This window comes from Caballeronia calidae (assembly GCF_900044055.2).
GTDB classification, from domain to species: Bacteria; Pseudomonadota; Gammaproteobacteria; order Burkholderiales; family Burkholderiaceae; genus Caballeronia; species Caballeronia calidae.
Window position 1 is genome coordinate 1 of the sequence record NZ_FCOX02000004.1, and the last position, 56,224, is coordinate 56,224.

The 56,224-nt window shown below is 63.3% G+C and carries 53 protein-coding genes and 3 pseudogenes (1 of these 56 cut by a window edge); 37 read left to right on the forward strand and 19 right to left on the reverse strand.

The window, feature by feature from the left end; all coding sequences use genetic code 11:
• Both AWB78_RS46290 and AWB78_RS05335 read left to right on the forward strand, forming a co-directional pair.
• Nucleotides 1–435, forward strand: a pseudogene (locus AWB78_RS46290) (hypothetical protein); the annotation flags it as partial.
• A 302-nt stretch (nt 436–737) separates the two neighbouring features.
• On the forward strand, nt 738–947 hold the full coding sequence (locus AWB78_RS05335) for a hypothetical protein (protein ID WP_157697413.1): 210 nt from the start codon (nt 738–740) through the stop codon (nt 945–947).
• A gap of 24 nt (nt 948–971) precedes the next feature.
• Here the strand turns inward: AWB78_RS05335 and AWB78_RS05340 are convergent, their stop codons facing one another.
• A complete protein-coding gene (locus AWB78_RS05340) occupies nt 972–1,406 on the reverse strand; it encodes a hypothetical protein (RefSeq protein ID WP_062602994.1) in 435 nt (144 codons plus the stop codon).
• A gap of 254 nt (nt 1,407–1,660) precedes the next feature.
• Here AWB78_RS05340 and AWB78_RS05345 point away from each other — a divergent pair, with 254 nt between their 5' ends.
• A complete protein-coding gene (locus AWB78_RS05345) occupies nt 1,661–2,035 on the forward strand; it encodes a hypothetical protein (RefSeq protein ID WP_062602996.1) in 375 nt (124 codons plus the stop codon).
• A 53-nt stretch (nt 2,036–2,088) separates the two neighbouring features.
• Here the strand turns inward: AWB78_RS05345 and AWB78_RS46295 are convergent, their stop codons facing one another.
• A complete protein-coding gene (locus tag AWB78_RS46295) occupies nt 2,089–2,262 on the reverse strand; it encodes a hypothetical protein (RefSeq protein ID WP_157697414.1) in 174 nt (57 codons plus the stop codon).
• 265 nt (nt 2,263–2,527) lie between these two features.
• Between AWB78_RS46295 and AWB78_RS05350 the strand changes: the two genes are divergently transcribed.
• Nucleotides 2,528–2,818, forward strand: a complete 291-nt coding sequence (locus tag AWB78_RS05350) for a hypothetical protein (protein WP_062602998.1) — start codon at nt 2,528–2,530, stop codon at nt 2,816–2,818.
• Nucleotides 2,819–2,873: 55 nt separating this feature from the next.
• Here the strand turns inward: AWB78_RS05350 and AWB78_RS05355 are convergent, their stop codons facing one another.
• From AWB78_RS05355 to AWB78_RS05365, 3 genes are read right to left on the reverse strand one after another with little or no spacing between them, the layout of a single operon-like run.
• Nucleotides 2,874–3,902 (reverse strand): S1C family serine protease, encoded by a 1,029-nt coding sequence (locus tag AWB78_RS05355; protein ID WP_062603000.1) that lies wholly within the window; start codon nt 3,900–3,902, stop codon nt 2,874–2,876.
• A gap of 54 nt (nt 3,903–3,956) precedes the next feature.
• Complete coding sequence (locus AWB78_RS05360; protein ID WP_062603002.1) at nt 3,957–4,832, reverse strand: ATP adenylyltransferase family protein; 876 nt, start codon at nt 4,830–4,832, stop codon at nt 3,957–3,959.
• Nucleotides 4,820–6,118, reverse strand: a complete 1,299-nt coding sequence (locus AWB78_RS05365; RefSeq protein ID WP_062603461.1) for an L-fuconate dehydratase — start codon at nt 6,116–6,118, stop codon at nt 4,820–4,822. The genes AWB78_RS05360 and AWB78_RS05365 overlap by 13 nt, the downstream gene beginning before the upstream one ends.
• A 160-nt stretch (nt 6,119–6,278) precedes the next feature.
• On the opposite strand from AWB78_RS05365, the gene AWB78_RS05370 reads away from it, so the two are divergent.
• From AWB78_RS05370 to AWB78_RS05410, 8 genes are all read left to right on the forward strand, one after another.
• Complete coding sequence (locus AWB78_RS05370; protein WP_232477613.1) at nt 6,279–7,007, forward strand: GntR family transcriptional regulator; 729 nt, start codon at nt 6,279–6,281, stop codon at nt 7,005–7,007.
• Nucleotides 7,008–7,057: 50 nt separating this feature from the next.
• Nucleotides 7,058–8,536 carry an extracellular solute-binding protein gene (locus tag AWB78_RS05375; protein ID WP_062603006.1) on the forward strand — a complete coding sequence of 493 codons (1,479 nt, stop codon included), beginning with the start codon at nt 7,058–7,060 and terminating at the stop codon, nt 8,534–8,536.
• A 54-nt stretch (nt 8,537–8,590) separates the two neighbouring features.
• Entirely contained in the window at nt 8,591–9,739 is a 1,149-nt protein-coding gene (locus tag AWB78_RS05380) for a carbohydrate ABC transporter permease (RefSeq protein ID WP_062603008.1), read from the forward strand.
• Complete coding sequence (locus AWB78_RS05385) at nt 9,739–10,776, forward strand: carbohydrate ABC transporter permease (RefSeq protein WP_062603009.1); 1,038 nt, start codon at nt 9,739–9,741, stop codon at nt 10,774–10,776. Before AWB78_RS05380 ends, AWB78_RS05385 begins: the two co-directional genes overlap by 1 nt.
• 5 nt (nt 10,777–10,781) lie before the next feature.
• Complete coding sequence (locus AWB78_RS05390; RefSeq protein ID WP_269768919.1) at nt 10,782–11,900, forward strand: ABC transporter ATP-binding protein; 1,119 nt, start codon at nt 10,782–10,784, stop codon at nt 11,898–11,900.
• A gap of 87 nt (nt 11,901–11,987) precedes the next feature.
• Complete coding sequence (locus AWB78_RS05395) at nt 11,988–12,497, forward strand: hypothetical protein (protein WP_062603011.1); 510 nt, start codon at nt 11,988–11,990, stop codon at nt 12,495–12,497.
• A 1,062-nt stretch (nt 12,498–13,559) separates the two neighbouring features.
• Nucleotides 13,560–14,399 carry a hypothetical protein gene (locus tag AWB78_RS05405; protein WP_062603016.1) on the forward strand — a complete coding sequence of 280 codons (840 nt, stop codon included), beginning with the start codon at nt 13,560–13,562 and terminating at the stop codon, nt 14,397–14,399.
• A gap of 191 nt (nt 14,400–14,590) precedes the next feature.
• Nucleotides 14,591–15,622, forward strand: coding sequence for a methyl-accepting chemotaxis protein (locus AWB78_RS05410; RefSeq protein WP_062603017.1), 1,032 nt, complete (start codon nt 14,591–14,593; stop codon nt 15,620–15,622).
• A gap of 56 nt (nt 15,623–15,678) precedes the next feature.
• On the opposite strand, the gene AWB78_RS05415 is transcribed toward AWB78_RS05410, so the two are convergent.
• Nucleotides 15,679–16,638 (reverse strand): 3-hydroxyacyl-CoA dehydrogenase, encoded by a 960-nt coding sequence (locus AWB78_RS05415; RefSeq protein ID WP_062603465.1) that lies wholly within the window; start codon nt 16,636–16,638, stop codon nt 15,679–15,681.
• 32 nt (nt 16,639–16,670) lie between these two features.
• Entirely contained in the window at nt 16,671–17,432 is a 762-nt protein-coding gene (locus AWB78_RS05420; RefSeq protein WP_062603019.1) for an SDR family NAD(P)-dependent oxidoreductase, read from the reverse strand.
• 130 nt (nt 17,433–17,562) lie between these two features.
• Here AWB78_RS05420 and AWB78_RS05425 point away from each other — a divergent pair, with 130 nt between their 5' ends.
• Nucleotides 17,563–18,489: a LysR family transcriptional regulator gene (locus AWB78_RS05425; RefSeq protein WP_062603021.1), complete on the forward strand. Its 927-nt coding sequence runs from the start codon at nt 17,563–17,565 to the stop codon at nt 18,487–18,489.
• 7 nt (nt 18,490–18,496) lie between these two features.
• On the opposite strand, the gene AWB78_RS05430 is transcribed toward AWB78_RS05425, so the two are convergent.
• Both AWB78_RS05430 and AWB78_RS05435 read right to left on the reverse strand, forming a co-directional pair.
• Nucleotides 18,497–19,891, reverse strand: a complete 1,395-nt coding sequence (locus AWB78_RS05430; RefSeq protein WP_062603023.1) for an MFS transporter — start codon at nt 19,889–19,891, stop codon at nt 18,497–18,499.
• Between the two features lie 264 nt (nt 19,892–20,155).
• Nucleotides 20,156–21,118 (reverse strand): LysR family transcriptional regulator, encoded by a 963-nt coding sequence (locus AWB78_RS05435; RefSeq protein WP_062603024.1) that lies wholly within the window; start codon nt 21,116–21,118, stop codon nt 20,156–20,158.
• A gap of 173 nt (nt 21,119–21,291) precedes the next feature.
• Between AWB78_RS05435 and AWB78_RS05440 the strand changes: the two genes are divergently transcribed.
• From AWB78_RS05440 to AWB78_RS05450, 3 genes are all read left to right on the forward strand, one after another.
• The gene (locus tag AWB78_RS05440) at nt 21,292–22,650 is read left to right on the forward strand and encodes an MFS transporter (protein WP_062603026.1); all 1,359 of its coding nucleotides are present in this window, start codon (nt 21,292–21,294) and stop codon (nt 22,648–22,650) included.
• Entirely contained in the window at nt 22,647–23,528 is an 882-nt protein-coding gene (locus tag AWB78_RS05445) for an MBL fold metallo-hydrolase (protein ID WP_062603028.1), read from the forward strand. The genes AWB78_RS05440 and AWB78_RS05445 overlap by 4 nt, the downstream gene beginning before the upstream one ends.
• A 67-nt stretch (nt 23,529–23,595) precedes the next feature.
• Nucleotides 23,596–24,189: a nitroreductase family protein gene (locus tag AWB78_RS05450; protein WP_062603466.1), complete on the forward strand. Its 594-nt coding sequence runs from the start codon at nt 23,596–23,598 to the stop codon at nt 24,187–24,189.
• Between the two features lie 66 nt (nt 24,190–24,255).
• Here the strand turns inward: AWB78_RS05450 and AWB78_RS05455 are convergent, their stop codons facing one another.
• From AWB78_RS05455 to AWB78_RS05470, 4 genes are all read right to left on the reverse strand, one after another.
• Nucleotides 24,256–24,723, reverse strand: coding sequence for a 6,7-dimethyl-8-ribityllumazine synthase (locus AWB78_RS05455; protein ID WP_062603030.1), 468 nt, complete (start codon nt 24,721–24,723; stop codon nt 24,256–24,258).
• Nucleotides 24,720–25,880, reverse strand: coding sequence for an iron-containing alcohol dehydrogenase (locus AWB78_RS05460; RefSeq protein WP_062603032.1), 1,161 nt, complete (start codon nt 25,878–25,880; stop codon nt 24,720–24,722). The genes AWB78_RS05455 and AWB78_RS05460 overlap by 4 nt, the downstream gene beginning before the upstream one ends.
• A gap of 9 nt (nt 25,881–25,889) precedes the next feature.
• Nucleotides 25,890–26,399 (reverse strand): flavin reductase family protein, encoded by a 510-nt coding sequence (locus AWB78_RS05465; RefSeq protein WP_062603033.1) that lies wholly within the window; start codon nt 26,397–26,399, stop codon nt 25,890–25,892.
• A gap of 149 nt (nt 26,400–26,548) precedes the next feature.
• On the reverse strand, nt 26,549–27,517 hold the full coding sequence (locus AWB78_RS05470; RefSeq protein WP_074173385.1) for a LysR family transcriptional regulator: 969 nt from the start codon (nt 27,515–27,517) through the stop codon (nt 26,549–26,551).
• A gap of 196 nt (nt 27,518–27,713) precedes the next feature.
• Between AWB78_RS05470 and AWB78_RS05475 the strand changes: the two genes are divergently transcribed.
• From AWB78_RS05475 to AWB78_RS05495, 5 genes are all read left to right on the forward strand, one after another.
• On the forward strand, nt 27,714–29,075 hold the full coding sequence (locus tag AWB78_RS05475; protein WP_062603471.1) for an acyclic terpene utilization AtuA family protein: 1,362 nt from the start codon (nt 27,714–27,716) through the stop codon (nt 29,073–29,075).
• Nucleotides 29,076–29,078: 3 nt separating this feature from the next.
• The gene (locus AWB78_RS05480; protein WP_062603035.1) at nt 29,079–29,411 is read left to right on the forward strand and encodes a DUF4387 domain-containing protein; all 333 of its coding nucleotides are present in this window, start codon (nt 29,079–29,081) and stop codon (nt 29,409–29,411) included.
• A gap of 32 nt (nt 29,412–29,443) precedes the next feature.
• Nucleotides 29,444–30,853, forward strand: a complete 1,410-nt coding sequence (locus AWB78_RS05485) for an LLM class flavin-dependent oxidoreductase (protein ID WP_062603472.1) — start codon at nt 29,444–29,446, stop codon at nt 30,851–30,853.
• Between the two features lie 62 nt (nt 30,854–30,915).
• Nucleotides 30,916–32,268: an MFS transporter gene (locus AWB78_RS05490; RefSeq protein ID WP_062603037.1), complete on the forward strand. Its 1,353-nt coding sequence runs from the start codon at nt 30,916–30,918 to the stop codon at nt 32,266–32,268.
• Between the two features lie 14 nt (nt 32,269–32,282).
• Complete coding sequence (locus AWB78_RS05495) at nt 32,283–33,743, forward strand: NAD-dependent succinate-semialdehyde dehydrogenase (protein ID WP_062603039.1); 1,461 nt, start codon at nt 32,283–32,285, stop codon at nt 33,741–33,743.
• Nucleotides 33,744–33,818: 75 nt separating this feature from the next.
• Here AWB78_RS05495 and hisD read toward each other — a convergent pair.
• The 3 genes and pseudogenes from hisD to AWB78_RS05510 form a co-directional block, all read right to left on the reverse strand.
• A pseudogene (hisD, locus tag AWB78_RS05500) lies at nt 33,819–35,148 on the reverse strand (histidinol dehydrogenase).
• 134 nt (nt 35,149–35,282) lie between these two features.
• Nucleotides 35,283–36,356, reverse strand: a complete 1,074-nt coding sequence (locus tag AWB78_RS05505; RefSeq protein ID WP_062603041.1) for a LacI family DNA-binding transcriptional regulator — start codon at nt 36,354–36,356, stop codon at nt 35,283–35,285.
• 63 nt (nt 36,357–36,419) lie between these two features.
• The gene (locus AWB78_RS05510; RefSeq protein ID WP_062603043.1) at nt 36,420–37,346 is read right to left on the reverse strand and encodes a LysR family transcriptional regulator; all 927 of its coding nucleotides are present in this window, start codon (nt 37,344–37,346) and stop codon (nt 36,420–36,422) included.
• A gap of 121 nt (nt 37,347–37,467) precedes the next feature.
• On the opposite strand from AWB78_RS05510, the gene AWB78_RS05515 reads away from it, so the two are divergent.
• From AWB78_RS05515 to AWB78_RS49280, 7 genes are all read left to right on the forward strand, one after another.
• Nucleotides 37,468–38,853 (forward strand): acyclic terpene utilization AtuA family protein, encoded by a 1,386-nt coding sequence (locus AWB78_RS05515; protein ID WP_062603045.1) that lies wholly within the window; start codon nt 37,468–37,470, stop codon nt 38,851–38,853.
• Nucleotides 38,840–39,169 carry a DUF4387 domain-containing protein gene (locus tag AWB78_RS05520; protein ID WP_062603474.1) on the forward strand — a complete coding sequence of 110 codons (330 nt, stop codon included), beginning with the start codon at nt 38,840–38,842 and terminating at the stop codon, nt 39,167–39,169. The genes AWB78_RS05515 and AWB78_RS05520 overlap by 14 nt, the downstream gene beginning before the upstream one ends.
• Nucleotides 39,166–39,714, forward strand: a complete 549-nt coding sequence (locus AWB78_RS05525) for a flavin reductase family protein (RefSeq protein ID WP_062603046.1) — start codon at nt 39,166–39,168, stop codon at nt 39,712–39,714. Before AWB78_RS05520 ends, AWB78_RS05525 begins: the two co-directional genes overlap by 4 nt.
• A gap of 9 nt (nt 39,715–39,723) precedes the next feature.
• Nucleotides 39,724–40,788 (forward strand): amidohydrolase family protein, encoded by a 1,065-nt coding sequence (locus tag AWB78_RS05530; protein ID WP_062603048.1) that lies wholly within the window; start codon nt 39,724–39,726, stop codon nt 40,786–40,788.
• A 90-nt stretch (nt 40,789–40,878) separates the two neighbouring features.
• Nucleotides 40,879–42,174 (forward strand): MFS transporter, encoded by a 1,296-nt coding sequence (locus AWB78_RS05535; RefSeq protein WP_062603050.1) that lies wholly within the window; start codon nt 40,879–40,881, stop codon nt 42,172–42,174.
• A 24-nt stretch (nt 42,175–42,198) separates the two neighbouring features.
• On the forward strand, nt 42,199–43,590 hold the full coding sequence (locus tag AWB78_RS05540) for an LLM class flavin-dependent oxidoreductase (RefSeq protein WP_062603051.1): 1,392 nt from the start codon (nt 42,199–42,201) through the stop codon (nt 43,588–43,590).
• 123 nt (nt 43,591–43,713) lie between these two features.
• Complete coding sequence (locus AWB78_RS49280) at nt 43,714–43,842, forward strand: hypothetical protein (RefSeq protein WP_269768920.1); 129 nt, start codon at nt 43,714–43,716, stop codon at nt 43,840–43,842.
• 57 nt (nt 43,843–43,899) lie between these two features.
• On the opposite strand, the gene AWB78_RS05545 is transcribed toward AWB78_RS49280, so the two are convergent.
• Nucleotides 43,900–45,327, reverse strand: a complete 1,428-nt coding sequence (locus AWB78_RS05545; RefSeq protein WP_062603476.1) for a cytochrome P450 — start codon at nt 45,325–45,327, stop codon at nt 43,900–43,902.
• Between the two features lie 253 nt (nt 45,328–45,580).
• Nucleotides 45,581–46,495 (reverse strand): LysR substrate-binding domain-containing protein, encoded by a 915-nt coding sequence (locus AWB78_RS05550; protein ID WP_062603053.1) that lies wholly within the window; start codon nt 46,493–46,495, stop codon nt 45,581–45,583.
• Between the two features lie 161 nt (nt 46,496–46,656).
• On the opposite strand from AWB78_RS05550, the gene AWB78_RS05555 reads away from it, so the two are divergent.
• The 5 genes and pseudogenes from AWB78_RS05555 to AWB78_RS48200 all read left to right on the forward strand — a co-directional run bounded on the left by AWB78_RS05555 (nt 46,657) and on the right by AWB78_RS48200 (nt 50,854).
• The gene (locus AWB78_RS05555; protein ID WP_062603055.1) at nt 46,657–47,913 is read left to right on the forward strand and encodes a M24 family metallopeptidase; all 1,257 of its coding nucleotides are present in this window, start codon (nt 46,657–46,659) and stop codon (nt 47,911–47,913) included.
• 49 nt (nt 47,914–47,962) lie between these two features.
• Nucleotides 47,963–48,826 (forward strand): glycine betaine ABC transporter substrate-binding protein, encoded by an 864-nt coding sequence (locus AWB78_RS05560; RefSeq protein ID WP_062603057.1) that lies wholly within the window; start codon nt 47,963–47,965, stop codon nt 48,824–48,826.
• Nucleotides 48,827–48,905: 79 nt separating this feature from the next.
• Nucleotides 48,906–49,223, forward strand: a complete 318-nt coding sequence (locus AWB78_RS05565) for a cupin domain-containing protein (RefSeq protein ID WP_062603059.1) — start codon at nt 48,906–48,908, stop codon at nt 49,221–49,223.
• Nucleotides 49,220–50,095, forward strand: a pseudogene (locus AWB78_RS48195) (GMC family oxidoreductase); the annotation flags it as partial. The gene AWB78_RS05565 and the pseudogene AWB78_RS48195, both read left to right, overlap by 4 nt.
• Before the next feature lie 276 nt (nt 50,096–50,371).
• On the forward strand, nt 50,372–50,854 hold the full coding sequence (locus AWB78_RS48200; protein WP_232477628.1) for a GMC oxidoreductase: 483 nt from the start codon (nt 50,372–50,374) through the stop codon (nt 50,852–50,854).
• 315 nt (nt 50,855–51,169) lie between these two features.
• Here AWB78_RS48200 and AWB78_RS05580 read toward each other — a convergent pair whose 3' ends face one another.
• Complete coding sequence (locus AWB78_RS05580) at nt 51,170–52,546, reverse strand: aminotransferase-like domain-containing protein (RefSeq protein WP_062603062.1); 1,377 nt, start codon at nt 52,544–52,546, stop codon at nt 51,170–51,172.
• A 119-nt stretch (nt 52,547–52,665) separates the two neighbouring features.
• On the opposite strand from AWB78_RS05580, the gene AWB78_RS05585 reads away from it, so the two are divergent.
• The 4 genes in view from AWB78_RS05585 to AWB78_RS05600 are tightly spaced (at most 22 nt apart) and all read left to right on the forward strand, a layout consistent with a single transcriptional unit that may run on beyond the window.
• Complete coding sequence (locus tag AWB78_RS05585) at nt 52,666–54,006, forward strand: hydroxymethylglutaryl-CoA reductase, degradative (protein ID WP_269768925.1); 1,341 nt, start codon at nt 52,666–52,668, stop codon at nt 54,004–54,006.
• The gene (locus AWB78_RS05590) at nt 53,999–54,937 is read left to right on the forward strand and encodes a hydroxymethylglutaryl-CoA lyase (protein WP_062603066.1); all 939 of its coding nucleotides are present in this window, start codon (nt 53,999–54,001) and stop codon (nt 54,935–54,937) included. The genes AWB78_RS05585 and AWB78_RS05590 overlap by 8 nt, the downstream gene beginning before the upstream one ends.
• A 22-nt stretch (nt 54,938–54,959) precedes the next feature.
• Nucleotides 54,960–55,442: a hypothetical protein gene (locus AWB78_RS05595; protein ID WP_062603068.1), complete on the forward strand. Its 483-nt coding sequence runs from the start codon at nt 54,960–54,962 to the stop codon at nt 55,440–55,442.
• Nucleotides 55,442–56,224, forward strand: partial view of a tripartite tricarboxylate transporter permease gene (locus AWB78_RS05600; protein WP_062603070.1) — the 5' portion only. It continues 603 nt past the right edge of the window; the window shows 783 of its 1,386 coding nt (coding positions 1–783); its start codon is at nt 55,442–55,444; the stop codon falls past the right edge of the window. Before AWB78_RS05595 ends, AWB78_RS05600 begins: the two co-directional genes overlap by 1 nt.

A 56,224-nucleotide genomic window follows, 5' to 3' on the forward strand; every position in this document is an offset into this window, starting at 1 on the left:
CGATCGTCGCGATGCGCCTACGCTCGCCCAGTCATTGCGAACAATTCTCGCTACGGTGTGCGTAAATTAGCGGATACCTCTAATATCTCTTCAACGCCGGACAACACAGAACGAGCAGCAGAAGCACAGCAGCAGAAGTACAGCAGCAGAAGCACAGCAGCAGAAGCACAGCAGCAGAAGTACAGCAGCAGAAGCACAGCAGCAGAAGTACAGCAGCAGAAGCACAGCAGCAGAAGCACAGCAGCAGAAGCACAGCAGCAGAAGCACGGCAGCAGAAGCACGGCAGCAGAAGCACGGCAGCAGAAGCACAGCAGCAGAAGCACAGCAGCAGAAGCACAGCAGCAGAAGCACATCAGCAGAAGCACAGCAGCAGAAGCACAGCAGCAGAAGCACAGCAGCAGAAGCACAGCAGCAGAAGTAAAGCAGCAGAAGTAAGGCAGCAGAAGTAAGGCAGCAGAAGCACAGCAACAGAAGTAAAGCAGCAGAAATAAAGCAGCAGAAATAAAGCAGCAGAAGTAAAGCCGTAGAAGTAAAGCCGTAAAAGCACAGCAGCAGAATCAAAAGCAGTTACAAAGAACCGGGCGTTTGCGCAAAGCATCCGCCCGGTTTTTTTTACGTGCGCCGAACTGCGCCGCCTTAAAAAACGTCACCTCCATTATTTCGCTGAAACGCCTTGCACCCGCGCGTTTGCCGCCTACACTTAAAGTAGTTTCTCAACTGCTTCGAAGGAGGCAACAATGAGAACGAGAACCCGCGAAGTCATGCGCATGCTTGCGACATTCCGCCATTCGGCGCATTGCCGACGTCTGCGCGCGGCCGCGGCGGCACAGGAGGCGCGCGATCTCGCCAGCGAAGAGACCACGCAGGACGACGCGATCGAAGAGGACGAGCGTGCCGAACCGGACACGCAGCCCGCATCCCGCAAGCCTCATCCGGGCCTGCACTGAGCTGCGCGATCGAACGGCTGCCGATCAGACGCGCGCCGGATTCCTGAACGGCGAGAAGCGCCAGTGCCCGCTCGGGTCCTTCACCGCGATCGCGCCATGCTCGTGCAGCAATTCGCCGATGGCGCCGGGCTTGATGTCGTCGGTGATGCGGATGACGAGCAAGGTTCGCTGCGGCGTCGGGTCATCGGACGTGTGCGTCGCGGGCGGATGCGGTGTCAAAGGCTCGTGCGGCACGAAACGGTTGCGCGCGCCGATCACGCCTTGATGCTCGCCGTGCGCGACATACTCGGCATCGTCCTCGTGATGCGCGGGCGGAAGGAGCGCATCGATGTCGATTTCGCCGCGTCCCGCTCGATACAGATGCGCATCGTCGCGTCGCAGGCCTGCGAGCTGCAATGCGCGCAGTGCATCATGTCCGTCGCGATAGCATCCGAACACCCCAACTATGACCTGATTCATCGTCGCCCCCTCTGTCGGTCCGCTTCGCCAGGACCGAAGCAACAGACGTCTCTACGCGCGGTATCGGACTCGCATTCCGCGCTCTCTGATTCCTCATATGATGGTCAGCAACAGGCGTTCCCGAATGGTGGGTTTTACGTATAGGGAAGGATAGCTCGACGCGGCAGGTTGCGACCCCCACGGCAATCACCTAAAGTAACTGAGCTTCTTTCCCGGAACCGCGCGTCACGCGACGCGCTCTTCGCGAGGTTCGAATGATTGCGAAAGCCTGTGCTCTGGTGCTCGCGCTGATGGCAGGCTCCGCAGCGGCGGCGCCGTGTTACAACGACGGCGATGTCGTCACCCTCGAAGGCACCGCCACGCGGCAGGCGCCGCGCGAGACGGACGCATCCGCGAAGCCGGCGTGGGTGCTCTCGCTGTCGAGCCCGATCTGCGTATTGAGCGGGAGTACGGGGCAGGGCGGGCGGCAGCAGTCGAATGTCTCGGCGGTGCAGATCATCGACGCGACGCCCACGGAGAACGCGCGCGTTCAGCTGACGGGCAAGCTCGTCACCGGCAACGTAAGCAGCTACTACGCCGTGCCGACCGCGATCTGGGTGCTCAAGGTGCGCGCGCTTTCAGGCCAATAGCTTCCTCGCACCCGCAAGGGCGATGCGCCGAAGCCAATGAGAAGAACGAACGATCAGGCTGCTTTGGCGTGCGCGTGATAACGCCAGAACTCGGCAACCACGATATGCAGTGGTTCATGATCGAGCTTGCGCTCTTCTGCGAAGCGCAAGATCGCGTCGAGTTGCTGGCCGGTGCAGCGGAACGCCTGGCGGCGCGGCGCCGTCTGGTTTTTCTTGTGCGTGGTCATGGCAATCCTTTTCTAGGACCTTTCCCCAGACAGGGCAGGATCGTTCGACGGGGCGACCCATGCGCGCGAACGCTGCCTGCTCCTTCCACATTAAGCCGCAGCCGTGCTTGCGCGACCGGCTGTTAGCGCACATAGCCAGTGCACGGAGCCGGACGCGCGCCGGATTTGTTCACACCTCCCGCTGGAATAAACCTTACGGTTTCCCCGTTTAGCATCCATGGACCCGCGCTGGCGTCGAGACGCGGGGCGAGGCGAGGAGAGGGCTGTGAGCGCGGATCGACATGCGCACGAGGAGCTCGCGCACATCGCGCGGATGATCGCGGAGCTGGAGCGCGTCGCGGCGAGCGCGCACGGCGCACCGTCGCGCTATGCCGTCATGCATCCGGAGTACTGGCGGCGACGCATCGATGCGTTGGTGCTCACGTCGACGGACGAGCCGCTGCGGCGCGATGCGGATGCGTTGCGCAAGCGCCTCGCGCGCGTCGTCGACGATGCCGCGGAACGAATTTCGGGGGAAACGGGGGAAACGGCGCGGGAGACCGGCGGCAGAAAATGAAGCGAAGCGGCGTACGTGGCGGCGCATGTGAACGGAAGCATGCGCCGCCGCGGCGTCAACCCGTCTGCTCGACCGGCGTCACGTCGATATCGAGCTTCTGCGTGCCGCGCAGCACCGCGATCTTCACCGCCCGGTCGATACGCGATGCATCCAGCGTGCGCTGCAAGCCATCGACGCTATCGACGGCGATGCCATCCACCGCGACGATGCGATCGCCCACACGCAATCCGCCGGTCGCGGCCGGGCTGCCTTTCACGATCTCCATCACATGCACGCCGCTCGCGGACGCGAGCTCGAAGAAGCGCTGCACGCGCCGCGAGATTGGCGTGGTCGTGCCCGCGACGCCGATATACGCGCGCCGTACGCGGCCATGCGCGAAGATCTGCATGATGACCCACTTCGCCGTGTCGATGGCCGTGGCGAAGGAAATGGCCTGCGCGCCCGAGATGATCGCCGTGTTGACGCCGATCACTTCGCCTGCCGAATTGATGAGCGGTCCGCCCGAGTTGCCGGGATTGAGCGCCGCGTCGGTCTGGATGACGTCGTAGATCATGCGGCCCGAGGTCGAGCGCAGCGTTCGGCCGAGCGCGGACACGACGCCCGTGGTCACGGTCTGCGCGAGCCCGAGCGGATTGCCCACCGCGATCGCGATCTGCCCGACGCGCAGGCTGCCCGACGTGCCCAGCCCGACATGCGGCAGCGGTTCGGGCGAGCCGATGCGCAGTACCGCGAGATCGCTCGCGGGATCGTCGCCGACGAGATCGGCATCGAAGCGCGCGCCGTCCGCGAGCGTGACGACGATATGCGTCGCGCCGTGCACCACATGGTTATTCGTCAGCAGATAGCCGTCGGGCGTGAAGATGAATCCCGAGCCCGTGCCGCCGACATTGCGGCGCGCACCGCGCTGATCGGCGATCTGGCGCTCGACCGAGATGAACACGACTGCCTGCTGCACGCGCTCGAGTGCGCCGATGACCGTGCGCGAATAGGCGTCGAGCAGCGCGGTATCGTCGAGCGGCGTGGCGGGCGCGGCGTCCTGTGCGCCGCGCGCGAGATCGTCGATGAATTGAGGCCGGCTTCCCATGTCCGTTGAACTCCCGATGTCTGGAAGCCGACATGCGGGACGCCGCCGCCGATTTCAAGAGATAGTTGCAGATGCAAGCAGTTGCATCGGGCCGAGCCTTTCGACGATGCCGCGTTGCGCGTCGTCTCGCACGAAGAGCGAGCCCGCGAAGCCGAGCGCGTTCACCGCGACGCCTTCGACATGCGATACACCGCGCGGCACGGCAAGCATCCAGCGCCGCGTGACGAGCAGGTTGTAAGGCGCGCTTTGATGCGCGGCTCCGGCGACATCGAGCGGCCGCACGCCGATCGCTTTCAGCAGTTGCAGATAGGTGGCATGCGCGCGGGTTGCATCGTCGTGGTCGAGCCATGCTGCGGCGTGTTTGAACGCGAGCTGCGGCGCGCTGAAGATGCCGCTCGTGCGCGCGCTTTCGACGAAAGACTCGATGGGTAAAGCATGACCGTCGAGCGGCAGCGGCACCATCTGCAGATGTTTATGCGGCTGGCTCGATCCAGCGATCGTGCCGCCGTTATAGAAGCCGAGCGCGTCGAAGCGATGGAGGCAGGCGAACAGCGCGGCGAAATCGCTTTGATGGATGAGCGACTCCTGCGGCTCGAAGTCCGTCGTCACGATCAGCAGATGATGCGCGAGCACGTTGAACTTGTTGAGCAACAGAAAGTGGCGCTCGCCGATATCGCCGACACGCAACGCCTCCTCGCACGGCGAAAACGGATCGCGCCACGCGCTCGCGGCATCGGCGGCGGACTTGGCTGCGAGCTTCGACGCTTCCTCCTTGCGCGCGAGATTCGCCGCCTGCCGCACGAGAAAGCGCACGCCGCCGTCGTCGATCACGCTTTGCACCGTATCGAAGGAACGCAGCGCGCCGCATGCGAGCGCGCGTTCGCTTTGCGCGATGATCTGCTGCCACGAAGGGGCGTTCATGTGCGCCATGCTTCTCCCTTGCCGAACTCGTATCGATCGAGCGATGCGGCGTGTATCTCGATGCTGTAGCCGCTCGCTTGCGGCGGCATGTATCGCCCGTTCCTGATGACGACGGGATCGAGAAAATGCTCGTGCAGATGATCGACATATTCGAGCACGCGATTCTCGAGCGACCCCGACACGCAGATGTAATCGAACAGCGAAATATGCTGCACATACTCGCACAAGCCGACGCCGCCCGCATGAGGACACACCGGCACGCCGAACTTCGCGGCCATCAGAAGCACGACGAGCACTTCGTTCAGACCGCCGAGACGGCAGCTATCGATCTGACAGAAGTCGATCGCTTCGGCTTGCAGCAGTTGCTTGAAGATCACGCGGTTCTGGCAGTGTTCGCCGGTCGCGACGCCGGTCATCGGCGCGAGGCGTCTGCGGATCGCGGCGTGGCCGAGCACATCGTCGGGGCTCGTCGGCTCTTCGATCCACCACGGATCGAACTCCGCGAGACGACGCATGTTCGCGATCGCTTCATCGACTTCCCAGACCTGGTTCGCGTCCATCATCAGCTTGCGGTCAGGGCCGATTTCCTCGCGCAAAATGCGTGCGCGGCGAATGTCTTCTTCGAGATTGCCGCCGACTTTCTGCTTGAAATGCGTCCAGCCCGCCGCGACGCCTTCGCGCGCGAGCCGTCGAATCTTGTCGTCGTCGTAGCCGAGCCAGCCGGCTGACGTCGTGTAAGCGGGGAAGCCTTGCGCGAGCATTTCCGCTTCGCGTTCGGCGCGCGTGCCTTGCAAGCGCTTCAGCAACGCAAGCGCTTCGGATGGCGTGATCGCATCGGTCACATAGCGGAAGTCGAGACAACTCACGAGCTTCTCCGGGCTCATGTCGACGAGCAGTTTCCACACGGGCTTCTTTTCGCTCTTCGCCCACAGATCCCATACGGCGTTGACCACTGCGGCCGTCGCGAGATGAATGACGCCCTTCTCGGGGCCGATCCAGCGCAATTGACTATCCGACGTGATCGCGCGCCAGAAGCCGCCCATATCCGCGGCGATGTCTTCTATCCTCTTGCCAACGACGAGCGGCGCGAGCGCCTGAACCGCCGCGACGACCACTTCGGTGCCGCGTCCGATCGTGAACGTGAGGCCGTGGCCCGCGAGTCCCGGCGAATCGGTTTCGAGTGTCACGTAGGCGGCGGAGTAATCGGGCGCGGCGTTCATCGCGTCCGAGCCGTCGAGCGAACGTGAAGTGGGAAAGCGAATATCGCGCACGGAGAGCTTCGTGATGCTGGTCATGTTCATCTCCTTGAAAGTGGGCGTGACGGCAACGCGCAGGGGTTGAACGGAGGCTTCGCGCACATGCGAACGCGCTCGGGTAATCGATATACGCGCGACATTGACAACCCGTGTTTCGCCTCCTAGCCTGCTAGCATGTTAGTGCGAAATCAAGGGCGGCGTGAGCGCATCGACGAATGAAAACAGTCTTGCCGCCGACCCTTACCGCGCGTTGCCTCGATTGCACGGTTCAGAGCGCGGCAAACTCACCGACGCGGTCGAACAGGCATTGCGCGCGGCCATCGTCAATCTGGCGATGGAGCCCGGCATGATGATCGACAAGCTCGCGGTGTGCGAGCGCATGGGCGTATCGCGCTTTCCGGTTTCGTCCGCACTGGCGAAGCTCGCGGCCGCGGGTCTCGTCGAAGTCTTGCCGCAGCGCGGCACGCGCGTCATGCCCATCGTCATGCACGATATTCGTCAGCATCTGTTCATCCGCAGCGCGCTCGAAGTGGAGGCCGTGCGCACGCTCGCTGCCGCATGCGACGAAGCCACGCTCGATGCCCTCGACGCCAACCTCGACCGCGAACGCGACGCAGTGCAGCAAGGTCTGCGCCGCGAGTTTCATCTGCTCGATCTCGCGTTTCATGAACTGCTGTTGGATGCGATCGATCTGCCGCGCGTGAAGGAGATCGTCGCGGCATCGCGCAATGCGCTAGATCGCGCGCGCCGTCTGATGGCGAGTCCCGAGCGGCATGCGCACACGCTCGCGGAACATCTGCGCATTGCGCAAGCGATTCGCGCCCGCGATGGCGAAGCGGCCGCGCGCGCGATGCACGATCACCTGGATGAAGTCGTCGCGGAACTGCGGCGCTTCTCCGCTGAAAGACCGGATCTGTTCAGGGAGTAGGAGACAAGGAAGACGAGAAAGCGTGGTCAACCGCAATGGAGGAGACAACAATGAACCTGTTCAAGCAAGTCGGCGCCGTGGCCGTCCTCGCTGCCGCATGTCTCGCCGCATCGCCGGCGATGGCGGCCGATGAGTTCAAGGGCGTGACCGTCAACGTGATGACCTTCGTCGGTCCACAGATCGCCGAGCCGCTGCAACGGCGCGCGCCCGAGTTCGAGAAGCTGACGGGCGCGAAGGTGAACGTGCTGACGGTGCCGTTCTCCGATCTCTATCAAAAGCTGCTGACGGACTGGGCGTCGAGCACGAACTCCGTCGATGCCGCCGTGTTCGCGCCGCAATGGATGGTCGATTACACGAAGGGCGGCTTCCTCGAAGACCTGTCGCAACGCGTCGCAAAAGATGCCGCGCTGAAAGAAGACGACGTGATGCCGTTCTTCGTCGACTTCTCGCAGAAGTACAACGGCAAGACCTATCTCATCGCGCTCGACGGCGACTTCCAGATGGTCTATTACCGCACCGATATCCTGCAGAAGCTCGGCAAGCAGCCCCCGAAAACATGGGACGATTACCTCGATATCGCGAAGGCCGCGAACGGCAAGGTCTTCGACGGCGACGGCAAGCCGGTCGCGGGTTCGTGCATCTCGAAGAAGCGCAACGCGCAGGCGTACTGGGCGATCATTTCGATCGCGGGCGGCTATCTGCAATCGAAGGGCACGGCGCAAGGGGCGTTCTTCGATCCGCGCAACTTCAAGTCGCTCGTGAACAACGACGGCTTCAAGGAAGCGCTGCGCATCTACAAGGAATCGACCAATTATGGTCCGCCGAATGAAATCAACCTCGATGTCGGCGATACGCGCAGCGCGTTCATCTCCGGCCATTGCGCATTGACGCTCGACTGGGGCGATATCGGCCCGCTCGCGATCGATCCGAAGCAGTCGAAGGTGATCGACAAGGTCGGCGCGGTGATCCTGCCCGGCTCGCGCAAGGTGCTCGACCGCGACACGGGCAAGCTCGTGCCGTGCGACAAGACCACGTGTCCGTACGCGATCGACGGCGTGAATCATGCGCCGTTCGCGGCGTTCGGCGGCTGGTCGGGCGGCATCAACGCGAAGGCGAAGCCGAAGGTGAAGGACGCGGCCTACGCGTTTCTCTCGTTCATGAGCCAGCCCGCGCAATCGAATGTGGACGTGACCATCGGCGCATCGGGCTTCAATCCATACCGGCGCTCGCAGTTCACGGATATGGCGGCGTGGAAGAAGGCGGGCATGAGCGACGCGGCCGCGAAGTCCTATCTCGGCGCGATCCAGCAGAGCCTGCAAAGCCCGAACATGATCATCGATCTGCGCATTCCGCAGAATCAGCGCTATGAGCAGGTCGTGCTCGATACGGCGGTCGCGCGCTTCCTCGCGGGCGAGCTCGATGCCGATGCGACGATGAAAGCCATCGACAGCGGCTGGAGCGAGATCACCGACGATCTCGGCAAGGACGGCCAGTTGCGCGCATACAAGGCATCGATCGGGGCGAAGTGAAGGCTCTGGCGAGCGCGTCTGCAAAAGCGCGCTCGCCATCGCAATGGAGGGGTGATGAATACGCAGTCGCACGCATCGTCCGTGGTCGCGAACGAGCGAGGCTCGCGCGCGCGCATCGCGAACTGGCTCGACCGGCAGGCGCCCTATGTGTTCGTGCTGCCGACGGTGCTGCTGATTCTCGCGTTCTCGATCTTTCCGCTCGTGACATCGGCGTATCTTTCGCTGACGCGCTTCGAGCTGGGCGAGGGCGGCTATCAACTCACTTTCACAGGCCTGCGCAACTACGCGCGCCTTTTCTCCGGCAGCCAGCAATACCACTTCACGGGCGTGTTCCGCGCGCCCGGAATAATCAGCATTGCAACCATGCTGCTTGCCGTGATCGCCGTGCTGTTCTGGTTCTACCGGTACATGAGAAGCGAGCGGCGTTCGATCATCGGCACGCTCGGGCGTCTGATCGCGTCATGCGCGTTCCTCGCGCTCGTGTGGCTCGCGGCCAATACGCTCGGCGGCGGCGGGGCGCTCGGCAGTTTGATGGTCACGATCTTCTATGTCGTGCTCGGCGTCGCGCTGCAATTTCTCATCGGGCTGGGGCTCGCCTGGCTGTGCACGCTGCCGCTCAGGGGCGGGCGCTTCTTTCGTCTGCTGTTCTTTCTGCCGCTGATGGTGACGCCCGTCGGTATCGCGTACATGTTCCGCATGATGGCCGATACCTCCATCGGCCCGCTCGCGCCGATATGGTCGTGGCTCGGTCTCGGGCAGATCGCGTGGGCGGCGGACCCGTGGCTCGCGCGGCTCGTCGTCGTGATCGGCGATACATGGCAATGGGTGCCGTTCATGTTTCTCGTGATGCTCGCGGCGCTCGAAGGCACGTCGCGCGAGCAGATCGAAGCGGCACAGCTCGACGGCGCATCGGCGTGGCGCGTATTCCGCGATGTCACGTGGCCATCGATCGCGCCGGTCGCGGCGAGCGCCGTGCTCATCCGTCTGATCGAAGCGTTCAAGATCGTCGACCTGCCGAACGTGCTGACCAACGGCGGCCCCGGCATCGCGACGGAATCGATGACGCTGCATGCGTTCATCGAATGGCGCACGCTGAATCTCGGCGGCGCGTCGGCGGTGGCGTACATGCTGTTCTTCGTGTCGACGATAGCGTGCGTGTCGTTCTTCCAGTTCGTCGTGCGGCGCGCGCGGGGAGATCAGTGATGAGCACACTGAAGCGCTGGTTCGTGCCCGCGCGTCTGGACGAGTTGCCCATCGGCGCCAGGGCGATCGCATATCTGCTGCTCGGGCTGTGGTCGCTCGTCGTGCTGTTCCCGTTGTACTGGATGGCGATCACATCGTTCAAGCTGCCGGTGGATGTATCGGCGGGGCCGCTCTACATTCCCTTCGTCGATTTCAAGCCGCATCTGGATGCGTGGCATTACATCTTCGTCGATCTCGGGCCGGACACCTATCGCCCTTATATGAACTCGCTGATCATCGCGACGTGCGGCACGGCGGCATCGGTCTTTCTCGGCTCGATGGCGGCTTACGCGCTCGCCCGCATCGAGTATCGGCCGCCCGTTGCGGCAGTGGGTCTCGGCGTGCTGTTGATCGCGTTGCTGATCGCGGCGGTCGCGTGGGGCCATGTCGATCTGCGCATAGCGCTCGCTGTCGCCCTCGCGCTCTTCTTCCTGATCCTGCGGCCGATCATGCGACGCGCGCGCAAGCATCTGAACAACGACGACATCCTCTTCTGGGTCATCTCCCAGCGAATTCTTCCACCCGTCGTCACGGTGATTCCGATCTATCTCACGTTCAAGAATGTCGGCCTGCTCGATACGCATCTCGCGCTCATCATCACGTATGCGACGGCGAATTTGCCGATCGTCGTGTGGCTCATGTTCGATTTCTTCGACGGCGTGCCGCGCGAAATCGAAGAAAGCGCGCAGATCGACGGCGCGACGCGTTTCTCGATTCTCTTCGGCATCGTGTTGCCGCTGGTTGCGCCGGGACTCGTCGCAACGAGCCTGCTGGTGCTGATTCTCTCGTGGAACGAGTACCTGTTCGCGCTCTTTCTGACGACCGCGAATGCGCAGACGATGCCGTTGCTCGTCGCGGCGCAAAACGCGACGCGCGGTCCGCAATGGTGGAACATGTCGGTGCTGATACTGATCATGATCCTGCCGGTGATGCTGCTGACGCTCACGCTGCAGCGCTTCATCGTGCGGGGCATTCTCGTGGGAGCCGTGAAAGGATGACGGTCATGGATAGCGAGGCGGTGAAGGTCGACGACGCCCGCCTGACGAAGATCGCGGCGGCGCGCCAGTCGAAGAGCGTGTCGTTGCGAAACGTCGGCAAGATGTTCGGCGACACGCGCGTGCTGCGCGATCTGTCGCTCGACGTGCAGGCGGGCGAATTTCTCGTGCTGCTCGGCGAATCGGGTTGCGGCAAGACGACGGCGCTGCGCATCGTCGCGGGTCTCGAATCGGCGACGGAGGGCGCGGTTTTCGTCGGCGATACCGATGTGACGCATCGACTGCCCCGCGATCGCGATGTGGCGATGGTGTTTCAGTCGTATGCGCTGTATCCGCACAAGACGGTGTTCGAGAACATCGCGTATCCGCTCATCGTGAGAAAGCGCTCGAAAACCGAGATCGACGCAGCCGTGCGCGAAGTGGCGGCGAGCGTGCAACTGGAGCCGCTGCTGTCGCGCCTGCCGCGTCAGTTGTCGGGCGGGCAGCGTCAGCGCGTGGCGCTTGCGCGCGCGATCGTGCGGCGGCCAGCCGCGTTTCTGATGGACGAGCCGCTCTCCAATCTCGATGCCAAGCTGCGCGGCCACATGCGCGCGGAACTGAAGCACATGCAGCATAAGCTCGGCATCACGACGATCTACGTAACGCACGATCAGATCGAGGCGATGACGCTCGCGCATCGCGTCGCTGTCCTCGACAAGGGCGCATTGCAGCAGCTCGATACGCCCGCGCGCATCTATTCGGACCCGGCGAATCTGTTCGTCGCGGGCTTCATCGGTTCGCCGCCGATGAATTTTCTGCGCGGCGCGCTCGCGCAGGGACGCTTCGATGCACCGGGTCTTTCGCTCGAAGCGCCGGTGCGTCACGACGGCAAGGCGACGCTCGGCGTGCGTCCCGAGGAGTGCTCGCTCGTGGCGCAGGGCGAGGGCGAACTGCAGGGGCGCATCTATTCGGTGGAGCTGATCGGCGATCATTCGCTCGTCACGATGAACGTGGGCGAGCAGCAGATCGTCGTGAAGGTGCCGAATACCTTCGCGGGCGAGATCGGCGGCGCGGCCGGCGTGCGTGTGAATCGCGAGCGCATCTATTTCTTCGATGAAACCGGCGCGCGCATTCGACGATCTGTTTGAGAAACGTAAGCCTGTATGCGTGCGGCAAAACGTTCCTGTTCGCGTCGTCTATATTGGATTGATGACGATCCGATATGGAGGTGCGAGATGAGGCGCATCTATTTTCTGCTGCCCAGTGTGACGAGCGCGAAGGGGATCATCGACGAACTGCTTTTGAAGCGGATCGAATGGCGGCATATCCATGTGCTTGCGCGGCCTCATGAACCGCTGGAGGATTTGCCGCAGGCGACGCTCGTTCAACGCAGCGATCTTTTGCCTGCGCTCGCGCGCGGAACGGCTGCGGGCGGCGTGACGGGCGCGCTTGCCGGGCTCGTTGCGATGGCGTTTCCGCCGGCGGGGTTGACGATCGCGGGCGGCGCCGTGGTTTGCATGACGCTGGCGAGCATGGGCTTTGGTGCGTGGGCCGCGACGATGATCGGTGTGGGGATACCGAATACGCGGTTGCGGCGCTTCGAACATGCGATCGAAGAAGGCGAGTTGCTGATGATGGTCGATGTGCCGAAGGATCGGGTTGAGGAAATCGAGGCTCTGGTTAAGAGCCATCATCCGGAGGCCGATGTGGAAGGGGCGGATCCTACGATTCCTGCTTTCCCTTAATGGGGTTTTTTGCCCACGCAGGCTCGTAAGGCTAGCGGCAAACAGAGACTCCCCCGTTGCCAGCGCCGTGCCAGGTCGCTCCGTCCATCGACGAACTTGATCATGCGCCCACCCGGGTCCGGAGAGTCGCCGGCGGCGATCCGTAGGGTTCGTGTCATCGCACGGGTCTTCCCGGTGCGGATGAATGGGCGCATGAGGTCCGGTTCAATGCCACGAGCTCAGGTCGTCCAGGGGGGTATGCATATCCATCCAGTCATAGGGTGCGTGCGTTCTTCCCCACGCCCAGGTCCGCGTTGCCGCTGACGAGGATACTTTCGGTTGCACGCATGTCATCGACTCCGGCTGCGATTCGACAGTAGCGGCGGCTTCCAGTGACAAGGCGGTTTTCAAGCGCTGAGACATTCCTGATTCTCCTTTGGTGATGGGCATTCCGAACAAAATTCAACGCCAGCCTGCTGGTTCGTCGCACGATCGCGCAGCAAGTCGATGTGGTTGAGATCGCGCGCGTAACGCAACCTGCCGATCGGCGGGCTCGGCGTGAGACCGGGCAGGTTGTTCGCGAGCGTCTGCGTCGCGAATGACGACGCATGGATCGTGATCTGCATCGTAGTGGAGAGAGGTTCGGTGCAACCCTCTCGCGGCGGGAGGGGTAGGGATACCGCGGGTGCGCTGAAGCAACGGCAACCGCGCTTCTCGTCTGATCAATGACGGTTCTGCGCGCAACTGGAATAGTTTGTCGGTGAGTCTGTTGGACAACCTTCACGATCGACACCGCTGCGCTTCAACGGCAGTTCGGGGCGGTCTGGTCATCCACGAGGCGCCTCACGAGTCGGAGTTCGGCCAATAGCACCGCGCGTCGGTCTGTACTCCGACGAGGCCGTTCGTATTGCAGTGAGGAAGGACACACGCGCTTCCGCAGCATGGACAACGCACGCAAGCACTTGAAATTCGCCACTGAAAGTACCTATAAACGAAAATGAAACGGCTCTGTCGTAGTTGGTAAGAGCCGGATCGCACCGACTACCCGAGCGCCCGCCCGGGGACGGGTTCAAGGGGAAACAAATGACCGCCGTCACGTTGTACGCCTGGGCCGTGCCCGCCTATTACGAAGGATCGGCTGTCGACCATACCTGGGTCACCACCTACGACAACAGGCTCGTGGCCTATCCTGCGATCCCGGAAGTCGTGGCAGCGGGCCAGAATTATTGGTATTGCTGGGGCGATTTCCATGCAAAGGGTGAAACGCCTTCGATTCCTGACGGGTTTTTAGCCTCCGGCGCAGCAGAATTGAGCTACGCGTCGTGCCTCTGTCAGCCGGATGCCGACTCGAGATCGGACGCCGCCGCGCGAGGGACGATTTTTTTCTATGGGATCGACGGCGTCTGCCATCAACTCGCCAATCAGGTTCTCTGGCCAACGGGGCAGAGCGGCGCGCCGCCTGCTACCGTGCACAAAGCCAGAGGCTATTGGCTCAGCAACGCGATCTTTGGTACGTACGGAAAGCAACACGCGGCCTGGGCCAACAGACAGACCACATGCGCAGGCTCGAGCGGGAGTAATGTGATGAGCACGGAAGGCACCCATCAAGACGTCGACGACTTCGAGGCGCATGTCAGAACCACCTTGAAAGGACGCGAAACGGAGGACAAGATTCGGTCCCTGATAGAGCGTCGGCGCACATTTGTCGCCGCGGTCGAGCAACTCAAATACGATTCACCGGATGTCTCCGCGCCGACCGCAGCCGACCTCAATCGACTCTATTCAATCTTTTTCCACGAGGCCGAGCGAATCGTCGGCGGCGAGAACTTCAAATTGGTGTTCGGCGTGTCTGCGCAGGTAGAAATGAACATCGTCGATCCCGCTATTTATGAATCAGCCCTCCGACAGCGCGGCAAACGATAGCAACTGAGTTGCGATTCCCACATGCGTGCACCTTCGCCCCTCGATGGTGCTTCTCCGACTTGCCTTGCTACCGAACACTGCACAGTAGGCAACGATCAAACGTTTGCGCCGTCCGTGTTGTCGTTAAAAGAATAGGCGCGAAGCTTGCATTAGATGCCCGCTCTACATTGTCCATCCTGCGAGCAAGCCGTATGTCCAATCCGCAAGCCATCGTCGATCTGACGCATGAGGTCAAACGTCTCGCGTCCGGCAAGATCGCCGACATCAACGATATCAACCGCGAGACCACTTTCCTCGCATTGAACGCCTTGATCGAAGCTGCCCGTGCTGGCGACGCAGGCAAGGGCTTCGCAGTCGTGGCCAAACAGGTGAAGCATGTATCGACGCGCATCTCCGATATCACAACCGGGCTAAACAAGGAACTCGCCGTCTCGTTGTCGAAACTTACGGAACTCGGCGACAGCATGATCGAGAGAATGCGTTCTCTGGACGGCCAGCGCTACACGGACCTCGCCTTGAATATGATCGATATCATCGACCGCAACCTGTACGAGCGCTCGTGCGACGTGCGTTGGTGGGCAACGGATTCGGCAGTGGTCGAATGTCTCGTTGCTGGGAGCACAACGGCGCGTGACCATGCGTGCCGTCGCCTTGAAGTCATACTGGATAGCTATACGGTTTACCGCGACCTCTGGGTCGTTGACGCGGACGGCGTGGTGGTTGCGAATGGCCGTCACTCGACCTACGCGGTACGGGGGCAAAACGTTGCGGGCGCTGAGTGGTACAAGGCGGCAATGAAGACCACCTCAGGCTCGCAGTACGTTGCCTCCGACATCGAGACACTCGCGCCGCTAGGCAACGCACAGGTCGCGACCTATTCGACGGCCATCCGCGAGGGCGGTACGCTTGACGGTCGCATACTCGGCGCACTCGTCATTTTCTTCGACTGGGCCCCGCAAGCCGAGACGGTGGTCAAAAGCGTTCGCCTAACAGAGGAAGAACGGCGGCGCTCGCGTTGCATGATCGTAGATTCGTCATTTCGGGTTATTGCTTCTTCGGACGGCAAGGGCATTCTGGACGAGCGCTTTCGCTTGCAGACCGGCGGAAAATCCGCGGGGTTCTATTGGGGCATCAACGGTACGATCGTGTCGTTCGCTGCGACGCCAGGATACGAAACCTACCGGGGTCTGGGTTGGTACGGCGTCATCTGTCAGGAGCCCTAGACCTTCGACCCGTTGTGTCGCTCAGAACGGCGGCCGAAGCGCGCCGCCGATTCGCGTCACCTGGCGCCGCTTTTCGTGCGGCTGGCCGCGAACAGCATCAGTTGTTCATCGCGCCAGTCGCGCCGCGCGGCGAGTTCGTCGGCGCGAAGATGCCGTCGCCGGTCCTCTTCGACGCGCGCGATCAGCGCGTCGTCCCACGGACCGTCTTCGGTGCGCGAACGGGCGATCGAGTAATACAGCGGCCCGAGCCGGTTCGCATAGTCGGCGACGCCGCCCGGCGCGTTCAGATCGATCGTCTCGAACGGCCCCATGAACGACCAGCGCCAGCCGAGCCCGTCGCGCACGGTCTTGTCGATGTCCTCGCAGCTCGCGATGCCGTCGCGCTGCAGCGCCCACGCTTCGCGCAGCAGCGCCGCCTGCAGGCGGTTCAGAACGAAGCCCTCGATCTCCTTGCGCACATGGACGACGCTCTGGCCGATGCCGCGCATGAGCGCGTCGGTGAACGCGATCGTCTCCTGCGATGTCTGCGTCGAGGGCACGAGCTCCACGACCGGCACGAGATAGGGCGGATTGACCGGATGCGCAATCAGCACGCGCGGCGAGATGGCGAGATCGTTGGCGAAGTCGGACGCCTTGATGCCCGAGCTCGAGCTGCCGATGATCACGCTTCGATCCGCGACTTCCTCGAGATCCACCATCAGTTGCCGCTTCACGTCGACGCGCTCCAGCACCGACTCCTGCACATAGGCCGCGCCGTCGATGGCTTGCGCGAGCGAGTCGGCGAGCGTGAGCCGCGCGGCGATCGTCGCGGGCGCTTCATCGATCAGTCCGTGGTCGTGAAGCGCCGCGAGCTGATTGGCGGCCCACGGCAGCGCCTGCTCCGCCGTGCGCGGGTTGGCATCGTATAGGCGCACCCGCAGACCCGCGCGCGCGAACGCGATCGCCCATCCCGCGCCCACCAGCCCCGCGCCGACCACCGCCACCGGCTTGCCCGGATCCATCTTCGATACGTTCATCGTTCGTCTCGCCTTGAAATGATTGTTGTGCGTCACGCCGCGGTCCAGCCGCCGTCGAGCATGAGCGCGCTGCCCGTCATCAGCGTGGATGCATCGCTCGCAAGAAACACGATCGCGCCCGTCACTTCCTCGACGCGCCCGACGCGGCCGAGCGCGATACGTTGCGTGACCCAGTCGCGAAAGCCGGGCGCATCGAACATGCTCGCGGTGAACGCGGTCTCGATGAACGTCGGGCAGACGGTATTCACGCGGATGCCGTGCGGCCCGAGCTCCCACGCGAGCGCCTTCGTCATGCCTTCGATCGCATGTTTCGACGCGCAATACACCGTGCGCTTCGGGCTGCCCACGTGCCCCATCTGCGACGACACGCTGATGATCGAGCCCGCGATGCCGGCGCGCAGCATGCCCTTCGCGACCGCGCGCGACACATGAAAGACCGACTTCACGTTGAGGTCGATGATCGCGTCGATGTCTTCGTCCGTCACGTCGATGAGCGGCTTCGGACGGTTCGTGCCCGCGCAGTTCACGAGGATGTCGTACGGTCCGCGTTCATCGATCGTCGCGCTGACGGCACGCGCGTCGGTCACGTCGAGCGCGATGTAATCGCTCTTGCCACCTTCCTCGCCGATGAGGCCGCAGGCACGCTCCAGCTCATCGCCCGAGCGCGCGACGAGCGTCACGCGCGCGCCCGCCTGGGCCAGCGCCGCGGCCGCCGCGAGGCCGATGCCGCGGCCGCCGCCCGTGATCAACGCGGTCTTGCCGTTCAACGAAAAACTGGGCGCCCTTGGCAGCATGCACTCTCCCGACTGTGATCGACTGGAACGAGGCAAGCGTATCCAGACGCGCCGCTTGGCGCTTGCATACCTGTTATGCAAAACGCGAAAGACGCCGGAACCGACAATGACGCGAAGACCGGAGGCGCGATTGGAACTGAAACAGTTGAGATACTTCGAAGTCGTCGCGCGCGAAGGCAGTCTGTCGCGCGCCGCGACGCTGCTCGGCGTGAGCCAGTCGCTTTTGACACGGCATATCCAGAGTCTGGAGCACGAGTTCGGCCTGCCGCTCCTGTACCGTCACGGTCACGGCATGTCACTGACCGACAACGGCAAGACCTTCCTCGCATCGGCGAGCGACATCCTGATGCGCACCGACAGCACCGTGAGCCAGATGCAGGCGCTGCGCTCGAGCCCCGGCGGCACGGTGACGATCGGCATTCCGCCGATGCTGGGCGAATTCCTGCTCGTGCCGCTCACGAAGCGCTTTCGCGCGGAGTTTCCCGAAGTGCGGCTCAAGCTGCGTGAGGGCGTGAGCGGCTATCTGCTCGAATGGCTGATGACGGGAAAGCTCGACATCGGCGTGCTCTACAACGTGACGTCGATGAACACCATCGGCGTGGAGCCGTTGCTGTCCGATGAGATGCTCCTGATCGGCCCGCCCGATGCCGGCGTATTGAACGCATCGGCGGAACCGCTCGCCTTCTCCGAGGCCGCCGATTTGCAGTGGATCCTGCCGCCCCGGCCGCACGGCCTGCGCACGCTCGCCGAAGACGCCGCGGCCGCGCGCGCGTTGTCGCTGAACATCGTCGTCGAGATCGATGCGATGGCAGGCATCTTCGATCTCGTCGAGGCGGGGCTCGGCTTCAGCATCGCGCCCTTCGCCGCGATCGAAAAGCGCCTCGAACGCGGCACGCTCAAGGCGCGGCGCATTCACGAGCCTTCGCTGTCGGGCGTGCTGTCGATCGCGTTCTCGCCCAAGAAAGAAGCCACGCTCGCGATGAAGGCGCTGTATCGCATCGTGCGCCAGGAGACCGAATCGCTGGTGCGAAACGGCGTCTGGCGCGCGATCGATTGACTGCGTATTAGGCGGGAGAATCCGTCAGCGCTTCGGCGGCGACATCGGCATCGGGCTTCCTGCGCGCTTCGTTGCCGCGCGCGAAGGTCGCGGCGGGCAACGACAGCACGAGAACACCGGTACATAGCAGCACGAAGCCGAGCGCATAGGTGCCGTTGTTGATGCTGCCGGTCATGTCCTTCACGATATTGGTGATCCACGAACCCGCGATGCCGGACAAGCTTCCGAATGAATTGATCATCGCGAAGCCCGCGGCGGCGGCCGTCCCCGAAAGCAGGCTGCCCGGATAAGTCCAGACGACCGGCGTGAGCCCCAGCACGCCCGAGGCCGCGACACACAGGCAGATGATCGAGACTGGCACGTTGTGCGCGAAGACCGCGCTCAGGATCAGTCCCGCGCCGCCCATGAACGCGGGAATGGCGGCATGCCAGCGGCGCTCGCCGGTCTTGCTCGAATGCCATGCGTTGAAGAGCATCGTTGCGGCGGCGAAGACGAACGGAATCGCGGTGAGCAGACCGATATGGAACGTGTCCTTCACGCCCGATTCACGCACGATCGACGGCAGCCAGAACGACAATCCGTACCAGCCCGTCGCATACGTGAAGATGATCCCCGCGCAGATCCATACGCGATAGTCGCGCAACGCCGCGCCGAAGTGATACTCCTTGTGCGCATTCTCGGTGACGACGTTCTTTTCGAGCAGACGCTTCTGCGCATCGGTGAGCCAGCGCGCCTCGCCGATCTTGTCGCTGAGACCGAAGTACACGAGGAACGCGAGTGCCATCGCCGGAACGCCTTCGATCATGAGCATCCATTGCCAGCCGCTATAGCCGAACCAGCCGTGCGAATGCTGCATGAGCCAGCCCGACACCGGTCCGCCGAACACGAGGCTCGTCGGCAACGCGAGCAGCAGGCCGAATGTCACCTTCGTCTGTCGATCGGAAGGAAACCAGTAATTGATATAGAGAAGCATGCCGGGATAGAAGCCCGCTTCGCAGCATCCGAGCAGCAGGCGCAGGATATAGAACATTGTCGCGTTCTGAACGCCGAACAATTGCGCGAGTTCGGCGGTGAACATCGTGCCCGCGGAAATCAGGCCCCACGTCAGCATGATGCGCGCGATCCATCGCCGCGCGCCGACCCGATGCAGAATGATGTTGCTCGGAATCTCGAGCGCGATATAGCCGATGAAGAACATGCTCGCGCCGAGCGCGAACGCGGAATCGCCGATCTTCAGGTCGCCGAGCATTTGCAGCTTCGCAAAGCCGATATTGACGCGATCGAGAAACGAGAAGGTATGGCACAGGAATAGAATCGGCGCGATGCGCCATAAGAGCTTCTTGTACAGCTTTTCTTCGTCGACGGAATGCGCTGCGGCGCGGTCGATCGCATCGATGCTCATGGGGTTGTCTCCTCCCGGTTTCGTCAGTGATTCAAGCGGATGAAATGCGCGGCCCGCTCTGGTTCGTTGGCGGGCTGGTGTTCGAGAAGCGTATTGATTGCGCACAGCGGACGCACGAATACCTGTTATGCAAGCACCGCATAAGAGCGTGCGGATAAAAAGCGCGATAGCTTTGCGCAGCAAGGATTTCAGCGGCTCGTGCGGCGCTTCGCCGGCTTCAGGAATGGCGCGTTTACCCCTAAAGCGAAGGCCATCGGCAAATCGTCAGTCCTGTTCCGCGTGCAGCATCGCCGCGAAGTTCGCGCGCAGATGATCCAGAAACAGTGTCGATGCCAGGTTGAGATCCGCTTTCGTGCGGACCAGAACGCCGAAGTTGCGCGAGAGATCGATCTCGGGCACGTCGAGCGTCGCGCGCGATTCGAGCGAGTAGCGCTGCGCCATGTAGCGCGGCAGAAAGGTCGCGCCGAGTCCCGCATCCACGAGTCCGAGCACCGTGCCGACATTGGTCGAGTGCTGGATCGTGCTCAGCGACAAGCCGCGCTTCGCGAGCGCCTTCGACAGCCGTGACTGCAGGAGCGTATAGCGTTCGAGCAGCATCAGCGGCAGGCGTGCGAGCTGTTCGAGCGAAATGTGCTTCTGTCCCGCGAGCGGATGCGCCTTCGGCAGCACGACCAGCATCGGCTCGCGCGCGAGCGGCTCGAAGCGGAGCTTGTCCGAATCGTCGTCGAACGCGCTGACGGCGAGATCGGCCTGACCCGATTCGACCGCCGCGAGCACGTCCTCATATTGCAGGTCGCGGACCTGGATCTGCATCGCGGGATACGCCTGACGAAACGACTGGATGAGTTGCGGCAGGACGACGGCGGCGAGCATCGGCGTGGTCGCGATCACGGCGCGCAGTCTCGACGATGCCGCCCGCGACTGAAAATCCAGCAGCAGTTCGCGCAAACCCTGAAGCGCGAGTCTCGCGCGGTTCGCGAGTTCGGCGCCGTCGGGCGTAACCGACACGCGGCGCGTCGTGCGTTCGACGAGCTTCGTCTTCAGCATCGCTTCGAGCCGCTGCACGCGATTGGTCACGGAAGGCTGGGAGACGTGCATCTTTCTGGCCGCCGCGCTGAAGCTGCCGAGCTCCGCCACCGCGAGAAAGGTTTCGAGCTCGACGAGATCGAAGCGCAGGCCGAGCGCGTCGATGCCTTCGGCCGCAACGGAACGGTCATCACGGGACATGCCGCTGCTTCCTCCGCTCCCGTTCATTTATAGCGCCATCTTATAAATCGATATTCTAAAGCGAATAGAGTTTCGCCCGCCCGTTCCCGATAATTTCAGCATTACATTCCCCGCGTCCGCAGCGCCGGGGAGACAGAACATATCAGGCATCAGCAATCAGTTGAGGAGACAAGATGGTCAACGATTCGGATATCCGGCGGGTTTCGTTCGCCAGCGCGATAGGCGCCACCCTCGAGTGGTACGACTTTTTCATCTTCGGATCGGCGGCGGCGCTGGTCTTCAACAAGCTGTTCTTCCCCGCGATCGATCCGGTCGCGGGCACGATCGCGTCGCTCGCGAGCTTCGCGATCGGCTTCATCGCGCGGCCGGTGGGCGGCATCGTGTTCGGTCATTACGGCGACAAGATCGGCCGCAAGGCGATGCTCGTGCTGAGCCTGCTGATGATGGGCGGGGTGACCTTCCTGATCGGCCTTTTGCCGACGTATGAAAGCATCGGCCTCGGCGCGCCGATCCTCCTCACGACGCTGCGCTTTCTGCAAGGCTTCGCGGTCGGCGGCGAATGGGGCGGCGCGACGCTGATGGTGATCGAGCACTCCCCCGCGAAGAAACGCGGTTTCTACGGCGCGTGGCCGCAAATGGGCATCTCCGCCGCGCTGATCCTCTCGACCGGCGTGATGGCCGTGACCACCGCGATCACGACGCCCGAGCAGTTCGCGGCGTGGGGCTGGCGCGTGCCGTTCCTGCTCTCCGGCTTGCTCGTCGTGGTGGGCTTCATCATCCGCCGGCGCGTGTCCGAGTCGCCGAGCTTCCAGAAGCTGCAGCGCTCGCACACCGCCGAGAAGATGCCGATCGCGACGGTCATCGCCACGCAGAAGAAGCGCACGCTGCAAGTGGTCGCGGCGCAGGCCGCCGAAAACACGAGCTTCTTCGTGATCTCGGTCTATGCGCTCGTCTATCTGACGCAGAACCTGCACATCGAGAAGCCGCTCGCGATTCGCGCGCTGATGATCGGCTCGTTCTTCACGCTGCTGTCGCAGCCGTTCTTCGGCGCGCTGTCGGATCGCATCGGCCGCAAGAAGGTCTATATGGGCGGCATGATCTTTCTCGGCGCGTTCATCTTTCCGTTCTTCAAAATGCTCGATACGGGCAGCTACCCGGTGATCGTCACGGCGATCTCGCTCGCGATGGTCTTCGGTCTCGGCAGCACGCTCTCGGCGCAGCCCGCGCTCATCAGCGAGCAGTATCCGGCTGCGATACGCTATAGCGGTGTGTCGGTGGCCTATCAGCTCGCAACCGTGATCTGGAGCGGCCCCACGCCGATCCTCGCCGCGCTGTTCGTGATGTGGGCGGGCGGGTACTGGCTGCTGGCCGCGTACATCGTGGTCGCCGCCGTGATCTCCGTGCTCGGCATCATGCCGTTGCGCGAAGCCGCCGGGCTCGAACTGTCCGCGCTGGAGCACGGCACCGAGCGCGCGACGCACGCGGAACGTCAGCCCATCGCAACAGGTTTGTCGGGAGAACAGGCATCGTGATTCGATTCAGGATTGGCAACGTCACGGCGACGCTCGTTCAGGAGACCGTCGACAGGTCCTTCGAGTTTCTCAGGTTCTTTCCGCTGGCGACGCCCGAAGACGTTCAGGACAATCTCTCGTGGATCGCGCCCGGTCATTACGATCCCGCGACGGGCCGCATGCTGCTCAGCATGCACTCGTGGCTGCTGGATACGGGGCGTCACAAGATCCTGATCGATGGCTGCGTCGGCAACGACAAGGACCGGCCCGGCCGTCCCGACTGGTGCAATCTGCAGACGCCGTATCTCGACCGCCTCGCGACGGCCGGCGCGAGGCCCGAAGAGATCGACTATGTGCTCTGCACGCATCTTCATGCGGATCATGTGGGCTGGAATACGCGGCTCATCGGCGATCGCTGGGTGCCGACGTTTCCCAACGCGAAGTATGTGTTTTCGAAGACCGAGAACGACTACTGGGAAGCGCGCTATGCGGCGGATTCGAAGGGGCATCACATCCTCGGCTACAAGGACAGCGTGCTGCCGGTGATCGAGGCGGGCCAGGCGATGATCGTCGATGACTACGCCCAGATCGGAGATTGTCTCTTTCTCGAGCCCGCGCCGGGACATACGCCGGGGCATATCGCGATCTGGCTGAAGTCGAACGATGCCCACGCCGTCATGACCGGCGACATTCTTCATCATCCGATTCAGGTGAAGTATCCGCACTGGAGCTGCTTCGGCTGCATCGACCAGAAGCAATCCGCAGAGACGCGCCTGAAGGTGCTGGAAAAGACCTGCGAGCAGCGCGCGCTGCTCTTGCCGGGACACTTCATGGCGCCGCATGCCGGCTATGTCGACGAGAAGCCTGGCGGCGGTTTCGATTTCCGGCATCCGGACTGATCCGTCATCCGTTATGCGGCCGGGACATGCGTCCCGGCTTTTTGCCATCCATCGCGAACGCAACTTCATGACACATCGTCCCGCCCCGACCGATACGGCAATTCATCCTTTGATCGCAGAGCGCTGGAGCCCGCGCGCGTATGCGGATCGTCCCGTCGCGCACGCGCAAGTGATCGCCATGCTCGAAGCGGCGCGTTGGGCGCCGTCGGCGTTCAACGCGCAGCCGTGGCGTTTCGTCGTGTTCGAAAAGACAGAAGATCCCGCCGCGTTCGAGCGCGCGTTCGGCACGCTCATACCGTTCAATCAGTCGTGGAATGCGAATGCCCAGGTGCTGATCGCCGTGCTCGCGGATACGCTCACGTCGAAGGGCACGGCGAATCCGGGCGCGAGCTACGACGCGGGCGCCGCCGCGATGGCGCTGCTGCTGCAGGCACATGCACAAGGTCTCGCCGCGCACGCAATGAGCGGCCTCGACGCCGGCGCATTCCGCAAGATCTTCGCGATTCCCGAGCGCTATGACGTGTTGAGCATGATCTCGGTCGCGCATCACGGCGACGCGCAATCGCTTCCCGCCGCGCTCGCCGAGCGCGAACAGGCGCCGCGCGCGCGTCTGCCGCTCGATCAGATCGCGCATTTCGGCGCATGGCCTGAATCGGCCTGAAGCTCGCGTCGATAAAAAAGGCATCCGGCGCGAACCGGATGCCTTTTTCGTTTGCGAGGACCGCTTTCAGGCGATGAGTGCGACCCGCTGCAAGGTCTCGATGCACGCGTTCGCCACTTCGCGTCCCTTCACGCGCATGTGGTCATGAAAGAATCTCACGTGTTCTTCGCCGGCATGGAAGTGATGCGGCGTGAGCACCGCGGAGAATACCGGCGTGAGCGTGTCGAGCTGCACCTGCATCAATCCGTCGATGACCGCTCGCGCGACGAACTCATGCCGATAGATCCCGCCGTCGACGACGAGTCCCGCCGCGACGATCGCATCGAATCCGCCGCGCCGCGCAAGCAGCTTCGCATGCAGCGGCAATTCGAACGCGCCGGGCACCTCGAAGCATTCGACGGCGCTCGCATCGAAGCCCAGATCGACGACGCCGGCGATAAACGCATGACGGCACTGATCCACGATCTCGCGATGCCAGCACGACTGCACGAACGCGATGCGCAAGGGTTCGACCGGTTGCGAAGGAGCGTTCATAGCGCGGCCTTGTAGATGTCGAGCGCGGCCGCTTCGGTCATCTCGCGAGGATTGTTGATGAGCAGACGCTGCTGCTTCATCGCGTCGGCGGCGAGCATCGGCAGATGCGATTCGTTGACGCCCACTTCGCGCAGCGTGCGCGGAATGCCGGTTTCGTTCACGAGCGTCTGCATCGCCTGGATGAAGGCTTCCGTCTTCGCTTCGATGCTGTCATCGGCGGCGACGCATCCGAGCGTGTCCGCGAGCTCCGCATAGCGCGCGGCGGCGGCGGGCGCGTTGAAGCGCAGCACGTGCATCAGCACCAGCGCGTTCGAGAGACCGTGCGGCACGTGGAAGTGCCCGCCGAGCGGATACGCGAGCGCGTGAACGGCGGCCACGGGCGCGTTTGAGAACGCCTGACCCGCGAGCGTCGCGCCGAGCAGCATGGCTTCGCGGGCGGCGCGGTCGCGGCCCTCGCGGCACGCGGGCAGCAGGTTCGCGTAGAGCAGACGCAGCGCTTCCTTCGCGAGCATGTCGGAGAGCGGATTCTTCAGGCGCGCCGACGTATACGCCTCGATCGCATGCACCATTGCGTCGATGCCCGTCGCGGCGGTTGCCTGCGGTGGCAGGCCGAGCGTGAGTTCGGCGTCGAGCAGCGCGAGATCGGGATAGAGAATCGGCGACACGACGCCGCTCTTCGTGGTTGCGCCCGTCGTCACGATGGAAATGGCCGTGACTTCCGAGCCGGTGCCCGCGGTCGTAGGCATCAGCACGAGCGGCAGGCGCGGGCCTTCGACATTGCCGACGCCGTACATCTTCTCGAGCGGCTGGTCGGACGCGCACAGCACGGCAATGAGCTTCGCGACGTCCATCGACGAGCCGCCGCCGAGACCCAGCACGACTTGCGCGCCGCTCGCCCTCGCGCGCGCGGCGGCATCGAGCACGACGTGATCGGGCGGATCGGCGATCACGTCGTCGATCACGGTCACGTCCCAGCCTTGCGTGGCAAGATTATCGAGCGCGGGCGCGATCAGGCCGCTGTCATTGAGGAAGCGGTCGGTGACGAGCACGAGACGGCGCTCGTCGCGATAGCGCTCGCGCAGCAGCGTGCCGAGACGCCGTGCGCTGCCGTAATCGACCACGAGCGAGGGAACGGTGGTGAAGCTGAATGCGTTCATGCGATGGGCTCAGGCGAGAGAGTCTGCGGTTTCGAGTTCGAGATTGCGAAAACCCCGGTTGTAATAGACGAGCGGCGTGGCCTCGCCGAGCTCGACGTCCTGAATCTCGCCGATCAGCACGGTATGGTCGCCCGCTTCATGCACGTCACGCGCGACACACACGAGCGAGGCCATCGAGCCCGGCAGCATCGGCGGATGCGGGTTGTCGTCGGTGCCGTAGCGAAACGCGTGCGGACCGAACTTGTCGACGCCCTTGCGCGCGAAATGCATCGCGATGTCCTTCTGCTCCTGCGACAGGATGTTGATCGCGTAGCGCTGCGCCTTGACGAACGCCGCGTGCGAATCCGCCGTGTTGGCGATGCATACGAGCACCAGCGGCGGGTTCATCGACACGGACGAAAACGAGCTGGCGGTAAAGCCCCAGTGACGGCCTTTTTCGTCGGTCGTCGAGACGATGGTGACGCCGCTCGGGAAGGCCGAAAGCGCGTCACGGAAGGTCTGGTTGTTCTTGAGCGTCATGAAAGAGTCTCCGGATGAGATGAGCGCACGGCTTGATGCACTCCATGACGCCAGTCTAGGGTCGGGCGCTCCGCAGAACAATTTCGATGTCGCGATGGATTCATCGGCAAAACGGATAGATGCGCGCATTGATAGGCGCATCGTCCGCATCACGGCTGCGGCGCGTCGCTCGTCAGGGTCGCGCCGAAATTCGCCTGCAAATGACGCACGAAACTCAGTGCGGCCGCACTCAGATCCGCGTCGCGCGAGCGCAGGATGCCGAAGCTGCGCATCAGGTTCACGTCGGCCACCTGCAGCGTGGCGCGGGTGTCGCGCGCGTAGCGCTGCGCCATCGAGCGCGGCAGGAAGGTCGCGCCGAGCCCCGCGTCCACCATGCCGAGCAGCGTGCTCAGGTTGGCGGCGTGATGCATCGGCCGAAGCGAAAGGCCGCGCTTCGCGAACTCGTCGGCGAGGGTATCGCGCAGCATCGAATAACGGTCGAGCAGCATCAGCGGGATTTGCGCGAGCTGCTCCAGCGTTACCTTGCCAGCTTCGGCGAGCGGATGCGTCTTCGGCACGACGACCAGCATGTCTTCCTCGGAGAGCGCCTCGAAACTGAGCTTGCTCGAATCATTGTCGAACGCGACGACCGCGAGATCCGCTTCGTTGCTCTCGATCTTCGCGACGACATCCTCGTACTGGAGGTCGCGCAGCTGGATCTGCACGTCGGGATAGCGCTGGCAGAACGAATGGATCAGCGAGGGCAGCATGACGGCCGCGATCATCGGCGTCGCGGCGACGACCACGCGAAGGCGCGCGGCCTCGGCGTCGGCCTGGAATTCCTGCAGGAGCTTGCGCAGGTCGCGCAATGCGATCTCGGCGTGCTCGCGCAAACGCTTTCCCGCGGGCGTGGGGTTCACGTGACGCGTCGTGCGCACGAGCAGGCGCGTCTTCAGGGTCGATTCGAGGCGCTGCACGCGCGCCGTGACGGACGGCTGGGAAATGTGCAGGCGTTTGGCGGCGGAACTGAAGCTGCCGAGTTCGACGACCGCGAGAAAGGTCTCCAGCTCGACGAGATCGAAGCGCAGCGTGAGCGGCGCCGCGGCGTGCGCGCCCTCGTCCGGCTTGTCGGGCGCCATGACGGTAAGTCTCCGTTGGTTTTATCAGGAATGTCTATGAGTCTATCTCATAAAGCAAATAGTGTCGCAGCGGCACCGTCGACATAATCGATTGCAGACCGAATGTATCGGCCACGCACCGCACGCCGCGCCTCTCGCGTCCGTGCCGAAGCATGCGGCGCGTATGCATCGAAAGAAAGACTCGCAAGGAGACTTCATGAAGGATGAAATCAAGATTCTGACGCCGAACGGCATCCTGGGCTACGGCATCCCGGCGGCCGACTTCTGGCGCGGCATCGAACGCGCGCCCGACGCGATGATCGTCGATGGCGGCTCCACCGACCCCGGCCCTTATCTGCTCGGCTTGCCGAAGACACTGGTGACACGCGAGGCGTATCTGCGCGATCTGTCGCTGATGCTCGAAGCGTGCGCCACGCGCAAGATTCCCATCTACATCAGTTCGGCGGGCGGGCCGGGCATTCGCGAGCACGTCGATTTCATGGTCGATGTGATCGCGGAGATCGCGAATCGGGAAGGATATCGCTTCAAGGTCGCGAAGATTTATTCGGACGTCGATCCTTCGTACGTTCGCGATGCGTTGAGCGAAGGGCGCATCACGCCCTGCGCATCGGCGCCGGAGTTGCAGGTGTCGGATGTGGGCGCGTCGTCGCACATCGTCGCGCAGATGGGCGCCGAGCCTTTTGCGAAGGCGCTGCGCGAGCATCCGGATCTCGACATCATCGTCGCGGGCCGTGCGTACGATCCCGCGCCGTTCGCGGGCCTGTGCATGCTGCACGGAATCGATCCGGGCATCTACTGGCACATGGGCAAGATCGTCGAGTGCGGCGCGAACTGCGCGGAGCCGAAAGGCAAGGTGATTCTCGCGACGATCCGCCGCGACAGCTTCGACCTCGAACCGATGAGCCCGCGCGAGCGCTGCACGCCCGCGTCGGTGGCGGCGCATACGCTCTATGAAAAGACGCGCCCCGATCTCCTGACCGGCCCCGGCGGCGTGCTCGATCTGCGCGAAGCCACGTATGAACAGATCACCGATCGCGCCGTGCGCGTGCGCGGCAGCCGCTTCATTCCCGCTGACGATTACACGGTGAAGCTCGAAGGCGCGGGCGTGGTGGGCATGCGCACGATCTTCATCGGCGGGATTCGCGATCCGATCCTGATCGAGCAGATCGACGATTTTCTCGAACGCGTCAAGCAGGAAGCAGAAGAGACCTATCCCGAACTGCGCTCGGGCGAAGCGACGCTCAACTTCCACGTCTACGGCAAGAACGGCGTGATGGGCAGCTTCGAGCCGCTCGTGAACGCGGTGCCGCATGAGATCGGCCTGCTCGGCGAAGTGACCGCCGCGAATCAGGACCTGGCGAATGCGATTTGCAGCAGCGTGCGCATCGACGTGCTGCACACGCCGTATCCGGGCCAGGTCGCGACCGCCGGCAACTTCGCGATTCCGTTGAATCCGCCTGAGAACCCCATCGGTCCGGTGTGCAGGTTCACGGTCTATCACGTGATGAAGATCGACTCGGCCGAGTCGCTGTTTCCGATTGAGATCGTGGAGATCTGAGCAATGAGCGCAACGCAAACGAAAACACTGCGCGATCTGGCCAAGGTCGTGCGCAGCAAGAACTCGGGCCCGTTCGAGATCACGTTCGACGTGATCTTCGACGACGTTCCGCTATACGAACGCGTGAAGGCAAGCGGCGTACTGACCGAAGCGCTGATCTGCAGGCTCTACAACGTGACGAAGGAAGACATCGTGACCTTGATGTTCTTCGACCCGGCGCGCGCATTCAAGCTCACGCTGAAGCGCTCGTGGGCGCAGGGCAGCGTGGGCGAGCGCGACACGTTCGGCGCGCAGCAGCATGCACCGCTGCTGACGATCGAGATTCCCGGCGTCTGAGCGCGCCGAAAGCAAGAGGAGGCATGTACGACATGGCACACGACACTTCGCGTCAGATGACGCTCATCGGTTTCCTGCAGGCGCAGAACTGCTCCACCTATCCCGGCTCCTGGCGTCACAGCGGCGCGATGCAGGACTTCATGTCGCCGGAGTATTACCAGCGCATCGCGCGCACGCTGGAAGAAGGCAAGTTCCATCTCGCGTTCTTCGACGACCGCCTCGCGATGCCCGATATCTACGGCGACGATCACGCGCAAACCGTCGAGCATGGCGTGCGTGCCGTGAAGATGGACCCGTCGCCGATTCTCACCGCAATGGCGATGGCCACGACGCACCTCGGCCTCGGCGCGACCTATTCGACGACGTACTACGAGCCGTATCACATCGCGCGCCATTTCGCGACGCTCGACCTGATGACGAAGGGCCGCGTCGCGTGGAATGTCGTGACGTCGCTGAACGATTCGGAAGCGGCGAACTTCGGCCGCGAGATGCATCTGGAACACGACCTGCGCTACGATCGCGCGGACGAGTTCCTCGAAACCGTGATGGGCCACTGGGACTCGTGGGAAGACGACGCGCTGATTCTCGACAAGCAGAGCGGCCGCTTCGCCGATCCGGCCAAGGTGCATCGTCTCGACCATCGAGGCGAGTACTTCAGTTCGCGCGGGCCGCTCACGGTGCCGCGTTCGCAGCAGGGCCATCCTGTGCTGATTCAGGCGGGGCAGAGCGGTCGTGGGCGCGCATTCGCATCGCGCTGGGGCGAGCTGATTTTCGTGGTGTATCCGAATCTCGCGGCAGGCAAGAAACAATACGCGGAGACGAAGCAGGCGGTCGTGGCGGCGGGGCGCGATCCCGCGAAGGTGAAGGTCGCGACGGCGTGCTATACGGTGGTCGCCGAATCGGATGAGATCGCCCAGCAGCAGCGCGAATACATCGATTCGCTCGCGCGGCCCATCGACTCGCTCACGCTGCTGTGCGAAGTGCTCAACACGGACTTCTCGAAGCGCGACTATGACGCGCCGTTTACCGACGAAGAGATGAAGGCGATCTCGGGCTGGACCGGCTTTCGCGATCGCGTCGTGATGTTGTCGGGCAAGCAGAACCCGTCGGTGCGCGACTTCGTCGAGTTCTCGAACCGTGCGCGTCTGAATGAGTTTCCTGTGTTTGCCGGCACCGCAAAGACGGTTGCCGATCAGATGGAGCAATGGTTCGTCGAAGGCGGCTGCGACGGCTTCGTGATTTCGCCGACGCACGTGCCGGGCGGATATGAGGACTTCGTGCGCCAGGTCGTGCCGGAGTTGCAGCGGCGTGGCGTGTTTCGCAAGGACTACGATGGCTCGACGCTGCGGGAAAATCTCGGTCTGGCCCGTCCGAATGCCGGCGAGTGGCGGGAGCAGGCGTTCGCCGGCGTGAATGGCGAGCCGATGCGCAAGACAGGCTAAGCAAGACAAGGCTAGAACAAGCGCCCGGCACGTGACCGGGCGCAACGCATCTGGAGACAGACATGGCAGAAATCGCCGATATCCGGCGTGTGGCGCTCGCGAGCACCATCGGCACCACGCTCGAGTGGTACGACTTTTTTATCTTTGCGTCGGCAGCGGCGCTCGTGTTCAGCAAACTTTTCTTCCCGACCTTCGATCCGGTCGCGGGCACCATCGCGTCGCTCGCGAGCTTCGCGGTGGGCTTCATCGCGCGGCCGGTGGGCGGCGCGGTGTTCGGGCATTTCGGCGACCGCATCGGCCGCAAGGCGATGCTCGTCCTCAGTCTCACGATGATGGGCGGCGTCACCTTCCTGATCGGCCTGTTGCCGACCTATGCGAGCGCGGGCATCGCCGCGCCGGTGATGCTGACGGCGCTGCGTTTCGTGCAGGGTTTCGCGGTCGGCGGCGAGTGGGGCGGCGCGACGCTGATGGTGATCGAGCACGCGCCCGCGAAGAAGCGCGGCTTCTACGGGAGCTGGCCGCAGATGGGCATTCCCGGCGCGCTGATTCTCTCGACCGGCGCAATGGCCGCGACCACCGCGCTCACGACCGCCGAGCAGTTCGCGGCATGGGGCTGGCGCGTGCCGTTCCTGCTTTCGGGGATTCTCGTCGTGGTGGGCATCGTCATTCGCCGCAGGCTCGCGGAATCGCCGAGCATCGAGCGTCTGCGCCGCGCGCATGAAACGCCAAGCGTGCCGATCGCGACGCTGCTCAGGCGCCACAAGCGTTCGACCTTTCTGCTTGTCGCATCGCAGGCCGTGCAATGCGCCGGATTCTATGTCGTCGCCGTGTATTCGCTCGTGTATCTGACGCAGAACCTGCACCTGCCGAGAAGCGACGCATTGCGTGCGCTGATGATCGCCGCCGCGTGCACGCTCGTCGCGCATCCGACTTTCGGCGCGATCTCCGATCGCATCGGCCGCAAGAAGGTGTTCATGGGCGGAATGATCTTTCTCGGCCTGTTCATCTACCCGTATTTCCTGTTGCTCAACACCGGCAGCTATCCGATGATCGTGCTCGCGATGAGCCTGGCGATGGCTATCGGCGAAGGCTCCGTGCAGGCCGCGCAGCCGAGCCTCTTCGCGGAGCAGTATGCATCGGGCGTGCGCTACAGCGGGGTGTCGCTTGCGTATCAGCTCGCGACCGTATCGTGGAGCGGCCCGACGCCTGTGATCGCAGCCATGCTGATCGCATGGGCGGGCGGGTACTGGCCGCTCGTCGGCTACATCGTGCTGCTGGCGATCATCTCGGTCGTCGCGATCATTCCGCTGCGCGAAGCGGCCGGCGTGGAACTCGCGACGCTCGAAGAGCAGGATGCCGCCGGCGCGCGCGCCGATGAAGCAGCTCGCTACGCACGCGGCGCCGTTACCAACTGAATCCCCTGAAAACGATGACCCTTGCAACCCGACTCAAAGACCCGGCGCTGCTGCGCCATGCCGCCTACATCGACGGCGAATGGAAGCAGGCCGACAACGGCGAGACCTTCGATGTGTTGAATCCCGCGACGGGCGATTCGGTGGGCGCGGCCCCGAAGATGGGCGCCGCGGAAACGCGCCGCGCGATCGAGGCGGCGAATGCCGCATGGCCCGCATGGCGCGGGAAGACCGCGAAGGAACGCGCGGCGATCCTGCGACGCTGGTACGACCTGATGATCGCCAACGCCGACGATCTCGCGCTCATTCTCACGACGGAGCAGGGCAAGCCGCTCGCGGAAGCGAAGGGCGAGATCGCGTATGCCGCGTCGTTCATCGAATGGTTCGCGGAGGAGGGCAAGCGCGTCGCGGGAGATACGCTCGCGACGCCTGCCGCCGACAAGCGCATCGTCGTGACGAAGGAGCCGATCGGCGTCTGCGCGGCGATCACGCCGTGGAACTTCCCGGCTGCGATGATCACGCGCAAGGTCGGTCCGGCGCTTGCGGCCGGCTGTCCGATCGTCGTTAAGCCAGCCGAAGCGACGCCGTTCTCCGCCTTCGCAATGGCCGTGCTGGCCGAACGCGCGGGCGTGCCGAAGGGCGTGCTGTCGATCGTCACGGGCGATCCGAAAGCCATCGGCGAGGAGATGACCAGCAACCCGCTCGTGCGCAAGCTCTCGTTCACCGGCTCGACCGCCGTGGGCCGTTTGCTGATGGCGCAAAGCGCGCCGACGGTCAAGAAGGTGTCGCTGGAGCTTGGCGGCAATGCGCCCTTCATCGTGTTCGACGACGCCGATCTCGACGCCGCGGTGGAAGGCGCGATCGCATCGAAGTATCGCAACAGCGGGCAGACCTGCGTGTGCACGAACCGCTTCTATGTACACGACAACGTCGCCGACGCATTCGTGCAGAAGCTCGCCGCGGCCGTCGGCAGGATGAAGGTGGGGGACGGCACGGAAAGCGGCGTGACGCTCGGACCGCTCATCAACGAAGCGGCGTTGAAGAAGGTCGAATCACACATCGAGGACGCGCTTTCGAAAGGCGCGACGCTCGTCACGGGCGGCAAGCGTCACGCGCTCGGTCACGGCTTCTTCGAGCCGACCGTGCTCGCGAACGTCACGCCCGACATGAAGGTGGCGAAGGAAGAAACCTTCGGCCCGCTCGCGCCGGTGTTCAGATTCTCATCCGACGATGAAGTCGTGCGCATGGCCAACGACACCGAGTTCGGTCTCGCGGCGTACTTTTACAGCCGCGATGCCGGCCGCGTGTGGCGCGTGGCCGAAGCGCTCGAATACGGCATGGTGGGCATCAACACCGGGCTGATCTCGAACGAAGTCGCGCCGTTCGGCGGCGTGAAGCAGTCGGGCCTCGGGCGTGAAGGCTCGCATTACGGCATCGACGACTACGTCGTCATCAAGTACCTCTGCGTCGCGGTCTGAGCCGCCCGCGAGCCTGTCGTGAGCCACGAACCGCACGCCGCGCCGGGACCGAAGCGCGGCGTGCGGTTCGTCGCGTCAGAGCGCCGTAGCCGCGCTTTCCTGCACCGCACTCGCGTAAGGCACATCACGCTTGCCATAACGCCGCACCCGCAGATTCGCCTGCTCGCCATGCCCCGCAAAGCCCTCGAGCGCACACAACCGCGAGCAGTACTCGCCGACCAGCGCCGATGCTTCGTCCGTCAGCACCTTCTGATACGTGCAGGTCTTGATGAACTTGCCGACCCACAAGCCGCCCGTATAACGCGCGGCCTTCTTCGTCGGCAGCGTGTGGTTCGTGCCGATCACCTTGTCGCCATACGAGACGTTGGTGCGCGGGCCGAGGAACAGCGCGCCGAAGTTGGTCAGGTTCGCGAGGAAGTAGTCGGGGTCGCGCGTCATGACCTGGACGTGTTCGAAGGCGATATCGTTGGCGATCTTCACCATCTCCTCGTCCGACTCCGCGAGGATCACTTCGCCGAACTGCGCCCACGACTTGCGCGCAATATCCGCGGTCGGCAGGATGCCCAGCAGACGCTCGACCTCGGCCATCGTTTCCTTCGCGAGCTTTTCCGACGTCGTGAGCAGGATGGCGGGGGAGTCCGGGCCGTGCTCGGCTTGTCCGAGCAGATCGGTTGCGCACATTTCGCCGTCGACGGTTTCATCGGCGATCACGAGCGTCTCGGTCGGACCCGCGAACAGGTCGATGCCCACGCGCCCGAACAACTGGCGCTTCGCTTCCGCGACGAACGCGTTGCCCGGCCCGACCAGCATGTCGACGGGCGCGATGCTCGCCGTGCCGATTGCCATCGCGCCGACCGCCTGAATGCCGCCGAGACAGTAGAATCTCGTGCGCGCCGGCCATGTGCTGCGCGGCGACGATCGCGGGCGCGGGCTTGCCCTGGAACGGCGGCGCGCAGGTGATGATGCGCGGCACGCCCGCCACCTGCGCGGTGATCACCGACATATGCGCCGACGCCAGCAGCGGATACTTCCCGCCCGGCACGTAGCAGCCCGCCGCGTTCACCGGAATGTTGCGATGGCCGAGGATCACGCCCGGCAGCGTTTCGACTTCGATGTCCTTGATCGAATCGCGCTGATGACGCGCGAAGTTGCGCACCTGCGTCTGCGCGAACTCGATGTCCTTGATATCGCGCGCGGAGAGTTGCGAGAGACAGTCGTCGATTTCCTTTTGCGTGAGGCGATAGTCCTCGCGATCGAGCTTGTCGAAGCGGATCGACAGATCGCGGATCGCGGCGTCGCCGCGCGCTTCGATATCGGCGAGCGTCGCCTCCACAGTTTCGCGCACTTCCCTGGCCGCGGATTTGATCACTTCCGCTGTCGCGCCATGCTTGAGCCATTGGGCCATGAAATCTCCTGGTTGGTGTCCGATAATTTGCATACGTATGCAAAACAAGAAGTGCATACGTATGCAACAAGAATGAAGATTAGTCGTTTTCGATGCGGCCGGCAAGCGCTGTCGACGGAACGCGACGCTGCGGTTTACCCGCGCATCGGCCAGGTGAGGGCGCCGTCGTCGGCTGTCGCGAGGCCGGTGCGCGGTTTGCGGGCCGAGCCGCGCACGATCAGGCGTCCCGGAGCCTCATCGTGAAGCGCCGTGTCGAGCGTGCCGTTGAGCTGGTCGAGCACCGCGGCGACCGCGCGCCGCACCATGTCGTCGAGCGGCTGGCTGAAGGTCGTGAGATCGAAGACCGGCCAACGCGCCATGTCGATATCGTCGAAGCCGACGATCGACACGTCCTCGCCCACGTTCAGTCCGAAACGCACGCGCGCGACGCTGATCGCCGCAAGCGCCATGTGATCGTTCGCGCAGAAGATGGCGTCGGGCGGCTTGCTCGCAGAGAGCAGCGACACGACCGCTTCCTCCGCGCCGGCCGCCGTGTATTGCCCGACGCGCCGCTCGATCGCCTTCACGCCTTTCTCGCGCAAGGTTTCGAAGAAGCCTTCCTCTCGGTCGCGGCTCGTCGACGAGCTTTCGAGGCCCGCGACATACGCATAACGCTTGTGCCTGCCCGCGTGCAGAAACGCCGCGATGGTGCGCGCGCCCTCGCGGTTCTGGCCGGTCACGCTGGACGCGGCGTCGCTGTCGGTCTTGCGGTTGAACATGACGACCGGCAGGCCGATGTTCATGCACTCGTCGGCGAAATGCGAGGACAGGCTGGTCGAGATGAGCACGAGCGCGTCCACGCGATAGCGCAGCACTTCTTCGAGCACGGGATCGGAGCCGCGCAACGGGTCGCTCGTGAACATCAGCACGCCGTAGCCCGCGCGCGCGAAGGCGGCGGTGAGCGCATTGAGCGCGGCGTGATAGAAGGGATTCGCGTTCGCCGGCACCGTCACGCCGATGAGATTCGCGCGCCCCGTGATGAGCGAGCGCGCGACGAGATTCGGCCGGTAACCCAGCGCGCGCGCCGCCGCGACGATGCGCTCGCGCGTGGCCGGCGACACGCTCGCGCCCGGCGTGAACGCGCGCGATACGGCCGATTGCGACACGCCCGCGGCCTTCGCTACGTCGTGCGCAGTGGCGGGGCGGCGGTCGGGCGGGGCATCGGACATGGCGGACGTTCTCGTGACGGGCTATCGGCAGGCGCGCGGAATCGCGCGCGCCGACAGTATGCCTCACGCAATCGAGCGCCACACGCCCGCACGGACGAGCGCGTCCGTTTCCTGGCGCACGATTCGATACAGCGCCTTCATCGCGAGCGTCGCTTCCTTCTTCGGCGAGAATGCGATGGACAGCACGCCCGGCAATGTCGGTTCGACGATGGGCCGCGCCTTCAGCGTGCCGCTCTCGATGCGGCGCCGCACCGCCGCATACGGCGCGACGGAGAAGCCCTGACCCGCTTCGACGAGCTCGAGGATCGCCATCATCGCGTCGATCTCGAAGGCGATGTTGAGCGCAAGCGAGCGACTCGTCGCGGCATCCTCGACGAGCGTGCGCATACCGTGCGGGCGCGCCGGCAGAATCCACGGCAGCTCGACGGCTTCAGCCAGGCGGATCGGCTCCATCGCGCGTTCGAGCACGGTCGCGTCGGGCGGTCCGATGAGCAGGAGATCGTCGGACAGGAGCGGCTCGATGCTGATCGTGCTGTGCGGCCCGATGTTGTACAGCACGCCGATATCCAGTTGCCCGCTCAGCAGCCATTCGAGCATGTAACCGCTCAAGCCCTCGCGCATGCGCAGCCGCACATCGGGAAACTCCGCGCGAAAACGCCGCACGAGCGGCACCAGCAGAAGGTCGCCGAGCATCGGCGGAATGCCCATCGTCACGGTGCCGCCGGGAACGGCGCGCATCGCCTGCATGTGATTCACGGCTTCGTCGCTGCGTTCGAGGATATCGCTCGCGCGCGCGAGGAACTTCTGTCCCGCCTCGGTCAGCGACATGCCGTGTCCGTGCCGATAGAGCAGCGGTGGCCCGAGCTCCTGCTCGAGCATCTGGATGTGCCGCGTGAGCATCGACTGGCTGACGCCGAGTATCGCGGCGGCGCGCGAGACGCTGCCCTCGCGCGCCACGACCATGAAATACCTGAGCTGCTTCAACTCCACTTGCCGTTCTCCTCTCGTATCGGACGATCTCGCCCGATATGCATAACAGGTATGCGAGCAGTTCGCGGTCCATCTGATTACGCTTGATTCCATTCAGGAGCACAACGGAGACAACAGCGCAATGGAAGAACTCAGATTGCTCAGCACTACAGCGATACTCGGCTACGGCTTCGCGCAAAGCGCATTCGAAGCGGGCCTCGAACGCAAGCCGCATCTCATCGGCGCCGATGGCGGCAGTTCCGATCCGGGACCGTACTATCTCGCATCGGGTGAATCGTTCACCTCGCGCATGGCGACCAAGCGCGACATGCGCATCATGCTCGCCGCCGCTGTTCCGCGCGGCATTCCGGTGATCGTCAGCACATGCGGCGGCGCGGGCGGCGATCCGCATCTCCAGATGATGATCGACATCGTCAAGGAGATCGCGCAGGAAGAAAGTCTGTCATTCAAGCTCGCCGTGATCAATTCGGAATTGCCCAAGGACGTGCTGCTCGAACACGTGAACGCGGGCAAGACGCGGCCGCTGTACGGCCTTCCGCAGATGACGCCCGAACTCGTCGAAGAGGCCGTGCGCGTGGTCGGCGCGATGGGACCGGAGCCGTATATCGCCGCGCTCGATGCAGGCGCGCAAGTGATTCTCTCGGGCCGCAGCACCGATCCCGCGCCGTGGGCCGCGATGGCGATCCGCGCGGGCTTCCCGCCCGAGCTCGGCTGGTACGCCGGAAAGATGCTCGAATGCGGCGCGGAGCCCGCATTGCCGAAGCGCGAAGGCTGCCTGCTCGCGACGATCCGCAAGGATCATGTCGAGCTCGAACCGATGCACCCCGATCAGGCCTGCACACCGCGCTCGGTCGCGTACTTCGCGCTGCATGAGAACAGCAGCCCGATTCATCATCATGAACCCGGCGGCATGCTGGACACGTCCGAATGCGAGTTCGAAGCCGTCACGGAGCGCGCCGTGCGCGTGTCCGGCATGCGCTGGCGTCCCGCGAAGTACACGGTGAAGCTAGAAGGCGTCGAAGCGCGCGGGCATCGCGTGATCACGCTGTGCGCGACACGCGACCCGGTCCTGCAGGCGCAGATGGACCGCTACCTCGCGCGGGCGCGCGAGATCGTCGACGAGAAGGCGACCGCCTTCGGCGCGCCGTCGGACAGCTACACACTCAACTTCCGCGTCTACGGCCGCAACGGCGTGATGGGCGAACGCGAGCCAATGCCGGTCGAGGCGCGTCATCCGCACGAAACGGCGATCGTCGCCGAAGTGGTCGCGCAGGACCGCGATACCGCGAAGGCCGTGCTTGCCATCGCGCGCACGACGATCCTGCATTCGGAGTTCCCGGGCCGTCTGTGCAAGGAAGGAAACATGGCGATTCCCTTTTCGCCGTCCGACCTCGATCTCGGTCAGGTCTACCGCTTTTCCATTTGTCATCTGATCGAGCCCGAGAACGCGCTTTCGCTGTTCCCGATCCGCTATGAAGAAGTCGGAGGTCGTCATGCCAGCCATTAAGGATTTCGCGAGCGTTTGCCGCAGCAAGAACGCGGGGCCGTTCATGGTCACGCTCGACATCGTGTTCGAAACCGACGAGATCTACGATCGCGTCGCCGCGACCGGCGTGCTCGATCGCGAGCTCTTCGCGCGCCTCTATGACGTGAAGCCGGAGCAGGTGCAGTTCACGCCGTATCGCGCCGCGCGCGCGTTCAAGGCGACGTTGCCGCGCGTCATTTCGTCGGGCGATATCGGCGACACGGACGTGTACGGCGCGCAGCAGCACGCGCCGATGCTCGACATCGACATTCCCATCGAACTGGAGAACACGCGATGAGCGAAGCCGAACTTCAGGTGCGCCCCGGCGCCTCGCGCGTGGACGCCGCCGAGGCATTGCAGACTTCGTTCCGTCAGGCGATGCGCCGGCTCGCGGGCGGCGTCGCGCTGGTCTCGACGGTGCACGACGGCGTGCGCCACGGCATGACGGTCACGGCCGTCACCTCATTGACGATGGATCCGCCCGCGCTGGTGGTATCGGTGAATCGGCATGCGTCGGCGTTCGACGCGCTCGTGATGAGCGGGCGTTTCTGCGTGAACCTCCTGACGCAGCAGCATGCCGACCTCGCCGTGGCGTTTTCGCGCAAGCCGGACGGCGATGCGCGCTTCGCGAACGGCGCGTGGCGCACGAACGATGCCGGTCTTCCGGCGCTCGATGGCAGCGTCGCGGCGATTTCGTGCCGCCTGCACGATCTGGTCGAGTTCGGCACGCACGCGATCCTGATCGGCGCGGTCGAGCATCTGGCAATCGAGCCGCAGCAGCCGACGGCCCCGCTCATCTATCTGAGCGGACAGTTCGGCGGCTTCTGGCCGTTGACCGCATAAGGAGCGCGCATGTTCGACGCGAAGTATGAACGCAGCAATTTCCCGCGCATCCGGCCCGAATGGCTCGCGCAAGTCGCCGAGCCTGCCGTCGAGCCCGAGTTGCCGGTCGTCGATCCGCATCATCATCTGTGGGATGTCGAGAGCGCGTTCTATCACGCGCCCGAGTTCGCGGCGGATGCGGGCGCCGGGCATCGCGTGCTCGCGAGCGTGTTCGTCGAATGCAAGGCGCATTTCGACGCCGATGCGCCCGCCGGATTCGCGCCGGTCGGCGAGACGCGTTTCGCGGTGGCGCAGGCAAACGAGGCCGCGCAACTGCCGCAAGGGCACGCGAACCTCGTGAAGGGCATCGTCGCCTATGGCGATCCGTTCGTCGCGAATCCGCAAGCGGTGCTCGAAGCGCATATCGAGGCGGGACAGGGACGCATGCGCGGCGTGCGCGTGCGTGCCGCGTGGCATGCCGATCCCGCGTTCGCCGCGCCGCACGATGGCCCCGACGAACACACCATCGGCGCGCCCGAGCTCGACCGCTACTGCGCGATTCTCGAAGAGATGGGCCTCGTGCTCGATCTCTGGGTCTATCACACGCAGCTCGATCAGGCCGCCGCGCTCGCACGGCGTCATCCGAATCTCCCGATCGTGCTGAACCACTGCGGCGGGCCGCTCGGCATCGGGCCGTATGCGAACGAACGCGCCGCCGTGCGCGAAGCCTGGGGCAAGTCGCTCGCGCGCGTGGCGTCGAACGATAACGTCATCGTGAAGATCGGCGGTCTCGCGATGCCGCGCACGGGCCTCGCCTTTGCCGATGCCGCGAAGCCCGCGAGCTGCCTCGAGCTCGTCGAGCGCTGGACGCCTTACGTGCGCACCTGCATCGATCTGTTCGGCGCGGAGCGCAGCATGTTCGAGAGCAATTTTCCTGTCGACAAGGGCAGCTGCAACTACGTCTCGGTGTGGAACGCGTTCAAGATCATGTCCGCGGGTTATCCGGCCGCGGCGCGCCGCGAGATGCTCGCGGGCACGGCGAATCGTGTGTATGCGCTCGGCATCGAGGAACTGACAGCGGAGGCGATCTCATAACCGCAAGGCACAAGCGTTGCACACACATCCGTAAAGGCACAGACCGTCCGGCGCACGACGAACGTACGTACGGATTTTCGGAGGAGACATATGAAAAATCGCCGCATCTTCATCTACCTGTTTCTGTTTTCGCTCACGAGCATCAACTACATCGACCGCGTCGCGCTGTCGGTGGCAGCGCAGCCGATCGCACGCGAATTCGGTATCAGCCCCATTCAAATGGGCTTCCTGCTGTCGTCGTTCATCTGGACATACTTCGCGAGTCTGATCATCTGGGGTCTCGCGCTCGACCGCTGGGGCACGCGCTACGTCAACGCCGTGGGCATGGCGATCTTCTCGGCCGCCACCGTCGCGACGGGCTTTGCGTGGAGCTATATGTCGATTCTCGTCACGCGTCTCGTGATGGGCGCGGGCGAGGCGTCGTCGTATCCGGCGGGCGGCAAGGTGATCCGCGAATGGATGCCGGCGCGCGAACGCGGCATCGCCGCGGCGGTGCTCAATAGCGGCTCGTATGCCGGGCCCGCGATCGGCGCGCTCGTCGTCGCCTGGGCGGTGCAGATGTTCGGCTGGCGCACGGGCTTCGTGCTCGTCGGCAGCTCCGGCGCGATCTGGCTGGTCTGCTGGCTCAAGTGGTTCAGGAAGCCCGAGTACGCCACTTTCATCGACGACAACGAGCGCGCGCTCATTCTGCGCGAGCGCAACGGCGGCCTGCCCGATGCGCCCACCGGACCGACGCTCTCCATTCCCGATCTGCTCAAGTCCGTGAGCGTGTGGGGCCTGCTCATCACGCAGGGGTTCGGTTCGTACGCGCAGTTTCTGTTTCTCACGTGGCTGCCGAGCTATCTGCAGACGGAGCGGCATCTGGACATCGTGAAGAGCGGCTATTTCACGGCGCTGCCGTACGCGCTCTCGGTGATTCTCGCGCTCGCCATCGGCAAGCTGAGCGATCGTCTTTTGCCCGCGGATGCGATCAGCAAAGGTGGACGGCGCAACATGGTGGCGGCGTCGATGCTGCTGACATCGGTCGTGCTCGCGACGCCTTTCGTCGACGACATGTGGGTCATGGTCGCCGTCTTCACGCTCTCGCTGACCGGCGCTCAGGCCGCGCTCGCGATGAACATCGCGCTGATCGGCGACCTGTTGCCGTCGTCGGCGGAAGTCGGACGCGGCACGGGCCTGCTGATCACGGGCGGCGCCTCGTTCGCGATGATCGCGCCCATTGCGACCGGCTATGTCGTCGCGATCACGCACAGCTACAACAACGCGTTCTATATCGCGGGTGCGCTCGCTCTGGCCGGTGCGCTCGTGAGCCTCCTGATGACGCGCTCGCCGATTCGCCGACGTGACTGCGTCGAGACCGTGAATGAAGTATCGGTCGGCGCATAGAATCATTTTCAAAGGGATATCGAAATGACGAAAAAGCAAATGACGTTGATTGGCTTTCTGCAGGCGCAGAACTGCTCGACTTATCCCGGATCGTGGCGTCACAGCGCGGCGATGCAGGACTTCACGACGCCCGAGTACTACCAGCGGATCGCGCGCACGCTGGAAGAGGGCAAGTTCCATCTGGCGTTCTTCGACGACCGCCTCGCGATGCCCGACATCTACGGTAACGATCATGCGCAGACGGTGGAGAACGGCGTGCGCGCCGTGAAGATGGACCTGATCTCGATCCTGACCGCGATGGGCATGGCCACGTCGAAACTCGGCCTCGGCGCGACGTACTCGACGACGTACTACGAACCGTTCCATATCGCGCGCACGTTCGGCACGCTCGATCTGATGACGAAGGGCCGCGCGGCGTGGAACGTGGTCACCTCGCTGAACGATTCGGAAGCGGCGAACTTCGGCGAGAGCGCGCATCTCGAGCACGACTTGCGCTATGACCGCGCCGACGAGTTCGTCGAAACGGTGATGGGTCATTGGGACACGTGGGAAGACGGCGCGCTGATTCTCGACAAGGAGAGCGGCCGCTTCGCCGATGCGTCGAAGGTGCATCGTCTGGATCATGAAGGGCGCTTCTTCAAGTCGCGCGGGCCGTTCACGGTGCCGCGCTCGCAGCAGGGCCATCCGGTGCTGATCCAGGCCGGGCAGAGCGGGCGCGGGCGTCAGTTCGCGTCGCGCTGGGCGGATCTCATCTTCGTCGTGTATCCGAATTTCGCGGTGGGCAAGAAGCAGTACGCGGAGATGAAGCAGGCGCTCGCCGAGGCCGGCCGCAACCCCGACGACGTGAAGATTTCTACCGCGTGCTACACGATCGTGGCGGAGTCGGACGAGATCGCGCAGAAGGAACGCGAATACATCGACTCGCTCGCGAAGCCGATCGATTCGCTCGCGCTGCTCTGCGAAGTGCTCAACACCGACTTCTCGAAGCGCGGCTACGACGATCCGTTCAGCGATGCCGAAATGGCCGCGATCTCCGGCTGGACCGGTTTCCGCGACCGCGTCGTGACGCTCTCGGGCAAGAAGAATCCGTCGGTGCGTGATTTCGTGGATTTCTCGAAGCGTGCGCGTATCGAGGAATTCCCGGTGTTCTGCGGCACGCCGAAGACGGTCGCCGACCAGATGGAGCAATGGTTCGTCGAAGGCGCCGTCGATGGCTTCGTGATCGCGCCGACGCACGTGCCCGGCGCGTACGAGGATTTCGTGCGCATGGTCGTGCCCGAGTTGCAGCGGCGCGGCCTGTTCCGCAAGGAATATACGGGCGGCACGCTGCGCGAGAACCTCGGCTTGCCGGTTCCGAAGTCGGGTGATTGGCGCAAGACGGCATACCCGCGCACGTCGAACATCAAGGTCGCGTAACGCGTTCGTCGCCGGACGTGCCGCTGCGGCTTTCATAAGCGTGTTTTGTTTCGGCCGGCGTGGACAACGCGGACGTGTCGGGCGTATTGGATCAGCGTTTGCAAGTGCTATGGAATCTGAGAGATGAACGAAACTGATCTGATCGCCCCGGTGCCGGAAAGCGAGGCATTCGGCCGGAGCAGGGTGGACAGGGGCGCCCACAATAAAAACCGAATCACCGATTCGGAAATCTTCGCTTCAGCACCTGGCTGAGTGCGTCCCACTGTCCTGGACGCACTACGCGCGACTATATGTCAGTCCGTCGACAACTCAGGTAAGGGGGTGAAGTCTCACAGGCATCTTGTTCGGCACCATCGTAAAGGCAGAAATCTCTTCAATTTCCGCCGGGTCGATTGCCAGTTCGATTCTGAAATGCTTCATCAACATCGATATCACGAGTCTCATCTCCACTCCTGCCAGATAGCGGCCCGGACACACTCGTGGGCCCGCGCCGAATGTCAGGTAAGCCTTCTGTTCATGCACACCATCGGAAGGATCGCGGGGATGTTTCCAGCGGTCAGGATCGAATACCTCTGGGTGCACGAAATTCTGCGGGTCCAGCATGCCCGGGCGAGTGAGGAAGAGCATGCGCGTTCCCGCAGGTAGGGCAACGCCACCCAGGCACACTTCGGTTAGCGGCTCGAACGTCTGTATGGCTGCAACAGGCCGCAGCCTGAGAGCCTCGCTGCATACCGCCTCGCAAAGGTCGAGGTGCTTTAATGAATCGTAGTCCGGACAGATTCGGGATTCACCGAGTGCTGCACATGATTGTTCGAAGAGCCGATACTGCAAAGACGAATCCCCAGCGATATACATCAGCGCCCAGGCAATTGCATTTGCCGTCGTATCTTCGCCTGCGACCAGAAGCGTCAATACGTTCGCCGAGATCAGTTCATCGGTCACCGTCGAATCAGGCTCGTTGTGCGCCGCAAGCATGGCTTCGAGCAGATTGTGCGGTGGCGAATCAGGAGACTGGCGCATACGCTCACGCGCTCGTTCAATCATTTTCTGAACGTAACGATGCACTTCTACCATTGCCCGCGCGAGCCGCCGGTCGTCCGGCAGCGTGACATAGTGCCAGTAAGGAAATAGCGCCGTGACACGTCTCATGAGCGCCGGCAGTATGAGCGCGAGCTGTTCCTGTATCACACCGCGCTCCTGTTCGAGCGTATGCGGGTCCTCGCCGAAGGCAAGCGTACTTGTCACGTCCACGGTGTAGCGCTTGAGGTCGTCGGTCATTTCCAGCGTTCTATTCTCCTTTGCCGCGGTCTGCAGGCGAACGAGGAAGCGCTCGGTAATCGCCGATAGCGTCGGATAGAAAGCCTTGATATTGGAAAAGGACAGCGCACGCATGATGAGCCGCCGCTGCGGCTCCCAAGCCGCGCCTTCGGCAGAGAATAGTCCGTTTCCACCAAGTTCTGTCATAGCGGATTCGATTGGCGAGAAACGCCGATACAGGTGTGGACGCTCGCGCATGACAGTCTGAAACAGGTCCACCTGCGTCCAGACTGTTATCGGAATCGTGCCGAGTTGAACCCTGAACGGCGAACCGTATTGCTTGGCCCAACGCTCCAGGGTCAAGTGAAGTTTAGCGGGCGCCATCTGGAATAGATTCCCCAGCAGGGGCAACCCCGGTGGGCATGGCAGATCTGCGACAGTCCGCGAACTCCCGGTCGTCTTGAGTTGAAGGTCTGCCATGCTTTCCTCCGCTTCGCCCGCCACTACGGGGTGACAACGAGCGTAAAGAACACTCCTGTAGAGAATAGATCACGGCCGATTCTGAGACCAGCCTCCTCGTCGAGCGTTGGCCACGGTTAGCGCCTAAGTGACTCTAACCGACACGGAATACCTATCAGTGAAGTCGGCGTGAGTGTGCCTCGTTGTGTTGCGTGATTCCGAACGATGGTTGCGAGACGGATAACAGGAGGCGACAAGAGCCTTCGCGAATATCTCAGCCGACTCGATAACCGGCGATCCAGTGATAGAGCTGTTCAACTTCTGAACTGAGCGGACGCAGGTCATTGCGCATCAGGAAGTAGCCGCGACCCGGGCGCACACTCAGCGACGACAGGCGTGCCAGTCTTCCGCTACGGATCTCTTCGTCAAGGAGATGGCGCGTGCCCAACGTCACGCCTCGTCCCTGCGCGGCCGCGTCCACAAGCACGATGTAGTTGTTGCCATACTCGGTCGCCCGCACGCGGCTCGGTTCAATCCCAAGCGACTTGAACCAGATAGCCCAGTTGATCCAGTTCGGCTGAATGCGTTCATACTCGAGAAGCACCTGCGATAGCAATGCTTCCGGACCGTCACCGGACAGCGGATGGCTTGCGATATACGCGGGACTCGCCACCGGGAATATCTCCTCCTCGAACAACAACTGCGCCGTCCAGTCGGTTCTCTGGCCTGGGTCGTACGCCACGGCCAGATCGACGCTGTCGTCGAACACATCGGAAGGCTGATCCGATGTAATCGTGCGAATGCTCGCCGCGAAGCTCGGGTTGCGGTCACGGAAGTCCTTCATGACCTCGCTCAGCCAGAAATGCGAGATCGCCGTGTTCGCGGCCAGGGTCACCATGCTCGCGCTCCGCTTGACGCTGATCTCGTCGACGGCGTCAGCGAGATAGTTGAACGCTGCGCTGACTTTGCGATGAAGCTGCGTTCCACGCGGCGAAAGCTGTACCCGTCTCCCCACCCGTTCGAAAAGCACGAATCCGAGCCCCTCCTCGAGCTGGCGGATCTGCTTGCTCACCGCTGCCTGCGAAACGTTCAGTTCTTCGGCGGCCCGCGTGAAGTTCAACGTCCGAGCCGCTGCCTCGAAAAACATCAGGCTCGTCAGCGGCGGAAGGCGATGACGCAAACTCTTCATAACTCGTGGTTATCAATGGACATGAGATTTCATCTGTGTACAGAGAAATCGGCGCCTCGTAAAGTGATTTCTACGCGATGCACCAGGCGCTTCAGAGCGTCGGGGCGGGCGCGATGCGACTCATAACCAGAGGTTGGTATTTTCCCCACTTGGATGTCTCTATGACAACGCTGAACTGGCACCGCGAGCGCCACGATCTTTCCAATATTCAATCGCTCGATCGCTCTTCGCACGACTCCGACATCGACCTTCCGTCAGTGCGCGCGTATCGCCTTGGCAGAGTCCGGGCCGAGATGCGAAAGCGCGACATCGCCGCCTTGATCATCAGCGACCCGGTGAATATCCGGTACGCGACAGGCGCGCGCAACATGCAGATCTTTTGCGCCCGCAATACGCCGTCGCGCTATCTCATCGTCACGGAAAACCGGACGATTCTGTTCGAGTTCACCGGATGCGCGCACCTGGCCGACGGCCTCGAGACCATCGACGAGGTTCGTGCATCGTCGACCGCCAGTTTCGTTGCGGCAGGCCCGGCCATCGTGGCGCGGGAAAAGGCATGGGCGGCCGACATGGCGGCCACGCTGACGGAACTCGTCGGACCCGAGCCCACGGTCGGCATCGAGCGCATGAATGCCGGAGCGGCGCTTGCGCTTGCCGGGCATGGCGTGCGCCTCGTGGACGCCCAGGAGCCGATCGAGATGGCGCGCGCGATCAAGTCGGCGGAGGAACTGAAGTGCGTCATCGCTTCCCTGCGGGCGACGGAAGTCGCGGTCGGGAAGCTTCGGGACGCGATTCGGCCAGGCATGTCAGAGAACGAACTGTGGTCCGTGCTGCATCAATCGGTTATTGCGCAGGACGGGGACTACGTCGAGACGCGCTTGTTGAGTGCAGGGCGCCGAACGAACCCGTGGTTTCAGGAAACATCGAATCATGTGATCGAACCGAACCGGCTGATCGCACTGGACACCGATGTCGTCGGCTGTCATGGCTACTACTCCGACTTTTCCCGCACCTTTCACGCCGGGCCGGACAAGCCGAGCGAGAACCAGCGCACGATCTACAAGCTCGCTCACGAGCAGGTGCATCACAACATCGAGATCATCCGGCCAGGCATGACGTTCAGGGAATACAGCGACAAGGCCTGGAATATCCCGGACACGTATCACGCGAATCGCTATTACCTGTCGGCGCACGGGTGCGGTATGACCGGCGAATATCCGTACCTCTACCATCACGCGGACTTCCCCGCATCGGGCTATGACGGCGAGATCCAGCCGGGCATGACGCTGTGCGTCGAGAGCTATATCGGCGAGGAGGGAGGACAGGAAGGCGTGAAGCTCGAGCAGCAGTTGCTCGTGACGGAGACGGGAACGCGCCTGCTATCGCTTTTTCCGTTCGAAGAAGCCTTGCTGCGATAAACACGCCGCATGTCGCGGCTGATTTCAACCCTCGATTGGAAGCGTAGAAATGACCAGGTTCTCAGGTTGGTTCAAGTGGCTGCTGCCCGTAGTTTTTCTCGTTTCGGGCGCCATCGCGCGTGCGGACGAAGAGCCGATCACGATCGGCGTGAACAACTGGGCGGAGAACATTGCCGTCGCGAATATGTGGAAGCTTCTTCTCGACGAGAAGGGCATCAAGGTCCGCCTGCAGAACGCGGACAAGGCGCTCATCTACAACAGCGTCGCGCAGGGGAAAATCGACCTGACTTTCGAAGTCTGGCTCCCCTCAGGCGACAAGCCCGCGTTCGACAAGGTCAAAGACAGGGTCGTGCAGATCGGGCCGTGGTTCAAGGAGGCCAATCTGGGCCTCGTTGTGCCTGACTATGTTGCCGTCGACAGCATCGACCAGTTGAATGCCAGCAAAAGTGTCATGGCGACCAGTGGCCGCCCGAAGATCGTCGGCATCGATTCCGGCAGCAGCCTCATGCAGTTGACGGAGAAAGCGAAGACGACCTATCAGCTCGACTATGACGTTCAGTCATCGTCCGAGTCCGCGATGGTGCTGTCGCTCGAACGAGCGATCCAGCGCAAGGAGCCTATCGTCGTGACGCTCTGGAAACCTCACTGGATCTGGTCCAAATACAAGCTCAAGTATCTGAAGGATCCGAAAGGCGCATACGGTTCGACAGACTCGATCTATGGAATCGAAACTCAAGCGTTCAAGAAGCAGCATCCCGACGTCGGGCGGTGGTTGCAGCAATGGAAGATGGACGACGACTCGCTGGGAAGCCTGATGTCGGAAATCATCAAGCAAGGGGTGTCGAACCCGGAGAAAGGTGCCAAGGCCTGGATCGATGCGAATCGTCCGCTGGTTCAGCAGTGGACGAAGTAAGCCGGCTCGACAGGACGGTGAACCACGACGCCTCGCCGCCCGGTTTGCGTCAATACCCACTTCTTTCTTCACATCCGACATGAACGCTTCGAACACGATTCCGACCATTTCCAGGGAACGAGCGCCGGCCGACATCGAACGCACGACCGGCGACTGGAAAACCTGGCGTTGCGACAGCAAGGTATTCCAGCATCGCTATGTACCGGGCGCGACGTTCTACGTGGTAAAGGGCCGCGCTCGGCTGACCTTCGCGCATGGCGCACAACTCGACATCGAAGCCGGAGACTTCGTCTCCATCGGCGACGGTGCGCAGGCGGTGTGGGATATCTCCGTACCCGTCGAAACGCGCTACACGTATCACGACGATCGCGGCGCAACCACAGGGGCTCGATCATGAGCGAGGCTTTGGAGTTCGACTATGTGATCGGCGGAGCGGGCTCGGCCGGCTGCGTGCTCGCGCGCCGGCTGGCCGATGCCGGTAATCGGGTGCTGCTGATCGAAGCAGGTCCGCGTGACAATTCGTGGGTGATCCGTATGCCCGCTGGCCTGAGATCGATTTTCAAGCCGAGCTCGCGATACAACTACTGGTTCGAGACCGAGCCGCAGCGGAACCTCGACAACCGCCGCATCCAGCAGCCGCGTGGCCGTGTTCTCGGCGGTTCATCATCGATCAACGGCATGACATGGCTTCGCGGCCATCCGCTCGACTATGAACGCTGGGAGCAGGAAGGCGCTACGAACTGGGGCTGGAAGGATTGCCTGCCGTACTTCCGGAAGATCGAGCGGAGCGACGTCAGCAGCGCTTATCGAGGCACCGACGGTTTCATTCATGCCCAGCGTCAGGAGCATCTCTGTCCGCTCAACCAGGCCTTCCTCGATGCGGGCGTCGAAGCCGGCTTTCCGCTCACCGACGACGTGAACTGATATCGCCAGGAGGGTGTGTCGCGCTTCGAGATGAGCGTCGATCACGGTATTCGCAACAGCGCATCGTACGGCTACCTTCACTCGCGCAAGGACGACGGAAAACTTGCGATCTGGACGCAGAGCGCGCTGAAGCAGATCAACTTCACCGGCAACCGCGCGACCGGATTCAAGGTGCTGCACGGCGGCGCTGTCGTGAACGTCAATGCGCGTAAGGAGACGCTGCTTTGCGCGGGTGTATTCGGTTCCCCGCAATTGCTGATGTTGTCGGGAATCGGGCCGGTCGATCATCTGGTGGAGCACGGCATAATCCCGAGAGTCGAGTTGCCCGGGGTCGGCGAAAATCTGCAGGACCATCTGGAATGTCATATTCAGATCGAGACCAGGGAGCCTGTTTCGCTCAACCGCGAACTGCAGCTTCATCGGATGCTGTGGGCTGGCATGCAATGGTTTGGCTTCAAGTCGGGTGTTGCGGCTGTCAACCAGTGTCATGTCGGCGCCTTTCTGAAGAGCGCCCCTGACATTGCGCATCCGGATATCCAGTTTCACTTCTTTCCGGTGTTCTTCAACAAGGACTGGATACCCACGCGGCACACGAATGGATATCGCATCGGAGTAGGTCCGATGCGCCCGACCAGTCGTGGGCGTGTCCGGCTCAGGTCGAGGCAGGCGGGCGACGCGCTTTCGATCGATCCGAATTACATGGACACCGCGGAAGACTGGCGCGTGATGCGCGAGTCGGTAAGGCTCGGCCTGCTGTTTGCACGGCAACCTGCCTTCCGTCGCTTTCACTATCGCGAGGACATGCCGGGTGTCGATGTGAGCGAAACGGCTGCCATCGACGAGTTCATCAGGCTGGATGCGTCGAGCGCGTATCACCCTTGTGGAACGTGCAAGATGGGAGCGAAGCATGACGAGTCGGCCGTCGTGGGTCCGGACCTGAAAGTAAAGGGGGTAGAGCGACTGCGTGTCATCGACGCATCGGTCATGCCGTCGGTGCCAAGCGCGAACATCAATGCGGCGACGATCATGCTGGCCGAGCGGGCAAGTGATATTTTGCTCGGGAGACCAACGATGCAGGCCGAACCCCCAAAGTTCGTTGCCTGACTGGTATCTGTCGATCGAACTTGGAAGGACACCCGCTGGTGCTGAGGTCAATGGACCTGCATGCCTTCGAATGGCTGTTCCAGTTTGGTCAGCAGCCGGAGGAGGCTTGCTATATCAAAGGGCAGCTGAGGGTCGTGAGCGTGAGTTCGCTGACGCAGACAGTGGCAGTCCTGCCGTGCGACACCGCCATGCTCAGCCAAAGGCAACCGGTCTCTATGTCGGTTAAGGCCGAATCGTGCGCATAGTTTGTCCGGCAGGGAGACGGCAGGCAACGCACGCTGGGCCGTACAGGCTAGCATCAAGTGCCGCGACGTCTCAACGCGCCAGGGCCTTTGTGAATCGAGGGTCGCCAAGATACGCGACGTTGAAACGAAACCACGGCGACACGCTGTTCGCATGCGCCGAGAAGATCGTCCCGGGCGCGAGAATCACGTGCTTTTCCAGCATCTCCCTGGCGAACGCGATCGAATCGTCGCGCCCGGGCAAACGCGCCCATAGATAAAGGCTCTGATCGCTGACCTTGAAGATGGTCGCGTTCAGACGCGTCAGGGCTTCGACACCCGTCGCCGTCGCGCGCTTGAGCCTGTCCTGCAAGCGGTTCGTGTGACGCAGAAAGTGCCCATCGCTGACGATCGCGTCGAGCGTGCGCTCGCAGTATTCGCTGCTGCTCACGTGCGTGAGCATCTTCACATCGGCGAGATCGCTGGCAAGATCGGCATCGCAGGCGAGAAAGCCCACGCGCAGCGCCGCCGACACCGACTTGGAAAAGCTGCCGATATAAATCGTGCGGCGCAGTTGATCGAGTGCGCTGATGCGCGTGGCCGAACGCGGCTTCAGATCGGCAAGCGCGTCGTTCTCCACGACGATCAGATCGTGCGCCTCCGCGAGCTGCAGAATGCGATGCGCCTTCGCCGCGCTGATATCGGTCGCGGTCGGATTGTGCCCGACCGATTGCGTGAAAAAGAGCCGTGGCCGATGCGTCTTCAAACGCTCTTCGAGCGCCGCGATATCCGGCCCGTCGACGCCGCGCGGCACGCCGACGATATTCGCGCCGGACAGTTTGAGCTTGCCGAAGAGCGCGTAATAACCGGGATCGTCGACGAGCACGGTGTCGCCCGCGCGCACGAAGTAGCGCACGACCATGTCCATCGCCTGATTCGCGCCGTGCGTGAGGACGATCTGTTGCGGCGCAGCCTCGATCTCATAGCCGGCGAGCTTCTGCTGCAAGTGCTGGCGCAAAGGCAGATAGCCGAAGCGGCTGCCATAGCGAAAGAGCGAGGCGACACCGGTGCGCACCACGCGCTGATGGAAGTGATCCAGCCGCGTCTCTTCGAGCCAGGCGACCGGCGGAAATCCTTCGCCGAGATTGAGAAAGTCCGGCTTGCTCTGCAACTGCTCACGCATGAGCCAGACCGAATCCATTGCGCGATCGAGCGTCGGCGCATCTTCGTCCTGCTGCTGCGGCTTCGCCACGCTCGCGACATAAAAGCCCGCGCCGCGACGAGGCTCGATGAGTCCGTTCGCCGTCAGCATGTCGAACGCGCTGATGACCGTGTTCTTCGCGCAGCCATTCGCCTCGGCGTATTCCCTGATCGACGGGAGTTTGTCTCCCGCGCGCAAGACACCTTCGGTGATCTGTCTGGCGAGATTGTCCGCGAGTGTCGCCGACAGACTCGGCTTCTCATGTCGCATCGTATTGGCCTGCTCTAAAAGTCACACGACCGTACTGGGTACAGTGTGTTCACTGTTTGCCGAAATTGTACCTTTCAAATGGGTACAGTCAGCCTATTATTCGCCCATCCGGTGCGTCGCTGCAAGCGGCGCAAAAAGACAGTCAAAGCACACATCCAGACAGCAGAGGAAGACACATGATCGATTCGAAGTTGCCGAATTTCCGCGCGATGTCCCCCGCGCAGCGCCTCTCCCATATCGCGCAGGCGGCGGGCCTCGACGACGCCGAGCATGCGTTGCTCGCCAGGCCCGGTGCGCTGCCGCTGGACACCGCGAACGGCATGATCGAAAACGTCGTCGGCACGTTCGAATTGCCGATGGCGGTCGCCGGCTACTTCCAGATCAACGGTCGCGACGTGCTGGTGCCGATGGCGGTGGAAGAGCCGTCGATCGTCGCGGCGGCGTCGTTCATGGCGAAGCTCGCTCGCGATGCGGGCGGGTTTCGCACGTCGAGCACCGGGCCGCTGATGCGCGCGCAGGTGCAGATCGTCGGCGTGTCGGACCCGTACGGCGCGCGGCTCGCGATCCTCAAGCATCGCGACGAGCTGATCGGGATGGCCAACGCGCGCGACAAGGTGCTGATCGGTCTCGGCGGCGGCTGCCGCGACATCGAAGTGCATGTCTTTCCGGACACGCCGCGCGGTGCGATGGTCGTCGCGCATCTGATCGTCGACGTGCGCGACGCGATGGGCGCGAACACCGTCAACACGATGGCCGAAACGGTCGCGGGCCGCATCGAGGAGATCACGGGCGGCAAGGTGCGATTGCGCATCCTGTCGAATCTCGCCGACCTGCGCCTTGCGCGCGCACAAGTGCGCTACAGCGCCGCGACGCTGCAAACGAAGGAATATGCGGGCGAGGATGTGATCGCCGGCGTGGTCGATGCCTATCTCTTCGCGGCAATCGATCCGTACCGCGCCGCGACGCACAACAAGGGCATCATGAACGGCATCGATCCGGTGATCGTCGCGACCGGCAACGACTGGCGTGCGGTGGAAGCGGGCGCGCATGCCTACGCGAGCCGCGGCGGACGCTATACGTCGCTGACGACGTGGGAAGTGGCGAACGACGGCGACCTCGTCGGAACGATCGAAATGCCGATGCCGGTCGGTCTCGTCGGCGGCGCGACCAAGACGCATCCGCTCGCGCGGCTCGCGCTGAAGATCATGAACGTGAGCTCGGCGCAGGAACTCGGCGAGATCGCGGTCGCAGTCGGCCTGGCGCAGAATATGGGCGCGTTGCGCGCGCTATCGACAGAGGGCATCCAGCGCGGCCACATGGCGCTGCACGCGCGCAATATCGCGCTGGCGGCGGGCGCGAGCGGCGCCGATATCGACTGGGTCGTGAAGAAGATGGTCGCCGCGCGCAATGTGAGCGTCGATTACGGCATGAGCCTTCTGCAGGGACCGCGCGATGAATGAGATGCCGAAGCGTGTGCGCATCGTCGAAGTCGGGCCGCGCGATGGCTTGCAGAACGAGCCGTCGCATGTGTCGGCCGACGTCAAGGCGGTCCTCGTCGAGCGCCTGATCGATGCAGGCGTGCGCTATGTCGAAGCCGCGTCGTTCGTATCGCCGAAGTGGGTGCCGCAAATGGCCGATGGCGCGCAAGTGCTCGAACGCGTGCGTGATCGGGCGCGCGCAACGAACACGACGCTCGCCGCGCTCGTGCCGAATATCAAGGGACTCGAAGCCGCGCTCGCATCGCAGGTCGAGGAAATCGCGGTCTTCGCGGCGGCGTCCGAATCGTTCTCGCAGAAGAACATCAACTGCTCGATCGATGAAAGCATCGCGCGCTTCGAGACCGTGATCGCGGCCGCGCGCGAGGCGAACGTGCGCATCCGCGGTTATGTGTCGTGCGTGCTCGGCTGTCCGTTCGAAGGCGAGATCGCGCCGCAAGCGGTCGCGCGCGTCGCGAAGAAGCTCTTCGATATGGGCTGTTACGAGATCAGTCTCGGCGATACCATCGGCGCGGGCACGCCGTCGAAGACGCAGGCGATGCTCGATGCCTGCATCGAACACGTTCCCGTCGCAGCATTGGCCGGGCACTTTCACGACACGTGGGGCATGGCCGCCGCGAACGTGCTCGCGGCATTGCAGCGCGGTGTCGCGGTGTTCGACGGCTCGGTGTCCGGCATCGGCGGATGTCCGTATTCGCCGGGCGCGACGGGCAATGTCGCGACGGAAGACATCGTCTATTTGTGCGAGGGCATGGGCATCGAAACGGGCATCGACCTGGCGAAGCTCGCGCAAGCCGGCGCCTACATTTCGACGGCATTGAAACGCGAGACGTCATCGCGCGTGGCGCGCGCGCTCGAAGCAAAACGCCGCCGCCAAGAAAAGCAGTGCATCTAACAACTCCATCGACGGAGGAGACATGGAACAGCAACTCGCCGCGCACGAGCGCGGTCGGGCGCTCTCGCAAAGCGCCGAGACAATGGACTATAAGCTTGTCGAAATCTGGGGCGATACGGTCGACACACGGCATCTCGCCTGGTCGGTCGTGCTCGGCATCGCGATCAGCTATGGCGCGTTCGCGCTCGCGAATCGCGTGCTCGTCGCGTATGTACCGGATGCCGCGATGGCCCGTGCCTACGCGATGCTCGTCGGTCTCGGCGGATGTCTGATCGCGGGCGCGGTCTGCGCGAAGCTCTTCAGGCCGAAGCGCGAAGTGATCGAACAGGCGCACGGAGCGGCGGGCCGCGAAGAAGTGCTGAAGCAGCTCGCGAGCGAAGCGGGCGGGCTCGGGCGCGTCGCGGACTTGCCGCCGGCGGTCGTCGCGGAGATGAAGGAGCTCGGTCTCTACGAGCTCTTCGCAGAGTATGAAAAGCGCGACGAAAAACGCGAAGGAGCACGCTGATGGAACCGTTCGTCACTCAACTGCTCGTCGCGCTCGGCATGGGACTCATCGGCGCGATCGTGTTCTCGGGCATCGGCCTGATTTCCGGCACCGATGAAACCACGACGCTCGCGCCGCTCACCTTGCTCGTCGTGTTGCTCGGCGTGCCGCCTGTCGGCGTGTTTTCGTTCTTCATGGCGGGCGCCGTGTCGAAGCACATGACGCACGCGATTCCCACCGCATTGCTCGGCATTCCGGGCGATACGCTCGCGACGCCCCTGCTGCAACAGGCGACGATGCTGCGCAATCTCGGCGTGCCGCACATCGCGTTGCGCAAGATGATCTCGGGCGCGATCGTCGCGGCGTTCGTGGCCGTGCCGCTCGCGGTGTTGTTCGCCGTGCTGCTCGCGCCGTTCGGGCCGGTCATCACGAAGGCCGCGCCGTGGGTGTTTCTCGCCGCAGCGATCTCGATTGCGTATTTTTCTTCGGGACGATGGGCTTCGGTGTTCCTGCTCGTGCCGTTCGTGCTGGTGATCGTCGGATTGCAGGCGCTGACGGGCAAGTACGGCGTGAAGCTTTCCGTGAGCTACTTTCTCGGCATCGCGATCGGGCCGCTCATCGCCGATCTGTTCTCGATCCTCTCACCCGCCGATCGCGCCCGCATGCGCCGCGAACGCGTGCGCACGTTCTCGCTCGCGCCGGACGTGAAGGGCTGGAGCGGCTACTTCCCGAACCCGATGAAAGTGCTCGACGGCCAGCAGCGCGGCTGGGTCGCGGCGACGGCGGCCGTATCGAGCGCGACC

Bases quoted from the DNA above. Each gene is read 5' to 3' on its own strand.
- AWB78_RS05535 (WP_062603050.1), top strand. From the start codon at position 40,879: ATGAAAAATCGCCGCATCTTCATCTACCTGTTTCTGTTTTCGCTCACG.
- AWB78_RS05455 (WP_062603030.1), bottom strand. From the start codon at position 24,723: ATGAACGCTCCTTCGCAACCGGTCGAACCCTTGCGCATCGCGTTCGTG.
- AWB78_RS05485 (WP_062603472.1), top strand. From the start codon at position 29,444: ATGGCACACGACACTTCGCGTCAGATGACGCTCATCGGTTTCCTGCAG.
- AWB78_RS05490 (WP_062603037.1), top strand. From the start codon at position 30,916: ATGGCAGAAATCGCCGATATCCGGCGTGTGGCGCTCGCGAGCACCATC.
- AWB78_RS05420 (WP_062603019.1), bottom strand. From the start codon at position 17,432: ATGCTGCCAAGGGCGCCCAGTTTTTCGTTGAACGGCAAGACCGCGTTG.
- AWB78_RS05405 (WP_062603016.1), top strand. From the start codon at position 13,560: ATGACCGCCGTCACGTTGTACGCCTGGGCCGTGCCCGCCTATTACGAA.
- AWB78_RS05430 (WP_062603023.1), bottom strand. From the start codon at position 19,891: ATGAGCATCGATGCGATCGACCGCGCCGCAGCGCATTCCGTCGACGAA.
- AWB78_RS05385 (WP_062603009.1), top strand. From the start codon at position 9,739: ATGAGCACACTGAAGCGCTGGTTCGTGCCCGCGCGTCTGGACGAGTTG.
- AWB78_RS05560 (WP_062603057.1), top strand. From the start codon at position 47,963: ATGACCAGGTTCTCAGGTTGGTTCAAGTGGCTGCTGCCCGTAGTTTTT.
- AWB78_RS05460 (WP_062603032.1), bottom strand. From the start codon at position 25,880: ATGAACGCATTCAGCTTCACCACCGTTCCCTCGCTCGTGGTCGATTAC.
- AWB78_RS05340 (WP_062602994.1), bottom strand. From the start codon at position 1,406: ATGAATCAGGTCATAGTTGGGGTGTTCGGATGCTATCGCGACGGACAT.
- AWB78_RS05590 (WP_062603066.1), top strand. From the start codon at position 53,999: ATGAATGAGATGCCGAAGCGTGTGCGCATCGTCGAAGTCGGGCCGCGC.
- AWB78_RS05555 (WP_062603055.1), top strand. From the start codon at position 46,657: ATGACAACGCTGAACTGGCACCGCGAGCGCCACGATCTTTCCAATATT.
- AWB78_RS05525 (WP_062603046.1), top strand. From the start codon at position 39,166: ATGAGCGAAGCCGAACTTCAGGTGCGCCCCGGCGCCTCGCGCGTGGAC.
- AWB78_RS46295 (WP_157697414.1), bottom strand. From the start codon at position 2,262: ATGACCACGCACAAGAAAAACCAGACGGCGCCGCGCCGCCAGGCGTTC.
- AWB78_RS05540 (WP_062603051.1), top strand. From the start codon at position 42,199: ATGACGAAAAAGCAAATGACGTTGATTGGCTTTCTGCAGGCGCAGAAC.
- AWB78_RS05545 (WP_062603476.1), bottom strand. From the start codon at position 45,327: ATGGCAGACCTTCAACTCAAGACGACCGGGAGTTCGCGGACTGTCGCA.
- AWB78_RS05440 (WP_062603026.1), top strand. From the start codon at position 21,292: ATGGTCAACGATTCGGATATCCGGCGGGTTTCGTTCGCCAGCGCGATA.
- AWB78_RS05435 (WP_062603024.1), bottom strand. From the start codon at position 21,118: ATGTCCCGTGATGACCGTTCCGTTGCGGCCGAAGGCATCGACGCGCTC.
- AWB78_RS05415 (WP_062603465.1), bottom strand. From the start codon at position 16,638: ATGAACGTATCGAAGATGGATCCGGGCAAGCCGGTGGCGGTGGTCGGC.
- AWB78_RS05375 (WP_062603006.1), top strand. From the start codon at position 7,058: ATGAACCTGTTCAAGCAAGTCGGCGCCGTGGCCGTCCTCGCTGCCGCA.
- AWB78_RS05520 (WP_062603474.1), top strand. From the start codon at position 38,840: ATGCCAGCCATTAAGGATTTCGCGAGCGTTTGCCGCAGCAAGAACGCG.
- AWB78_RS05450 (WP_062603466.1), top strand. From the start codon at position 23,596: ATGACACATCGTCCCGCCCCGACCGATACGGCAATTCATCCTTTGATC.
- AWB78_RS05550 (WP_062603053.1), bottom strand. From the start codon at position 46,495: ATGAAGAGTTTGCGTCATCGCCTTCCGCCGCTGACGAGCCTGATGTTT.
- AWB78_RS05465 (WP_062603033.1), bottom strand. From the start codon at position 26,399: ATGACGCTCAAGAACAACCAGACCTTCCGTGACGCGCTTTCGGCCTTC.
- AWB78_RS05475 (WP_062603471.1), top strand. From the start codon at position 27,714: ATGAAGGATGAAATCAAGATTCTGACGCCGAACGGCATCCTGGGCTAC.
- AWB78_RS48200 (WP_232477628.1), top strand. From the start codon at position 50,372: ATGCGCCCGACCAGTCGTGGGCGTGTCCGGCTCAGGTCGAGGCAGGCG.
- AWB78_RS05365 (WP_062603461.1), bottom strand. From the start codon at position 6,118: ATGACCAGCATCACGAAGCTCTCCGTGCGCGATATTCGCTTTCCCACT.
- AWB78_RS49280 (WP_269768920.1), top strand. From the start codon at position 43,714: ATGAACGAAACTGATCTGATCGCCCCGGTGCCGGAAAGCGAGGCATTC.
- AWB78_RS05480 (WP_062603035.1), top strand. From the start codon at position 29,079: ATGAGCGCAACGCAAACGAAAACACTGCGCGATCTGGCCAAGGTCGTG.
- AWB78_RS05360 (WP_062603002.1), bottom strand. From the start codon at position 4,832: ATGGCGCACATGAACGCCCCTTCGTGGCAGCAGATCATCGCGCAAAGC.
- AWB78_RS05565 (WP_062603059.1), top strand. From the start codon at position 48,906: ATGAACGCTTCGAACACGATTCCGACCATTTCCAGGGAACGAGCGCCG.
- AWB78_RS05595 (WP_062603068.1), top strand. From the start codon at position 54,960: ATGGAACAGCAACTCGCCGCGCACGAGCGCGGTCGGGCGCTCTCGCAA.
- AWB78_RS05380 (WP_062603008.1), top strand. From the start codon at position 8,591: ATGAATACGCAGTCGCACGCATCGTCCGTGGTCGCGAACGAGCGAGGC.
- AWB78_RS05580 (WP_062603062.1), bottom strand. From the start codon at position 52,546: ATGCGACATGAGAAGCCGAGTCTGTCGGCGACACTCGCGGACAATCTC.
- AWB78_RS05410 (WP_062603017.1), top strand. From the start codon at position 14,591: ATGTCCAATCCGCAAGCCATCGTCGATCTGACGCATGAGGTCAAACGT.
- AWB78_RS05515 (WP_062603045.1), top strand. From the start codon at position 37,468: ATGGAAGAACTCAGATTGCTCAGCACTACAGCGATACTCGGCTACGGC.
- AWB78_RS05395 (WP_062603011.1), top strand. From the start codon at position 11,988: ATGAGGCGCATCTATTTTCTGCTGCCCAGTGTGACGAGCGCGAAGGGG.
- AWB78_RS05505 (WP_062603041.1), bottom strand. From the start codon at position 36,356: ATGTCCGATGCCCCGCCCGACCGCCGCCCCGCCACTGCGCACGACGTA.
- AWB78_RS05355 (WP_062603000.1), bottom strand. From the start codon at position 3,902: ATGGGAAGCCGGCCTCAATTCATCGACGATCTCGCGCGCGGCGCACAG.
- AWB78_RS05345 (WP_062602996.1), top strand. From the start codon at position 1,661: ATGATTGCGAAAGCCTGTGCTCTGGTGCTCGCGCTGATGGCAGGCTCC.
- AWB78_RS05390 (WP_269768919.1), top strand. From the start codon at position 10,782: ATGGATAGCGAGGCGGTGAAGGTCGACGACGCCCGCCTGACGAAGATC.
- AWB78_RS05530 (WP_062603048.1), top strand. From the start codon at position 39,724: ATGTTCGACGCGAAGTATGAACGCAGCAATTTCCCGCGCATCCGGCCC.
- AWB78_RS05495 (WP_062603039.1), top strand. From the start codon at position 32,283: ATGACCCTTGCAACCCGACTCAAAGACCCGGCGCTGCTGCGCCATGCC.
- AWB78_RS05335 (WP_157697413.1), top strand. From the start codon at position 738: ATGAGAACGAGAACCCGCGAAGTCATGCGCATGCTTGCGACATTCCGC.
- AWB78_RS05470 (WP_074173385.1), bottom strand. From the start codon at position 27,517: ATGGCGCCCGACAAGCCGGACGAGGGCGCGCACGCCGCGGCGCCGCTC.